This window comes from Aquabacterium sp., from assembly GCF_036279675.1.
Lineage (GTDB): Bacteria > Pseudomonadota > Gammaproteobacteria > Burkholderiales > Burkholderiaceae_C > Aquabacterium.
The window spans coordinates 1-56,755 of the sequence record NZ_DASUIS010000038.1 but is presented as its reverse complement, the minus strand read 5'-3'; the positions used below and the strand labels follow the sequence as shown (position 1 = coordinate 56,755).

52 protein-coding genes (1 of these 52 cut by a window edge) are annotated in these 56,755 nt (G+C 63.2%); 22 read left to right on the top strand and 30 right to left on the bottom strand.

Annotated elements, in window-relative coordinates; translation table 11 throughout:
- Positions 1–221: the 3' end of a DUF1269 domain-containing protein gene (locus VFW93_RS04150; RefSeq protein WP_329692726.1), read on the top strand. It extends 292 nt beyond the left edge of the window; 221 of the gene's 513 nt are visible here — the last part of the coding sequence; its start codon lies beyond the left edge, outside the window; the stop codon is at positions 219–221.
- A gap of 33 nt (positions 222–254) precedes the next feature.
- Entirely contained in the window at positions 255–695 is a 441-nt protein-coding gene (locus VFW93_RS04145) for a CBS domain-containing protein (protein ID WP_329692725.1), read from the top strand.
- Here VFW93_RS04145 and VFW93_RS04140 read toward each other — a convergent pair whose 3' ends face one another.
- The 7 genes from VFW93_RS04140 to urtA all read right to left on the bottom strand — a co-directional run bounded on the left by VFW93_RS04140 (position 696) and on the right by urtA (position 7,325).
- Complete coding sequence (locus VFW93_RS04140) at positions 696–1,049, bottom strand: zinc ribbon domain-containing protein (protein ID WP_329692724.1); 354 nt, start codon at positions 1,047–1,049, stop codon at positions 696–698.
- A gap of 17 nt (positions 1,050–1,066) precedes the next feature.
- Positions 1,067–2,296 carry a formamidase gene (gene fmdA / locus VFW93_RS04135; RefSeq protein WP_329692723.1) on the bottom strand — a complete coding sequence of 410 codons (1,230 nt, stop codon included), beginning with the start codon at positions 2,294–2,296 and terminating at the stop codon, positions 1,067–1,069.
- 14 nt (positions 2,297–2,310) lie between these two features.
- The gene (urtE, locus tag VFW93_RS04130) at positions 2,311–3,000 is read right to left on the bottom strand and encodes an urea ABC transporter ATP-binding subunit UrtE (protein WP_329692722.1); all 690 of its coding nucleotides are present in this window, start codon (positions 2,998–3,000) and stop codon (positions 2,311–2,313) included.
- Positions 3,001–3,011: 11 nt separating this feature from the next.
- A complete protein-coding gene (gene urtD, locus VFW93_RS04125) occupies positions 3,012–3,767 on the bottom strand; it encodes an urea ABC transporter ATP-binding protein UrtD (RefSeq protein WP_329692721.1) in 756 nt (251 codons plus the stop codon).
- A gap of 32 nt (positions 3,768–3,799) precedes the next feature.
- The gene (urtC, locus tag VFW93_RS04120; protein WP_329692720.1) at positions 3,800–4,990 is read right to left on the bottom strand and encodes an urea ABC transporter permease subunit UrtC; all 1,191 of its coding nucleotides are present in this window, start codon (positions 4,988–4,990) and stop codon (positions 3,800–3,802) included.
- A gap of 26 nt (positions 4,991–5,016) precedes the next feature.
- A complete protein-coding gene (urtB, locus tag VFW93_RS04115) occupies positions 5,017–5,931 on the bottom strand; it encodes an urea ABC transporter permease subunit UrtB (RefSeq protein ID WP_329692719.1) in 915 nt (304 codons plus the stop codon).
- Between the two features lie 140 nt (positions 5,932–6,071).
- Positions 6,072–7,325, bottom strand: coding sequence for an urea ABC transporter substrate-binding protein (gene urtA / locus VFW93_RS04110; RefSeq protein ID WP_329692718.1), 1,254 nt, complete (start codon positions 7,323–7,325; stop codon positions 6,072–6,074).
- Between the two features lie 233 nt (positions 7,326–7,558).
- Between urtA and VFW93_RS04105 the strand changes: the two genes are divergently transcribed.
- The 3 genes from VFW93_RS04105 (at position 7,559) to VFW93_RS04095 (ending at position 13,139) form a co-directional block, all read left to right on the top strand.
- Positions 7,559–11,005, top strand: coding sequence for an ATP-binding protein (locus VFW93_RS04105; RefSeq protein WP_329692717.1), 3,447 nt, complete (start codon positions 7,559–7,561; stop codon positions 11,003–11,005).
- Entirely contained in the window at positions 10,989–11,657 is a 669-nt protein-coding gene (locus VFW93_RS04100) for a DNA-binding response regulator (RefSeq protein WP_329692716.1), read from the top strand. The genes VFW93_RS04105 and VFW93_RS04100 overlap by 17 nt, the downstream gene beginning before the upstream one ends.
- 141 nt (positions 11,658–11,798) lie before the next feature.
- Complete coding sequence (locus VFW93_RS04095) at positions 11,799–13,139, top strand: sensor histidine kinase (protein ID WP_329692715.1); 1,341 nt, start codon at positions 11,799–11,801, stop codon at positions 13,137–13,139.
- A 6-nt stretch (positions 13,140–13,145) separates the two neighbouring features.
- On the opposite strand, the gene VFW93_RS04090 is transcribed toward VFW93_RS04095, so the two are convergent.
- Genes VFW93_RS04090 through purN form a run of 3 tightly spaced genes read right to left on the bottom strand, consistent with a single transcriptional unit; the run spans position 13,146 to position 15,532 of the window.
- Positions 13,146–13,871, bottom strand: coding sequence for a site-2 protease family protein (locus VFW93_RS04090; RefSeq protein WP_329692714.1), 726 nt, complete (start codon positions 13,869–13,871; stop codon positions 13,146–13,148).
- 20 nt (positions 13,872–13,891) lie between these two features.
- Complete coding sequence (locus VFW93_RS04085; RefSeq protein WP_329692713.1) at positions 13,892–14,842, bottom strand: DUF2167 domain-containing protein; 951 nt, start codon at positions 14,840–14,842, stop codon at positions 13,892–13,894.
- A 57-nt stretch (positions 14,843–14,899) separates the two neighbouring features.
- Positions 14,900–15,532, bottom strand: coding sequence for a phosphoribosylglycinamide formyltransferase (gene purN / locus VFW93_RS04080; RefSeq protein WP_329692712.1), 633 nt, complete (start codon positions 15,530–15,532; stop codon positions 14,900–14,902).
- Positions 15,533–15,656: 124 nt separating this feature from the next.
- Here purN and VFW93_RS04075 point away from each other — a divergent pair, with 124 nt between their 5' ends.
- From VFW93_RS04075 to VFW93_RS04060, 4 genes are all read left to right on the top strand, one after another.
- Complete coding sequence (locus tag VFW93_RS04075; RefSeq protein ID WP_329692711.1) at positions 15,657–16,994, top strand: tryptophan--tRNA ligase; 1,338 nt, start codon at positions 15,657–15,659, stop codon at positions 16,992–16,994.
- 13 nt (positions 16,995–17,007) lie between these two features.
- On the top strand, positions 17,008–17,493 hold the full coding sequence (locus tag VFW93_RS04070; protein WP_329692710.1) for a DUF3717 domain-containing protein: 486 nt from the start codon (positions 17,008–17,010) through the stop codon (positions 17,491–17,493).
- A 68-nt stretch (positions 17,494–17,561) separates the two neighbouring features.
- Complete coding sequence (locus tag VFW93_RS04065) at positions 17,562–18,728, top strand: sensor histidine kinase (protein ID WP_329692709.1); 1,167 nt, start codon at positions 17,562–17,564, stop codon at positions 18,726–18,728.
- Complete coding sequence (locus VFW93_RS04060) at positions 18,725–19,543, top strand: LytTR family DNA-binding domain-containing protein (RefSeq protein WP_329692708.1); 819 nt, start codon at positions 18,725–18,727, stop codon at positions 19,541–19,543. The genes VFW93_RS04065 and VFW93_RS04060 overlap by 4 nt, the downstream gene beginning before the upstream one ends.
- Before the next feature lie 34 nt (positions 19,544–19,577).
- Here VFW93_RS04060 and VFW93_RS04055 read toward each other — a convergent pair whose 3' ends face one another.
- Entirely contained in the window at positions 19,578–20,342 is a 765-nt protein-coding gene (locus tag VFW93_RS04055) for a hypothetical protein (protein ID WP_329692707.1), read from the bottom strand.
- A gap of 293 nt (positions 20,343–20,635) precedes the next feature.
- Between VFW93_RS04055 and VFW93_RS04050 the strand changes: the two genes are divergently transcribed.
- Together VFW93_RS04050 and VFW93_RS04045 are read left to right on the top strand one after the other, a co-directional pair.
- A complete protein-coding gene (locus VFW93_RS04050) occupies positions 20,636–22,447 on the top strand; it encodes a glutamine--tRNA ligase/YqeY domain fusion protein (protein WP_329692706.1) in 1,812 nt (603 codons plus the stop codon).
- A gap of 30 nt (positions 22,448–22,477) precedes the next feature.
- A complete protein-coding gene (locus VFW93_RS04045) occupies positions 22,478–22,852 on the top strand; it encodes a YbaN family protein (protein ID WP_329692705.1) in 375 nt (124 codons plus the stop codon).
- Between the two features lie 29 nt (positions 22,853–22,881).
- Here the strand turns inward: VFW93_RS04045 and VFW93_RS04040 are convergent, their stop codons facing one another.
- On the bottom strand, positions 22,882–23,427 hold the full coding sequence (locus tag VFW93_RS04040) for a peroxidase-related enzyme (protein ID WP_329692704.1): 546 nt from the start codon (positions 23,425–23,427) through the stop codon (positions 22,882–22,884).
- 134 nt (positions 23,428–23,561) lie between these two features.
- On the opposite strand from VFW93_RS04040, the gene VFW93_RS04035 reads away from it, so the two are divergent.
- On the top strand, positions 23,562–24,431 hold the full coding sequence (locus VFW93_RS04035) for an AraC family transcriptional regulator (RefSeq protein ID WP_414639579.1): 870 nt from the start codon (positions 23,562–23,564) through the stop codon (positions 24,429–24,431).
- A gap of 22 nt (positions 24,432–24,453) precedes the next feature.
- Here the strand turns inward: VFW93_RS04035 and VFW93_RS04030 are convergent, their stop codons facing one another.
- The 3 genes from VFW93_RS04030 to VFW93_RS04020 all read right to left on the bottom strand — a co-directional run bounded on the left by VFW93_RS04030 (position 24,454) and on the right by VFW93_RS04020 (position 27,938).
- A complete protein-coding gene (locus VFW93_RS04030; protein WP_329692703.1) occupies positions 24,454–25,377 on the bottom strand; it encodes a triacylglycerol lipase in 924 nt (307 codons plus the stop codon).
- 231 nt (positions 25,378–25,608) lie between these two features.
- Complete coding sequence (locus VFW93_RS04025) at positions 25,609–26,979, bottom strand: NYN domain-containing protein (RefSeq protein WP_329692702.1); 1,371 nt, start codon at positions 26,977–26,979, stop codon at positions 25,609–25,611.
- Between the two features lie 68 nt (positions 26,980–27,047).
- Positions 27,048–27,938 carry a DUF1571 domain-containing protein gene (locus VFW93_RS04020; RefSeq protein WP_329692701.1) on the bottom strand — a complete coding sequence of 297 codons (891 nt, stop codon included), beginning with the start codon at positions 27,936–27,938 and terminating at the stop codon, positions 27,048–27,050.
- Positions 27,939–28,002: 64 nt separating this feature from the next.
- Here VFW93_RS04020 and VFW93_RS04015 point away from each other — a divergent pair, with 64 nt between their 5' ends.
- Positions 28,003–28,692: a TetR/AcrR family transcriptional regulator gene (locus VFW93_RS04015; RefSeq protein WP_329692700.1), complete on the top strand. Its 690-nt coding sequence runs from the start codon at positions 28,003–28,005 to the stop codon at positions 28,690–28,692.
- 6 nt (positions 28,693–28,698) lie between these two features.
- Here the strand turns inward: VFW93_RS04015 and VFW93_RS04010 are convergent, their stop codons facing one another.
- The 3 genes from VFW93_RS04010 to ylqF are packed head-to-tail and all read right to left on the bottom strand — an operon-like array spanning position 28,699 to position 32,293.
- The gene (locus VFW93_RS04010) at positions 28,699–30,657 is read right to left on the bottom strand and encodes an ATP-dependent helicase (RefSeq protein WP_329692699.1); all 1,959 of its coding nucleotides are present in this window, start codon (positions 30,655–30,657) and stop codon (positions 28,699–28,701) included.
- Positions 30,658–30,675: 18 nt separating this feature from the next.
- Positions 30,676–31,317, bottom strand: coding sequence for a ribonuclease T2 (locus VFW93_RS04005; protein ID WP_329692698.1), 642 nt, complete (start codon positions 31,315–31,317; stop codon positions 30,676–30,678).
- A gap of 13 nt (positions 31,318–31,330) precedes the next feature.
- Positions 31,331–32,293 (bottom strand): ribosome biogenesis GTPase YlqF, encoded by a 963-nt coding sequence (gene ylqF / locus VFW93_RS04000; protein ID WP_329692697.1) that lies wholly within the window; start codon positions 32,291–32,293, stop codon positions 31,331–31,333.
- Between the two features lie 107 nt (positions 32,294–32,400).
- Between ylqF and VFW93_RS03995 the strand changes: the two genes are divergently transcribed.
- Positions 32,401–33,225 (top strand): MipA/OmpV family protein, encoded by an 825-nt coding sequence (locus VFW93_RS03995; protein ID WP_329692696.1) that lies wholly within the window; start codon positions 32,401–32,403, stop codon positions 33,223–33,225.
- Here the strand turns inward: VFW93_RS03995 and VFW93_RS03990 are convergent.
- Positions 33,195–34,199: a tRNA dihydrouridine synthase gene (locus VFW93_RS03990; RefSeq protein ID WP_329692695.1), complete on the bottom strand. Its 1,005-nt coding sequence runs from the start codon at positions 34,197–34,199 to the stop codon at positions 33,195–33,197. The genes VFW93_RS03995 and VFW93_RS03990 overlap by 31 nt on opposite strands.
- Before the next feature lie 108 nt (positions 34,200–34,307).
- Here VFW93_RS03990 and VFW93_RS03985 point away from each other — a divergent pair, with 108 nt between their 5' ends.
- The 4 genes from VFW93_RS03985 to VFW93_RS03970 all read left to right on the top strand — a co-directional run bounded on the left by VFW93_RS03985 (position 34,308) and on the right by VFW93_RS03970 (position 38,317).
- Entirely contained in the window at positions 34,308–35,747 is a 1,440-nt protein-coding gene (locus tag VFW93_RS03985; RefSeq protein WP_329692694.1) for a cytochrome P450, read from the top strand.
- A 62-nt stretch (positions 35,748–35,809) separates the two neighbouring features.
- Positions 35,810–36,694 (top strand): HDOD domain-containing protein, encoded by an 885-nt coding sequence (locus VFW93_RS03980; protein ID WP_329692693.1) that lies wholly within the window; start codon positions 35,810–35,812, stop codon positions 36,692–36,694.
- A 103-nt stretch (positions 36,695–36,797) separates the two neighbouring features.
- Complete coding sequence (locus tag VFW93_RS03975) at positions 36,798–37,754, top strand: DUF808 domain-containing protein (RefSeq protein WP_329692692.1); 957 nt, start codon at positions 36,798–36,800, stop codon at positions 37,752–37,754.
- 56 nt (positions 37,755–37,810) lie between these two features.
- On the top strand, positions 37,811–38,317 hold the full coding sequence (locus tag VFW93_RS03970; RefSeq protein WP_329692691.1) for a DUF1993 domain-containing protein: 507 nt from the start codon (positions 37,811–37,813) through the stop codon (positions 38,315–38,317).
- 4 nt (positions 38,318–38,321) lie between these two features.
- Here VFW93_RS03970 and VFW93_RS03965 read toward each other — a convergent pair whose 3' ends face one another.
- From VFW93_RS03965 to minC, 7 genes are all read right to left on the bottom strand, one after another.
- Positions 38,322–40,211 (bottom strand): ATP-binding protein, encoded by a 1,890-nt coding sequence (locus tag VFW93_RS03965; protein ID WP_329692690.1) that lies wholly within the window; start codon positions 40,209–40,211, stop codon positions 38,322–38,324.
- A 241-nt stretch (positions 40,212–40,452) separates the two neighbouring features.
- Entirely contained in the window at positions 40,453–41,196 is a 744-nt protein-coding gene (locus tag VFW93_RS03960) for an N-acyl amino acid synthase FeeM domain-containing protein (RefSeq protein ID WP_329692689.1), read from the bottom strand.
- A gap of 287 nt (positions 41,197–41,483) precedes the next feature.
- Positions 41,484–42,251: a ParA family protein gene (locus tag VFW93_RS03955; RefSeq protein WP_329692688.1), complete on the bottom strand. Its 768-nt coding sequence runs from the start codon at positions 42,249–42,251 to the stop codon at positions 41,484–41,486.
- 98 nt (positions 42,252–42,349) lie between these two features.
- A complete protein-coding gene (locus tag VFW93_RS03950) occupies positions 42,350–42,802 on the bottom strand; it encodes a hypothetical protein (protein ID WP_329692687.1) in 453 nt (150 codons plus the stop codon).
- Positions 42,803–42,894: 92 nt separating this feature from the next.
- The gene (minE, locus tag VFW93_RS03945; protein ID WP_290646214.1) at positions 42,895–43,155 is read right to left on the bottom strand and encodes a cell division topological specificity factor MinE; all 261 of its coding nucleotides are present in this window, start codon (positions 43,153–43,155) and stop codon (positions 42,895–42,897) included.
- A gap of 4 nt (positions 43,156–43,159) precedes the next feature.
- Entirely contained in the window at positions 43,160–43,975 is an 816-nt protein-coding gene (minD, locus tag VFW93_RS03940) for a septum site-determining protein MinD (RefSeq protein WP_290646216.1), read from the bottom strand.
- A gap of 42 nt (positions 43,976–44,017) precedes the next feature.
- Positions 44,018–44,782, bottom strand: a complete 765-nt coding sequence (gene minC, locus VFW93_RS03935; RefSeq protein ID WP_329692686.1) for a septum site-determining protein MinC — start codon at positions 44,780–44,782, stop codon at positions 44,018–44,020.
- 122 nt (positions 44,783–44,904) lie between these two features.
- On the opposite strand from minC, the gene VFW93_RS03930 reads away from it, so the two are divergent.
- Positions 44,905–46,146 carry a DUF4010 domain-containing protein gene (locus VFW93_RS03930; protein ID WP_329692685.1) on the top strand — a complete coding sequence of 414 codons (1,242 nt, stop codon included), beginning with the start codon at positions 44,905–44,907 and terminating at the stop codon, positions 46,144–46,146.
- Between the two features lie 7 nt (positions 46,147–46,153).
- Here the strand turns inward: VFW93_RS03930 and VFW93_RS03925 are convergent, their stop codons facing one another.
- Both VFW93_RS03925 and VFW93_RS03920 read right to left on the bottom strand, forming a co-directional pair.
- Positions 46,154–47,701 carry a methyl-accepting chemotaxis protein gene (locus tag VFW93_RS03925; protein ID WP_329692684.1) on the bottom strand — a complete coding sequence of 516 codons (1,548 nt, stop codon included), beginning with the start codon at positions 47,699–47,701 and terminating at the stop codon, positions 46,154–46,156.
- 131 nt (positions 47,702–47,832) lie between these two features.
- Positions 47,833–50,379: a YgiQ family radical SAM protein gene (locus VFW93_RS03920; protein ID WP_329692683.1), complete on the bottom strand. Its 2,547-nt coding sequence runs from the start codon at positions 50,377–50,379 to the stop codon at positions 47,833–47,835.
- Between the two features lie 290 nt (positions 50,380–50,669).
- On the opposite strand from VFW93_RS03920, the gene VFW93_RS03915 reads away from it, so the two are divergent.
- A complete protein-coding gene (locus tag VFW93_RS03915; RefSeq protein ID WP_329692682.1) occupies positions 50,670–51,752 on the top strand; it encodes an alpha/beta hydrolase in 1,083 nt (360 codons plus the stop codon).
- Positions 51,753–51,761: 9 nt separating this feature from the next.
- Here the strand turns inward: VFW93_RS03915 and VFW93_RS03910 are convergent, their stop codons facing one another.
- Both VFW93_RS03910 and dbpA read right to left on the bottom strand, forming a co-directional pair.
- A complete protein-coding gene (locus VFW93_RS03910; protein ID WP_329692681.1) occupies positions 51,762–52,547 on the bottom strand; it encodes a GNAT family N-acetyltransferase in 786 nt (261 codons plus the stop codon).
- 74 nt (positions 52,548–52,621) lie between these two features.
- The gene (gene dbpA, locus VFW93_RS03905) at positions 52,622–54,067 is read right to left on the bottom strand and encodes an ATP-dependent RNA helicase DbpA (RefSeq protein ID WP_329692680.1); all 1,446 of its coding nucleotides are present in this window, start codon (positions 54,065–54,067) and stop codon (positions 52,622–52,624) included.
- 133 nt (positions 54,068–54,200) lie between these two features.
- On the opposite strand from dbpA, the gene VFW93_RS03900 reads away from it, so the two are divergent.
- Both VFW93_RS03900 and VFW93_RS03895 read left to right on the top strand, forming a co-directional pair.
- A complete protein-coding gene (locus tag VFW93_RS03900) occupies positions 54,201–55,139 on the top strand; it encodes a Tim44 domain-containing protein (protein WP_329692679.1) in 939 nt (312 codons plus the stop codon).
- A gap of 213 nt (positions 55,140–55,352) precedes the next feature.
- Positions 55,353–56,755: GGDEF domain-containing protein (locus tag VFW93_RS03895; RefSeq protein WP_329692678.1), on the top strand; the 1,403-nt coding region annotated here is incomplete at its 3' end.

Below are 56,755 nucleotides of genomic sequence, written 5' to 3'. Positions count from 1 at the left end.
GATCTGGCGCCTTGTTTGGTGCCTGGACAGCCAGCATGGTCGGGGTGTCCGTACCCAGTCGTCGCCTGGTGCGGTTCAAGTGGGACATCGAGCACGGGATGATCCTGCTCATGGCCGACATTCCCCATCACCGCGTCAAGGAAATCGAGGCCTTGATGGCGGCGCACAACCCGGAAGCCCATTTCGAAGGGCACGAACCCCATGTGCCTTCCTTCCCCTGATCATGTGTTTGACCCACAAAGAGGAGCGACAAGGTGACCACAGCTGCTGACATTCTCAGGTCCAAGAAGGACCAGGCCGTCCACACCATTGCACCCACAGCGTCGGTCTATGACGCCCTGGTCAAGATGTCGGAAAAACGTGTGGGCGCGCTGCTGGTGATGGAGGACGGCGAGGTCGTCGGGATCATCACCGAGCGCGACTACGCGCGCAAGATCGCGCTCATGTCGCGCTTGTCCCGGGAGACGGACGTGAGCGAGATCATGACCTCGGCCGTGATGTACGTGAGCCCGAGCCAGACCAGCGAAGAGTGCATGGCCTTGATGACCGAGAACCGCCTGCGCCATTTGCCGGTGATGGACGGTGAGCGCCTGCTGGGCATGATCTCGATCGGTGACCTGGTCAAGGGCATCATCTCCGAACAGAAGTTCATCATCGAGCAACTGGAGCACTACATCACCGGCGTGCGCGCCTGATCAGTGGCTGATCATCCACGGGCGCTTGCTCGGGAACATCTTGTTCCCGTTGGCTGCCTTGACCGTGGCGCTGCGCTTGGCTCCGGTCGAGCAACACCCGCAGCCTGACGGGTGCTTGAGCCGCTGGTACCCACCGTACTCCTTGGATGACATCGGCGCGTGTTGCGCGCGCTCGTTGGTTTCCATGGCCGTGCGCGTGTCGCTGCTCACGCAGGCCAGCCTCGGTGCACTCACGAACACGCGAGGCGAGTCCGTGCCGCAGTCAGGGCAGGCGCAGGGGTCATTGCGTTGGGCCAGGCTGCGAAAGGCGTCGAAGCCGCCGCAGCTTGGGCACGCATAGTCGTAGGTGGGCATGTGCGTGCTCCTGTCGCTTACTTGATGTCCGGCGAAATCGGCATGTCGATGCTGCCATCCAGGAACTTCGTGGGCCCGGCTGCTGTCGGGTTGATGTCGAAGTCGAAGATCTCGGTGGGCAGCCACAAGGTGGCGCAGGCATTGGGCACGTCCACCACGCCGCTGATGTGGCCCTGTACAGGTGCGGTACCCAGGATGGAGTAGGCCTGCGCGCCGCTGTAGCCGAACTTCTTGAGGTACTCGATCGCGTTGAGGCAGGCCTGTCGGTAGGCCACGTTCACGTCCAGGTAGAGCTGTTTGCCTTGCTCGTCCACCGAGATGCCTTCGAAGATCAGGTAGTCGTTGTAGACGGGCTTGATCGGGCTGGGCTTGAAGATGGGGTTCTTGATCCCGTATTTGGCCATGCCACCCTTGATCAGCGTGACCTTCATGTGCACCCAGCCGGCCATTTCGATGGCGCCGCAGAAGGTGATTTCACCATCGCCCTGGCTGAAGTGCAGGTCGCCCACGGACAGGCCTGCGCCATCCACATACACGGGGAAGTAAACCTTCGAGCCGCGTGACAGGTCCTTGATGTCGCAGTTGCCGCCGTGTTCGCGTGGGGGCACGGTGCGGGCCGCGGTGGCAGCGGCCTTCTCCTTGGCTTCACCGGTGAGCTTGCCCATGTGGGCCGTGCCGGCGAAAGGCGGGTTGGCCAGACCGGTGACACCGGGGTTCGAATCGATCAGCTCCTGTTCGCGGGCGTTCCATGCCTCCAGCATCTTGTGGTCGGGCAGGCAGCCAATCAGGCCGGGGTGGATCAGGCCTGCGTAGCTGACACCAGGCACGTGGCGGCTCTTGGTGAACATGCCGTGGATGTCCCAGATGGACTTCTGCGCCAGCGGGAAGTGCTCGGTCAGGAAGCCGCCGCCGTTCTGCTTGCTGAAGAAGCCGTTGAAGCCCCACAGGCTGTCTTGCTTGGCACCAATGTCCAGCAGGTCCACCACCAGCAGGTCGCCAGGTTCGGCGCCTTTCACACCCACGGGGCCACTCAGGTAGTGCACGGTGCTCAGGTCGATGTCACGCACGTCATCGGCCGAATCGTTGTTCTTGATGAAGCCACCGGTCCAGTCGAAGGTTTCCAGGATGAACTCGTCGCCAGGGTTGACCCAGCAGGCCATCGGGATGTCCGGGTGCCAGCGGTTGTGGATGTTTTCGTTCAGGGTGGGCGATTGGGTCAGGTCGACTTTGATCAGGGTGTCAGCCATGGCATGCTCCTTTATTAAACAGACAGATAAGCCTTGATGCGCTCTGCATCGGTATCAGCGCGGGTTGTTTCATGAACCAGGCGGCCGCCTTCGATCACGAAGAGGCGATCGGCCACATCCATCGCGAACGACAGCACCTGCTCGGACACCACGATCGTGATCTCGCGCAACTTGCGGATCTCGTTGAGGGCCTTGGCGATGTCCTTGATGATGGAAGGCTGGATGCCCTCGGTGGGTTCGTCGAGCAGCAGCACCTTGGGGTTGGTGACCAGGGCACGCGCAATGGCCAGCTGTTGCTGTTGCCCACCCGACAGGTTGCCGCCCTTGCGTGCACGCATATCGAACAGCACAGGGAAGAGGGCGTAGATCTCGTCAGGGATCTTCTTGTTCTTGCTGTTTTCCAGTCCGGTCTGGATGTTCTCTTCCACCGTCAGCGTGGGGAAGATCATGCGGCCTTGCGGGACGTAGGCGATGCCCTTTGCCACGCGCTTGTAGCTCTCGTCCTTGACCACACTGTTGCCCGCCACGCTGATCTCGCCTGACTTGGTGGGCAGCACGCCCATCAGGCTCTTGAACAGCGTGGTCTTGCCCATGCCATTGCGGCCCATGATGGCCACGGTCTCATTCTTGTTGGCCTCGAACGAGATGCCATGCAGCGCCTCGCTCTGGCCATAGCTCACGAACAGGTCTTTGACTTCCAGCATGGTGTGTCTCCTCAGTGACCCAAATAGACGTCGATGACTTTGGGGTCGTTCTGGACCTGGTCCATCGTCCCCTCTGCCAGGATCTTTCCCTGGTGCATCACCGTCACCTTCGAGGCGATCTGCGCCACGAAAGCCATGTCGTGTTCGATCACGATCATCGAGCGGTTCTTGCAGATGCGCTTGAGCAGCTCGGCGGTCTGCTCGCGCTCCTTGGCGCTCATGCCGGCGATGGGCTCATCCAGCATCAGCAGCTCGGGCTCCTGCATCAGCAACATGCCGATCTCCAGCCATTGCTTCTGCCCGTGCGAAAGCAGGCCGGCTTCGGTCTCCAGCTTGTCCGACAGGCCGATCTCTTCTGCCACCACCTGCACGCGGGCCTTGACCTCGTCCGTGCACTTGAAGCCCAGTGCGCCCAACACGCTGCGCCCGCGAGGGAAAGAGACTTCCAGGTTCTGGAAGACGCTGAGGTTCTCGTAGATGGAGGGTGTCTGGAACTTGCGGCCCACACCGGCACGCACGATCTTGTGCTCGGGCGTTTTGGTCAGCTCCTGATCCTTGAACTTGATGCTGCCGGTGCTGGCCTTGGTCTTGCCGCAGATCAGGTCCAGCAAGGTGGTCTTGCCTGCGCCATTGGGGCCGATGATCACGCGCAACTCGTTCTTGTCGACGTAGAGGTTGAGGCTGTCGATGGCCTTGAAGCCGTCGAAGGACACCGTCAGATCCTCGATGTAGAGCACGAACTCTTTCTTGCCACTTGTGTCACTCATGATGAGGTTCCTTGTGTGAACAGGTGAGGGGATCAGGCTTGTTGCCCGCTCATGCCGGGGGGCAGGCCGTCCTTGCCGGGCGGCAGCACATTGGGGTAGGCCGCGTGGGCTGCCTTGATGCGCTCGGCCTGGGCGGCGCGATCGGCCTGGCGCTTGTCCCACCAGGGCTTGATCTTTTGCTCCCACAGCCCTGCCAGGCCATCGGGAAAGGCCATGGTCACGCCGATGAACAGACCCGACATCAGGAACAGCCACAGATCAGGTGCGCTTTCGGAGAAGTAGGTCTTGCCGAAGTTCACGATCAGGGCACCGTAGATGGCACCAACCAGGCTCATGCGGCCACCCACGGCAGCAAAGATCACCATCTCGATGGACGGCACGATGCCCACGAAGGAAGGCGACATGAAGCCCACCTGCAGTGTGAACAGGGCACCACCGATGGCCGACAGCATGGCGGCCAGGCAGAAGGCAAAGACCTTGAACATGGCCACGTCGTAGCCGGAGAAGCGCACGCGGTCTTCCTTGTCGCGCATGGCCAGCAGCAGGGTGCCCAGCTTGGACGACTGCACCCAGCGGCACAGGAAGACCGATGCCAGCAGCAAGCCTACACACACGTAATACAGCACGTACTTGGCATGGTCGGTACGGATGTCCCAACCCAGCATGGTTTTCAAGTCGGTGATGCCGTTGACGCCGCCGGTGTAGCCTTGCTGACCGATGATCAACACCGTCAGGATCAGGGCCACGGCCTGCGTGATGATGGCGAAGTACACGCCACCCACGCGCCGCTTGAACATGGCGTAGCTGATGATGAAGGCCAGCAGTGTGGGCACCACCAGCACCGCGATCAAGGCCAGAGGCAGGCTCTTGAATGGCACCCACCAGGAGGGCAGGGCCGTGAGCTGGTTCCAGTCCATGAAGTCGGGGATGCCGGGGGTGGACTGGATCTTGGTGCTGATGGGGTCTGAGGCCTCCAGCTTGAGGAACATGGCCATCATGTAGCCGCCCAGGCCGAAGAACACGCCCTGGCCCAGGCTGAGGATGCCGGCATGTCCCCACAGCATGACCAGACCGAGTGCCACGAAGGCGTAGGTCAGGTACTTGCCGATCAGGTTGAGGCGGAAGATGTCCAGCGCGAGGGGGAAGACCACGATCAGCAGCAGGGCCAGCAGCGCGATGCTGCCCAGCTTTTGCTGCGCGATCCAGGTTTGAACTTTGCTCATGAAAAAACTCCTTTCAAACCGTTGGCTTACTTGCGGACCTTCGAGGGGAACAGGCCTTGTGGGCGCAGCATCAGGATGGTCACGACCGCGAGCAGCGTGAGCACCTTGGCGTTCGAGCCCGTCATGAAGAACTCGCTGATCGATTGCGTCTGGGCGATGCCGAAGGCCGATGCCACGGTGCCCAGCAGGCTGCCTGCGCCACCGAAGGTGACCACCAGGAAGGAGTCCACGATGTAGAGCGAGCCGCTGGTCGGGCCGGTGGAGCCGATGGTGGTGAAGGCGGCACCCGCCACACCGGCAATGCCGCATCCGATGGCAAAGGTGAGCCGGTCAGTCTGCTTGGTGTTGATGCCGATCGCATTGGCCATCACGCGGTTGCTCACGGTGGCACGCACACGCAAGCCCCAGCGGGCCTTGTACAGCGCGAGCATCAGCAGCACGGTGACCAGAGCGGTGAGGCCCATCACGAACATGCCGTTGATGGGGATGTCCAGGCCTTCATGCGGTGCCCACGAGCCCATCAGCCAGTCAGGCAGCGTCGGGCTGACTTCCTTGGGGCCGATGGCCGTGCGGAAGACCTGCTGCAGGCCCAGGCTCAGGCCCCAGGTGGCCAGCAAGGTATCCAGCGGGCGCTTGTAGAGGTGGCGGATGAGGGCCCACTCGGTGAGCCAGCCTACGCCGAAGGCAATCAGGAATGCCGCCAGGATGGCGAAGGGAAAGTAGGCCTGCACCAGATTCGGTGCGTACTTCTCGGTCAGGGTCGAGCCCATGTACACGGTGTAGGCGCCGATGGTCATGAACTCACCATGGGCCATGTTGATCACACCCATCTGGCCGAAGATCACGGCCAGACCCAGGCCCATCAGCAGCAGCACCGAAAACAGGCTCAAGCCTGCGAAGCCCTGCATCAGGCCGATATTCATCATTTCAGATAGAGACATGGGGCAATCCCTCCAGCAAAAAAACCTGCGTGGCGCTTGAGCTCATCGCCACTGCGCCGACGCAGGAAACGGTCTGCTTGCCTGAACCCTTGCCGTCGTCTGAATACCGGCAGGCAGACCGCGCGCTCAACAAGTGGGGGTTATTGATATCCCTTGGGGAATGGGTTCGGCTCGATCAGGTCCTTGGACTCCGCCACGACCTTGAACGTGCCGTCTGGCTGGCCCTGGGCAATGCGTGCTCGGCTCCACAGGTGATGGTTCTCGTGCAGCTTCACGTAGCCCTCAGGCGCTGTCTTCAGCTCGATGCCAGGCGATGCGGCCACGACCTTGTCCACGTCGAAGCTGCCAGCCTTCTCGACAGCGGCCTTCCACAACCAGGGGCCCAGGTAGCCGGCCTGCGTCACGTCGCCGATCACCGACTTGGGACCGTAGGCCTTCTTGAATGCCTCGACGAACTTCTTGTTGTTGTCGTTGGGCAGAGACTGGAAGTACTTCATCGAGGAGTAGAAGCCAGCGAAGTTTTCGCCGCCCACACCCAGCATTTCGTCTTCGGTCACCGACAGGGTCAGCAGGAACTGCTTGGCGCCCGTGATGCCAGCGGCCTTCAGCTGCTTGTAGAAAGCCACGTTGGAGCCACCCACCACGGCAGCAAAGATGCAATCGGGCTTGGCCACCTTGATCTTGTTGATCAGGGAGTTGAAGTTGGTGTTGCCCAGCGGGTAGTACTCCTCGCCCACCACGCTGCCCAGCTTGCCCACGGTTTCGATGTGCTTGCGGGCAATCTTCATGGAGGTGCGTGGCCAGATATAGTCCGAGCCCACGAGGAAGAAGGTCTTGGCCTTCTTCTCCTTGGCGCCCCAGTCCAGGCCCCAGATGATCTGTTGCGTGGCTTCCTGGCCGGTGTAGATCACGTTCTTGGACTGCTCCAGGCCTTCATAGAAGGTCGGGTAGTACAGCAGGCCGTTTTCCTTTTCGAAGATGGGCAGCACGGCCTTGCGCGAAGCCGATGTCCAGCAACCGAACACGCAGGCGACACGGTCATTGACCAGCAGCTTCTTGGACTTCTCGGCGAACGTCGGCCAGTCGGATGCGCCGTCTTCCTTGATGACCTTGATCTTGCGGCCCAGCACACCACCCATGGCGTTGATCTGGTCGATGGCCAGCTGCTCGGCCTGGATCGACCCTGTTTCCGAGATGGCCATGGTGCCGGTGGCGGAGTGCAACTGGCCCACGATGACTTCGGTATCGGTCACGGCCAGCTTGGTCGTGTTGACAGCCGAGGTGGCCGGTGCCGCGCCGTAGCTCAGGCCGGTGATACCCATCAGGGGGACAGCGCCCAGGCCTTGCAGCACGCGGCGGCGGTTGAGGGACAGATCGTTCTGGTCATTCGACATGAAAGGACTCCTTGCACAAAAACGGGTTGCCGATGCCGCGCCGTGGTGCACGAGTGGTCCTTGTCGAACCTGTCATCCCGCACCGCTTGTCGCGACCTTGGGTGCAACAGTACGGATGAGCGGGTTTTCCATGAATACGTTAATTGACGTAGTGGGCGTACGCATACGACGCCAGAACTGGTGGATCGCTTCTTGCATACAAGCTGAGCCGTCCTTCTTTTCGGAGCCAGTTCGTGTCCGTAGCCCGGCAAAAGATCTTTCGCATTCGCCGTGAATACAACTCCTGGGTGGCCAACGAGACCCTGGAGGACTACGCGCTGCGCTACACCCCTCGCACCTTCCGCAAATGGAGCGAGATGCGGGTGGCCAACACGGCCTTTGGCGCCGTGTCCTTTCTGGCGCTGGAGGCCATCGGCGGCGCCATTGCGCTGAACTACGGCTTCACCAATGCGATGTGGGCCATCCTCATCGTGGGCCTGATCACCTTCCTGACCGGCCTGCCCATCAGCTACTACGCTGCGAAATATGGCGTGGACATGGACCTGCTCACGCGGGGAGCCGGCTTCGGCTACCTGGGGTCCACGCTGACCTCGCTGATCTACGCCAGTTTCACCTTCATCTTCTTTGCGCTGGAGGCGGCCATCATGGCGCTGGCCCTTCAGATGCTGTTTGGATGGCCCTTGCCCGTTTGCTATGTGGCGTCTTCGCTGGCCATCATCCCGCTGGTCACGCACGGGATCACCCTGATCTCGCGCCTGCAGATGTGGACACAGCCTGTGTGGCTGTCGCTGTGGATCTGCCCCTTTCTGTTCGTGGCGTTTCAGAACCCCGAGGCCTATGTGGCTTTTGCCTCGCTGAGCGGTCGCAGCACGGGCAGCAGTGGTTTTGACATGACCGCCGTGGGGCTGGCCTCAACCGTGGCCTTCTCGCTGGTGGTGCAGATCGGCGAGCAGGTCGACTTCCTGCGCTTTCTGCCCGAGAAGACCAGGGAGAACCGGGTGCGCTGGTGGACGGCCGTGCTGGTGGCCGGACCCGGCTGGGTGGTACCCGGCATGCTCAAGATGCTGGCCGGCGCCTTCCTCGCTTTTCTGGCTCTGCAGCATGAGGTGCCGGTGGACAAGGCGATCGAGCCCACACAGATGTACCTGGCTGGCTTCAGCGAGGTGTTCTCGTCGCCCACGTGGGCATTGGGTGCCACGGTGCTGTTCGTCATCGTGTCGCAGGTCAAGATCAATGTGACCAATGCCTATGCGGGTTCGCTGGCCTGGTCCAACTTCTTTGCGCGGCTCACGCACAGCCATCCGGGGCGGGTCGTGTGGCTGGTCTTCAACGTCATCATCGCGGTGCTGTTGATGACGCTGGGGGTGTTCGGGGCGCTGGAGCGCGTGCTGGGCCTCTACAGCAATGTGGCGATTGCCTGGGTGGGGGCGCTGGTTGCTGATCTGATGATCAACAAGCCCATGGGCTGGTCACCCAAGGGGATCGAGTTCAAGCGCGCGCACCTGTATGACCTCAATCCGGTCGGGCTGGGCGCAACCCTGTCGGCCGCTGTGGTGGCCGTGGCCGCGCATGCGGGGCTGATGGGGGAAGGGGCGGTGGCCTGGTCATCCTTCATAGCCTTGGGCATCGCCATGGTCATGTCGCCTTTGCTGGCCTGGACCACGCAGGGGCGTTACTACCTGGCCCGCTTGCCCCGCACACAGTGGAAGCCGGGGCAACTGGTGCGCTGCTCGGTGTGCGAGAACCACTTCGAGGCCGAAGACATGGCCATGTGCCCGGCTTACGACGCGCCGATCTGCTCCTTGTGCTGCACGCTGGAGTCTCGCTGCCATGATCGCTGCAAGACACGCTCGCGTGCTGCCGAGCAGGTGTCGGATGGCCTGATGGCGGTGCTGCCTGTGGCGCTCTCCAGACGCATCAACTTCAGGGTGGGGCACTACCTGGTGGTGTTCCTGTCGATCGCCACGCTGCTGGCATTCGTGCTGGGCGTCGTTTATTACCAGGAAGGCGTGGTGACCGGGCAAACCATGCTCGACGGCCCCTTCGTCAAGGTGTTTGCCTTGCTGTTGCTGGCGGCGGCCGTTTGCGCCTGGTGGGTGGTGCTGGCTTCCGAGAGCCGGCGCATGGCGCAGGATGACTCGAACCGCCACAACCAACTGCTGCAGCTTGAGATCGATGCCCACCGGCGCACCGATGCGGCCTTGCAGCAGGCCAAGGAACTGGCCGAAGCCGCCAATCAGGCCAAGACACGCTATGTGGCCGGCATGACGCACGAACTGCGCACCCCACTCAACAGCATCCTGGGCTATGCGCAGATCCTGCTCAAGGAGGCGCCGCCAGGCGGCAAGAAGCGCACGGCGCTCAACACCATCCAGCGTAGCGGCGAGCATCTCATGGGTCTGATTGACGGCCTGCTGGATCTGGCGCGCATCGAGGCGGGGCGCTTGAGGCTGGAGTCCGCGCCGGTGCCTCTGCCAGAGTTCCTCGATGATGTGGTCAGCATGGTGCAGCCCCAGGCCGAGGCCAAAGGGCTGGGCTTCAAGCTGGAGACGCGCGGCAAGGTGCCCCTGTGGGTGCAGGCGGATGCCAAGCGCATGCGCCAGATCCTGCTCAACCTGTTGAGCAATGCCGTGCGCTTTACGCAAAAAGGGCGCATCACCCTCAGGCTCGATGCGCGTCGCGAGGTGTTGCGCTTTGAGGTGATTGACACGGGCATCGGCATTGCACCCCAGGATCTGGAGCGCATCTTCCTGCCCTTCGAGCGAGGCAGTGGCGGGCGCCGCAGCAGCGAGCCCGGCACGGGCCTGGGCTTGACCATCACCCACTTGCTGACAGAGCTCATGGGCGGCGAGTTGAGTGTGCAAAGCGTGATGGGCCAGGGCAGCACTTTCAGTGTGCGCCTGTACCTGCGGGAAATCGCGGCACCGCCCGAAGCCCGGTTGAAGCAGTCAGGTGAACTCAACACGCGCTTGCTGCAGCGCCCGATCATCGGCTACGAAGGACGTCGCAAGACCCTGCTCGTGGTGGACGATCAACCCATTCAGCGGCAGATGCTGGCCGGCATGTTGTTGCCGCTGGGCTTTGACATCCGTGAGGCTGCCAGCGGTCAGGAAGGGCTGGAGAGCGTGAAGGAGGCTTGTCCGGACGCCGTGTTGCTGGACATCTCCATGGACGACATGGATGGCTGGCGTACCGCCCGTGCCATCCGCCAGGCTGGTTTCAAGGATGTGCCGATCGTGCTGGTATCGGCCAATGTGTTCGAGAACCGATCCGAGAACCTTGCGGCAGCCGAGTGCCAGGCCTTCGTTGCCAAGCCGGTGATGGAGTCCGAGCTGCTCGATACCCTGGCGCGCCATCTGGATCTGCAGTGGGTGAGGGCGCCGCTTGCCAGCGCCAGTGCCGATCACCTGGATGCCGCCGAGCTGCCGCAGCTTGACCTGTTCTCGGGTCAGGACAGCGCCATGCCGCAGGATGCCGCGTGGGAACTCGATCGCCTGGCACGCAAGGGCCATGTTCAGGGCTTGCAGTCCGCGCTGGACGAATGGACGCAGGCGGCGCCCGATCAGTCTCGCCATTGGCGAAGGCTGCGCGAACTGATTGACCAATTTGAGATGGAGGCCGTGGTCTCCTATGTCGCACCTTATCTCGCAGAGGACACGCTTGATGAATCCCAAGCTTGAGCAGAGCCAGGGCACGGTCCTGGTGGTGGACGATGCGCCGGACTCGCTGCGCATGTTGTGTGACGCGCTGGCCGATGAGGGCTACACCGTGCTGGTGGCACGCGATGGCGAGCAAGCCCTGGCCAGGCTCGATGTGGTGTCGCCGGATGCGATCCTGATGGATGGCGTCATGCCTGGTCTGACGGGCTTCGAGACCTGCCAGCGCATCAAGAACCATGCAGCATGGTCTGCCATCCCGGTGATCTTCATGACAGGCCTGTCCGACACGGCTGATGTAGTGGCGGGCTTTGAGGCGGGCGGCGTGGACTATGTGGTCAAGCCGGTCAGGATCGAAGAGGTGCTCGCCCGCCTGAGCACCCATGTGCGCAACGCACGCATGGCCCGTGATGCACGCCATGCCATGCAGCAAGGGCAACGCACGCACGAAGGCAGTTCAACAGAACTCAGTCGCTTGAACGAGGCAGCCCTGACGCCCAGGGAGACCGAGGTGCTCGGCTGGTTGGCCAAGGGCAAGACCAACCGTGACATCGCCGACATCCTGGGCATGAGCCATCGCACGGTCAACAAGCACCTGGAACACATCTTCGAGAAACTGGGTGTGGAGACACGCGCTGCTGCCGCGGCGCTGGCCAGCAGGGCCATTTCTGCATGATGATCGGGCGCAAGAGCCATCCACAAGGTTCTTGTCATCTCGCAAACCCTCATGTGGTAATGGGGGGCATTCACGTCAGCATGCGTTAGTCTTGCGGGCGGCGTCTTGGCGCGCCAACAGTTGAGGCCACAGGAGCAGTACATGGCATCACCACCTCCAGCGCATTGGGCCGCTGGCTGGGTCAAATACAAGCGCTTCAGCGAACTGATCTATGTATCGGTCGTTGGGCATTTCGCGTTTGCGCTCGCTTACGGCCTGTATCTGGGCCAGTGGGCCATTGCGGCCGTGCTGGGCTTGCCCGCCATGTTGGTGCTGGCCTTGTTCCCGCTGTTCAAGTCCAGGCTGAGCCCTGCCAGCATCCGTGCCTGCAGCTATGTGATGTTGCTGGGCAATCTATCGGGGCTGGTGCTGGCCTTGATGTGGATGGGCCTGACACCGAGTACCGCCGTGTGGTGGCTGGTGTGGTGGCCCATGTTCGTGGCCCACCTGATGGGCGTGGTGGACGGCCTGATCTGGGTGGCCATCGCCTTGTTGTCGGCCGTGCTGATGTGGCAGAACCAGCAGCATGGCTGGGTACAGCCCTTGATGCGCCATGAAGACAACCCTTTGTTCCTCATGCAGATCAGCTTCCTGATCATTGGCGCGGGCTTTGGCATCGTGGTGCGGCGAGCTTACGACCGGTTTGGAGAAGAGATCGACGCCAACCAGCGCATGATCGACAGACAGAACCTGTCGCTGGAGCGCCGCGCCGTCAAGCTGGAGACCATGCTGCAGGCCGTTCAACAGTCCAGCCTGGATCGCACGCGCATGTTCGCGCAGATCAGCCATGAAGTGCGCACACCGCTCAACGGCATGCTGGGCTTCACGCAGTTGCTCAAGCGTGGAGAGCTGACCAACCAGCAGGCGGTGTACGTTGAGCAGATCGACCGTTGCGGCGCCACCTTGATGCAGATCGTCAACGACGTGCTGGATTTCTCCCGCCTGGAGGCTCATCCCACACAACTGACCTCGCAGCGGTTTGATGCCGTGCAACTGGCCCATGAGGCCGTGGACATGGTCTCGTCCATCGCCGAGCAGAAGGGCGTGTCACTGATACGAGAGTTCCCCGATGGCGAGATTGACGCCATGGGAGATCCTCTGCGGGTCAAGCAGGTGCTGCTCAACTTGCTGGCCAATGCCGTGAAGTTCACGCCGCAGGGCGAGGTCTCCGTGCGCTGTCGCACCACGCGTGCTGACGATGGCCAGCACGCCTTGCATGTGGAGGTTCAGGATTCGGGCATCGGTATTCCGCATGAAGCCTTGTGCCACCTGTTCCAGCCTTTCAACAAGGCCAGCGACAGCACCATCCGTCAATACGGTGGATCGGGCCTGGGGCTGGCCATCTGCAAGCGCCTGGTGGACATGATGAACGGGCGCATTGGCGTGGACAGCCAACCCGGCAGCGGCAGCCTGTTCTGGTTCGAGGTGCCCATCAGCGCGTGATGAACGCTATCGGATGACGGCCAGCATCTCGTGCACGTCATGCGTCATCACGGCCAGAAAGGCCAGCAGGCCGATGTAGGCGGTGGCGTAGGTCAGCCGTGTTTCGGCGGAGGCCACGTAATAGCCAGCATGTGCCGGGTCGTCAGCGCGGAACTTCCAGGCCTTGATCAGCTGCGGAATGGCCATGATGGCGATCAGGATCAGCACCGGATTGAGCGGGTTCTGCCACAGCAGGAAGCCCATCACCGGCACACCCAGCAGCCACAGGCGCGGCGACAGCACGGCCGTGATGCGCCCGCCGTCCAGCGGCGACAGGGGGATCAGGTTGAACAGGTTCAGGAAGAAGCCCGCGTAGGCCACCGCCAGCAGCCACTTGCCGCTGTGGTCCATGTCCCTGGCCAGAAAGTAGCAGGCCAGCGCGCCCAGCGTGCCCACCAGCGGCCCGCCCAGGCCCACGTAGGCCTCGGTCTCCGCGTCATGGGGCAGGTCCTTCATCTCGATCCAGGCGCCCATGAAGGGGATGAATGTTGGGGCCCCCACGTTCAAGCCACGTTGCCGGGCCGCGATGAAGTGCCCCATCTCGTGCACGAACAGCAGGGCGATGAAGCCGGCCGCGTATTTCCATCCGTAGATGAAGCCGTACACCACCAGCGAGATCAGCATGGTGCCGCCCGTGGTCAGCAGCTTGCCGAACTTCAGGCCACTGAACAGCAGAAAGAGGATCTTCAACATGGTGTGGGCGCCGACGTGGCTCAGCCTTGGTTTTTGTCACGCTTGAAGAGCTTGGTGAACACAGCCAACACGCCTGCGCCGCCCAACACGATCACCTTGGCAAACTTTGCCAGGAAACCTGCAGCCAGGGCAAACATGCCCAGCTTCTTGGCGGCCAGGCCACCCACCAGGGCAGCCAGACCGTACTCGGCCACCTTGTCGGTGGACTGGTTGAAGTCTGCGTAGCGCTTGCCTTCATTGAAGTTCAGGGCAGCCAGCAAGGTTTGCGCATGCGCCTTGTCCTGGCCGATGGCCTGCGAGCCGGTGATCAGGTTGAGCGTGATGTAGCCTTCGCGGCCCAGCGCGTAGGTGTTGTAGTTGATGCTGGTGGGCTCATCGGCCGGGGCCCCCTTGAGTCGCGCCGACATGGACCACACGAGGCGGTGCGTGTCCGCCACGTAGTTGGGCTTTTCCACCCAGCCGAGGATGTCGAGTTCGGGGTAGCCGTTTTTGCGGCGCTCTTCGTTGGAGGCCTCGGTACCATCCTTCAGGCTCTTGAACAGCTCGTCCACGTCCCAGTTCCTGGCGTCATCATCCTTGATGTAGCCGGCGTCTTCATAGCGGGCCACCACCATCCAGCCTTGTGCATCCGATTCCGGGAAGACCAGGCCCAGCTCGCGCTCGTCGGGGTGGTTGCCCACGGCTTTCATGAACTGACTGGCTGCAGGCTCCGGCACCCAGATGTAGCCGGCAGGCAGCTTGAGGGTGGCCTGATCGCGCAGCTTGATCTCGGCCGGTCCCCTGATCTGGGCGGCCTGCATGGCCTTGGAGGCCTGTTCAATAGCCGCCTGGTGGGCCTGCTCATGCGTGGACACCGCAGGGGCGTCTTCCGCGAAGGCGGTGGTGGCGCCACATGTGGCCATGGCTGCCATGGCCGCCAATGCCCAGGCGGCCAGCCTGCGGCGCGGTGCTTGAATCCAGTTGTTGTGCATGTTGTCTGCTCCCTTTGCGTCAGACCGCAAAGGTTAGCAGACCGACCGCCGAAGGCCTCAGTCGCCCACCAACAGCTGGGCGGCACCAGCCTTGTGTCGGACCAGGCCGTCCTGCAGATCGAGGGCGTCTTCCACGAACCATTTCACGGCACGCGGGTAGATCACGTGCTCCTGCTTGAGCACTCGGGCAGACAGGCTGTCTTCCGTGTCGTCGTTCAGGACGGGGACGGCTGCCTGGGCGACGATGGGGCCGTGATCGAGCTCGGGCGTCACGAAGTGCACGGTGGCGCCTGCCAGCTTGCAGCCCGCGTCAATGGCGCGCTGGTGGGTGTGCAGGCCTGGAAAGGCCGGCAGCAGGGACGGGTGGATGTTCAGCAGACGGCCTTCGTAGTGACGCACGAAGCCCTCGGTCAGGATGCGCATGAAGCCAGCCAGCACCACCAGATCGGGCGCGTAGCCGTCGATCACGCGAGCCAGTTCGGCGTCGAACGCCTCGCGTGTCTCGAATGCCTTGTGATCCAGCACGGCTGTGGCAATGCCGCGTGAAGCTGCAAACTGCAGGCCGCCTGCGCTGGCCTTGTTGCTGACCACGGCCGCGATGCGGGCGGGCCATTGCTCGCTGGCACAGGTGTCCACAATGGCTTCCATATTGGAGCCTCGGCCGGAGATCAGGATGACGATGTTCTTCATGCGGGCGACAGTGTAATGTGCCTCGCAGGCGGCCGGGCACCTACAATTCGGCACTTTCCCGTTTTCGTTTCTCCATTCGAAATCGCCGCTTTCCACAAGCCGTCAACCAGTCGACCAGCCAGCCATGACCGTACGCGTTCTCACCGGTATCACGACCACCGGCACCCCCCACCTGGGCAATTACGTGGGCGCCATCCGTCCGGCCATTGCCGCCAGCCGTGAGGCCGGGGTCGAGAGCTATTTTTTCCTGGCCGATTACCACGCGCTGATCAAGTGTGACGATCCGGACCGCATCGAGCGTTCGCGCCTGGAAATCGCCGCGACCTGGCTGGCCGCCGGCCTGGATACCGAGCGCGTGACCTTCTACCGCCAGAGCGACGTGCCCGAGATCACCGAGCTGAACTGGCTGCTGACCTGTGTGACGGCCAAGGGTCAGATGAACCGGGCGCATGCCTACAAGGCGGCCGTGGATGCCAACGGCGTCAACGCCGAGGATCCGGATGCCGGCATCACCATGGGCCTGTACTGCTATCCCATCCTGATGGCCGCCGACATCCTCCTGTTCAACGCGCACCGTGTGCCCGTGGGCCGCGATCAGGTTCAGCACATCGAGATGGCGCGGGACGTGGCGCAACGCTTCAACCACACCTTCGGCAAGGGGCGCGAGCTGTTCGTGCTGCCGCAGGCCGAAATCGAGGAAAGTGTGGCCACCTTGCCGGGCCTGGACGGCCGCAAGATGTCCAAGAGCTATGACAACACCGTGCCCCTGTTCGATGGCGGCCCCAAAGCCCTGAAGGATGCGATTGCCCGCATCGTGACCGATTCGCGCTTGCCCGGCGAGCCCAAGGATCCCGAGAGCGCGCACCTCGTCACCATCCACGATGCCTTTGCCGATGCCGCCACGCGTGCGGCCTTCCATGCCGATTTGCGTGCCGGCCTGGGCTGGGGCGAGGCCAAGCAACGTGTGGTCAAGCTGATCGAAGACCACGTGGGCTCGATGCGCGAACGTTATGCGCAACTGGTGGCGCATCCCGAGCAGATCGAGGCCGTGTTGCAGGCCGGGGCCGCCAAGGCACGTGCCGTGGCCACGCCCTTCCTGGCCGAGTTGCGTCAGGCCGTGGGCCTGCGCGCCATGGTGGCGGTGCCCCAGGCCAAGGCCACCAAGGTGCAGGCGGCGAAGGTCGACGTGCCGGTGTTCAAGCAATACCGCGAGGCGGACGGCCAGTTCTATTTCAAGCTGACGGCAGCCGATGGCAAGCTGCTGCTGCAAAGCCAGGCTTTTGCCGACGGCCGTGAAGCGGGGGGCTGGGTCAAGCGCTTCAAGACCCAAGGTGCGGCTGTGCTGGGCGAAGCGCCAGCGAGCCTGTCAGACGGCGTGGCGCGCGAAACCGTGGAGGCCGCCTTGTCGGCCCTGCAGGCGCACGAGGCCGAGCAGGAAGCCACCAAGGCCGCCAAGGGCTGAGTCGATTCACCGCATGGCAGGCATCCACATCACCGACATCGAATCGGCCATCAACTGGTGGCGCGATCAGCGCCCTTCGCCTGATGGCATCAGCCTGTGCGAGGAAGTCAAGTCGCTGGCCGAGGTGTATGCGCTCATGGTCTATTACCGCGAGACGGTGTGCGATGACGTCACCATGCCCAAGGCCGCCCGTCAGGCCTGGCTCGCCTGGTACGACACCACCCCCGACACCCCGTGCATCGCGATTTGCTCGACCAGCCAGGGTGATGACATCTGCAAGGGCTGCGGCCGCACTTTTGACGAGGTGCAACTGTGGCCCGAGATGACGCCGTTCGAAAAGCGGGCCACCTGGCGCCGCATCACGCTGGAAGCCACGTCCTGGCGCTTCAACCGTTATGCCGAGCGTGCCCGTGAGGGCGCTGATGCTGCCACCCAGGCCGCATCCGCATCCGCAACTGCAGCCCCGGGCGACGCTTCATCCCCAGAGCAAGCCCGCTGAGGACAGTCAACCCGCAGGTCGTCGCAACGGGCTTGCCCGCAGGCAGGCCTCGGTCACAATCACAGCCCATGGCATCGTCTGAACGTGCTTTGGCATCTCCTTCATCCTTCAATTCGTTTCGGGCGTTCGGGCAGCGTGGCGTGATGGCCCTGCTGGCCAGCGCGGCCGTGGGCGTGTTGATGGGGATGGTTCGCGGGCAGATGTGGATCGGTTTCCTGGATTCGCTCTGTGTGGGCGTGGCCTGCTGGTTCCATGTGGACGTGAGCCGGGCCATCGTGTCGGGCTGGCGCTGGCGTCGCATGGGCCTCGATGCCCGGCAGGCCGAGCCCGCACCAGACGGCACCATGCCCCACTGGCCGGGCTGGCGCTGGATGGGGCCGTGCGTGGTGCTGGGCACCTTGGCGGGCATGTGGACGGGTGCCTGGCTGGCGCAATGGCTGGCGCTCGGCATGGGCTGGTTGCCAGGCTACCGCAGTGCCATGACCCAAAGCCAGGCGGCCTGGCCTGTGGCTGCCATGGTGACCTTGGGCGTGACCCTGGCGGTCAGCTATGTCTTCTATGCCCGCGAGCGGGTGGCCCTGAGCCTGAAAGAGGCTGAAGCCGCACGCCGCCTGGCGGCAGAAAGCCAGTTGCGTTTGCTGCAGGCCCAACTGGAGCCGCACATGCTGTTCAACACCCTGGCCAATCTGCGCGTGTTGATCCAGATGGACGCGGCCAGAGCCCAGGCCATGCTCGACAGCCTGATCAGCTTCCTGCGTGCCACCTTGAGCGCCAGCAGGCAGGCCGCTCACCCTTTGTCCGACGAGTTCGATCGCGTGTCGGACTACCTCGCCTTGATGCAGGTCCGCATGGGCGCCCGGTTGCGCGTTCAATTGACGCTGCCTGACGGCTTGCGCGGCTGCATGGTGCCGCCACTGCTCTTGCAACCCCTGGTTGAAAACGCCATTCAGCATGGCCTGGAGCCCAAGCTGGACGGCGGCGAGTTGCGGGTGGAAGCCAGCCGCCATGGCAGCCAGTTGCAGGTGACCGTGCTGGACACAGGGCTGGGCCGGGCTGCCGGCGAATCTGCATCAGCCCGCCCTGGCACGGGCTTCGGCCTGCAGCAAGTCAGGGAGCGGCTGGCGGTGACCTGGGGCGATGCCGCCTCGCTGCAACTCGCAGACCGCCCTGAAGGCGGCACGGTCGTGACCTTGAGCTGCCCCTGTTCATTACCCTTGGAGCACACACCGGCATGAAAGCCACCGCCCTGATTGCCGAAGACGAACCCTTGCTGGCCGCCTCGCTGCGCCAGGAGCTCCAGCAACTCTGGCCTGATCTGCAGGTGCTGGCAGAGGTGCCGGATGGTCAATCCGCCGTGCAGGAGACCCTGCAGAAGCGGCCGCAGATCGTGTTTCTGGACATCCGCATGCCGGGCATGAGCGGGCTGGAGGCGGCCCAGGCCATCGCGGAAGACTGGCCTGGCCACGAGGCCTCGCTGCCGCTGATCGTGTTCGTGACGGCCTACGATCAGCACGCGCTGGATGCCTTCGAGCTCGCCGCCGTGGACTATGTGCTCAAGCCGGTGCAGACATCACGCCTGGCGCGCACCTGTCAGCGCCTGCAACTCGCCTTGAAACGCCAGGAAGAGGGCGATGCAGCTGAGCCCATGATGGCCCCGATCATCTCCCAGTTGCGCGCCTTGATTCAGGCCGAGCGGCCCCGCGCCGACGAGGGCAGCATGCGGCCACCATTGCGCGTGCTGCAAGCCAGCCAGGGCCAGACCCTGCACATGATTCCGGTTGACGAGGTGATCTACTTCGAGGCGGCAGACAAGTACGTGCGCGTGGTCACGGCGCAGTCAGAGCACCTGCTGCGCATGTCGCTCAAGGAGCTGGCGCCGCGCTTGCCCGCAGACCAGTTCTGGCAGATCCACCGCAGCACCCTGGTGAGGGCTGATGCCATTGCGACCGCGCGCCGGGAGGAAACGGGCCGCTATACCTTGACGCTCAAGGATCTCGCGGACAAGCTGACCGTCAGCCGCCTGTACGCGCATCTGTTCAAGGCCATGTGAGGCCCAGGCGCTTTGGCGCGCCGCTGGCCGTAGATCAAATCGTGCGGGTCTGACGCTCGCCCTGTGTGGTGCCCGATGGCTTGCCCTTCAGTGCTTTGGCAATGAAAGGCCAGATATAGGTCAGGAAGGTCTTGAGGTCGGCGCGCGCGATGCAGGGCAGTTCGGTGCCGCGCTGCCAGGTCGGGTTGCGTTGTTCAAAGAAGGCGATGTCCGGGTCGGCACGCATGTCGTCGGTGATGGCCGCCACATGGTCCTTCAGGCAATTGGCGCCTTCGCCAAAGTCCAGCAGCATCTTGTCGTGATCCAGCTTGCCGGGGAACATGGCTTCGCAGTATTCGATCACCAGTTCCTGCAGATCCGTTGACGCCGTGCCGCCGCGCTTGGGGTAGAAATCCGGGAAGTTGCGCGCCAGCAGCAGATAGGTCTTGTAGCCTTTGGAGATCAGCGTCCAGTACTGCGGCGTCAGAGGTGACTTGATGGCCTCCCAGAACAGCTTGAACGCAAACGCCTTTTGCAAAGAACGCGAGCCCCAGTAGTTGCGGTCGATGATGGTGTCGCCGCTGAACAGGCCTTTGGCTTTCTTGCCACCCAGCTTGAAGGTGTAGATGCCCAGCGTCGAGAAGCCCACGATTTCCTGCGTGGCTTTGTGGCGCACGATGAAGGCGCCGTCCTTCTTCTCCAGATCGCTGATGAAGGTCGACAGCGGGCTGTAGGCGTAGTTCGCCTCGAACAGCTCGTGCATGCGGGCGATGTCCACGACACTCAGGGTGTTGACCTTCTGGTAGCGGGTGGTGAGCATGGTGACGACTTTCGGGTGGCGTTTGACGTTGTCTATGGGCTCGATTCTTTCGTTTGCCCATCACCCCACCCGAGAGGGGCAACCCTTGCGTTTGGCCCCAACCATTCAAATGGGGGGTGTTTGAAACGGTGATATTTCTCCTATGTACAACGTCGAACGTTTGTTTGAAGTGGGGGTTTGGCGCCGGCTGGTCTTGTTGACGAGTTTGGGCGCCATGCCCGTAAATGGCTCTGCCGACACGGATTGATGTCCTCCGTCGGTCACTCAGGCAAGGGGGTCGATAGAATCGAGGCATGAACGCGCCTATTGACGACAACACCCCCTCGAAACCCAGCAATTTCCTTCGCGGCATCATTGACCGCGATCTGGAGCAGGGCACCTATGCCAGCCGCCGTTGGGCCGGCTCGCCCGGTGATGCCGCTCACCACGAACAGGGCCAGCCAGACCCCGCCAAAATCCGCACCCGCTTCCCGCCGGAGCCCAACGGCTACCTGCACGTGGGCCATGCCAAGAGCATCTGCCTGAACTTCGGCCTGGCGCGCGACTACGGTGGCGTGTGCCACATGCGCTTTGACGACACCAATCCTGAGAAGGAAGAGCAGGAATACGTCGACTCCATCCTGGACGCCGTCAAGTGGCTGGGCTTTGGATGGGACTCGAACTTCAACGGCAAGGCAGAAAGCCACCTGTACTACGCCAGCAACTACTTCGACCACATGTACCGCGCCGCCGAGTACCTGATCGAAGCCGGCCTGGCCTATGTGGACGAGCAGACGCCTGAAGAGATGCGCGCCAACCGCGGCGACTTCTCCACCCCCGGCAAGGACAGCCCCTTCCGCACACGCACCCCGCAGGAGAACCTGACTCGTTTCCGCGAAATGCGCGACGGCCAGCACCCGGACGGCAGCATGGTGCTGCGCGCCAAGATCGACATGGCCGCGCCCAACATCAACATGCGCGACCCGGCCATCTACCGCATCCGCCGTGCCACCCACCACAACACGGGCGACAAGTGGTGCATCTACCCGATGTACACCTTCGCGCACCCCATCGAAGACGCGCTGGAGCAGATCACCCACTCGATCTGCACGCTCGAGTTCGAAGACCAACGCCCCTTCTACGACTGGCTGGTGGACCGTCTGGCCGAAGGCGGCCTGCTCAAGCAGCCCACGCCACGTCAGTACGAATTCGCGCGCCTGAACCTGACCTATGTGATCACCTCCAAGCGCAAGCTCAAGCAACTGGTGGACGAGAACGTGGTGGAAGGGTGGGACGATCCCCGCATGCCGACCATCGTGGGCCTGCGCCGCCGTGGCTACACGCCCGAAGCCATCCAGCTGTTCTGCGAGCGCATCGGCGTCAGCAAGGCCGACAGCTGGATCGACTACAGCACCCTGGACATCGCCCTGCGCGATGACCTGGAGCACAAGGCCCACCGCGGCATGGCCGTGCTGGACCCGGTCAAGCTCGTGCTCACCAACTGGGACGAGGTGATGGGGGCCGGCCACCTGGAGCCCTGCTCGCTGCCCGCACTGCCTCATCCACCGGAAGGCACGCCCGAGCCTGCACCACGCCAGTTCAAACTGGGCCGTGAAGTGTGGATCGAGCGCGAGGACTTTGAAGAAGTGCCACCCAAGGGCTACAAGCGCCTGTTCCCTGGCAACAAGGTGCGCCTCAAGGGCGGCTATGTCATCGAGTGCACCGGTTGCGTGAAGGATGCCAATGGTCAGGTCACCGAAGTGCTGGCCACCGTGGTGCCCGACACCAAGAGCGGCACGCCTGGCGCGGACAGCGTCAAGGTCAAGGCGGCGATCACCTGGGTGGGCGTGGCAGACGGTGTGGCCGCTGAAGTGCGTCTGTACGACCGCCTGTTCACGGATGCGCATCCCGATGCCGGCGGCAAGGACTTCAAGGCCAGCTTGAACCCCGACAGCAAGAAGGTGGTGACGGCTTACGTTGAGCCTTCGCTGGCGCAGGCTCAGCCTGACCAGAAGTTCCAGTTCGAGCGCTTTGGTTATTTTGTGGCCGACCGCAAGGACCATGCAGCAGGCAAGCCCGTGTTCAACAAGATCACGGGCATGAAGGACGGCAACTGGGCGAAGTAAGTACCCGCTGAAGCCTGGCTGGCCACGCGCATGCATCGCCACTTCATCCGCTACGCGCTGATTCTGGCGGGGTGGGTGTCGCTGGGGCTGGCCGTGCTGGGCGCCATCCTGCCGGGCTTGCCCACCACGCCGTTCGTGTTGCTGGCGGCAGCCTGCTTTGCCAAGGGCTCGCCCCGCTGGCACGCCTGGTTGTTGTCCAACCGCTGGCTGGGGCCGATGGTGAGGGACTGGGAAGCGCACCATGCGCTGCCCCTGAAAGTGAAGTGGCTGGCCAGCGGGATGATGACCCTCATGGTCGGTCTGTCGGCCTGGCGCCTGGCAGGCAGGCCAGGCTTGCAGGTGCTGATCCTGAGCCTGGCCCTCATCGGGCTGGTCGTCGTCTGGCGCATTCCGACGAGGCGCTGACCGTCAGTCCAATCAGCGCTTCAACGCGCTCAAGCCTGGCGACTCAGCGGGACGGCGGGAAAGTCCACCGGCACGGCGAAGGCCACGTTCACGTAGTTGGTGAACAGGTTCAGCGCCACATGCGCCAGGATCTCGACGATCTGCCCATCGCTGAAGCCCACCTCGCGCAGTGCCTGCACGTCATGATCGGCCACCTGGCCACGGTCGTTGACCAGCTTGAGGGCAAAGCGCAAGGCCGCTGCGGTGCGCGGGTTGGCCGATTCGCCCTGTTGCGCGGCCTGCATGTCCTGCGATGACACGCCGGCCTTGCGGCCCAGGGCCGTGTGCGCAGCCAGACAGTATTCGCAGGCATTGCGGTCCGCGACGGCCACCGCAATCTGCTCGCCCAGTTGTGCATCAATGCTGCCGCCACCCAGGGCGCCAAACGAGCCCCACATGCTTTGCAGTGCGGCGGGCGAGTTCGACACGGCCTTGAACATATTGGGCACGGTGCCAAAGGCTTGCTGGATCTGCTGGAGCAGGGCCTGGCTCTGGGCAGGGGCTTGGGCGGTGTGGTGCAGTGGGAGTCGAGACATGGTGTTTCCTTTCCTTGGCTGAATGCCTGTTGATGCCCTGGTGGGCGTGAGCACATCGGTGTGCTGAAGGAAAGTGTCGCGTCCTTGCTTGTATCATGGGGTTCATTTCGTCCACAAAACAAACCATATCGTCCATGATGGAGCCTGCTGCAACGCCTGCGCTGGATCGCCTGTCTTCGCTGCTGGAGCGATTCAGCGTGCGGGCACATCTGTTTCACAACGGGCCCTTGTGTGGCGTCACGCACTTTGCGGCAGAGCCCGGCCTGGGCTTTCTGCACGTGATGCGCCGTGGCACCATGACCGTGACGCACAAGGCTCGCAGCGGGGCGCCACGCAAGGTGCAGGTGAACGAGCCCGCCTTGATCTTCTATCCGAGGCCGCTGGCGCATGACTTTCACAACGCACCCGAAGAAGGCAGTGACTTCACCTGCGCGACCCTGGCTTTTGACGGCGGGGCCATGCATCCCCTGGCCCGCTCCTTGCCGCCCTTGCTGATCCTGCCCTTGTCGCAGATGGGCGAGATGAGCCACACGCTGGCCTTGCTGTTCGGCGAGTCCGAGCGCGTGCGCTGCGGGCAACGATTGCTGGCAGACCGCCTGTTCGAGGTCCTGCTGCTGCAACTGTTGCGCTGGTTGCTGGATCACCCGCAGGAGGGCGGCGTCAGTGCGGGCTTGCTCAATGGCCTGTCGGAGCCCCGCCTGGCCAAGGCGCTGGTGGCCATGCAGGAACAGCCTGGACAGAACTGGTCGCTGGCCAGCATGGCCGCGTGTGCCGGCATGTCGCGTAGCGCCTTCGCGGCCTTGTTCAAGCAGGAGGTGGGTGACACCCCGGCTGACTACCTCACGCAGTGGCGCCTGAGCCTGGCCCAATCGCAGCTGCGTGCCGGGCGGTCCATCAAGCAGATTGCCGATGAACTGGGCTATGCCAATCCATCGGCGCTGTCACGTGTGTTCAGCCAGCGCGTGGGCATGTCACCGCGCGACTGGCTCAAGCAAACCAGCTGACTGGTCGCTGCATGCAACTGGCTTACAGCCCCTTGGCCTTGAGCCGCGCTGCCTGCTGCACATAGAAGGCCACCGGATCAGGCGCGCCCTTGCCGATCAGGCCCAGCACATGGTTGATCTCATCGAGGTGGTTCCAGGGGTAGTCGTCACGCAGGACCTTGCCCCAGTGCGCGGCGCAGACCGGCACCAGGCCGTCAGTGGCCACGCCCGGGGTGCTGCCACCCGCTTGCTTGAGGATGGCGTCGGAGATGTCCCAGCTGTTGGTGGCGGCCTGATTGCCAGTGACCGAGTAGAACAGGGTGTTGCCCACCTTCTCGGCGCCTTCGCCGCAATAGCTGGTGGGTTTGCCCGCCGGAAAGCGCGCATTGAAGGCGGCGGTGTTGGCGGCCCATGCTTGCAAGGCGACCGGGTCCTGCGGCAGCTTGCTGTTGCCCGAGGCCCAGCCGATCACGCTGCCCATGGCCGCCACCACCTTGCTGTAGTTGGTGAGCAGATCGCCCAGGGTGTTGTCGGCCTGCATGGCGGTGAGGTCGTGCGGAGAGCCAATCGAGGTGATGCTGGCCACCATGCCCGGGGCCACGCCGTGCACATAGCGCGCGGTGGGGCCACCCTGGCTGTGCGCAATCAGGTTGAACTTCGTGTAGCCCTTCGCCGCAGCCCAGTCTTTCATCTGCTTGAGCAATTGTTCGCCACGCACGTCGTTGTCATTGAACGATGACACGGACGCCACGAACACCGTGGCGCCGTTCTTGCGCAGTTCATCAGGCACTTGATAGAAGTAGTCGATCCCCATGATCGAGTCGAAGCCCGCCATGCCATGCACCAGCACGATGGGGTATTTCGTCTTCGCGGTGGTGGAGGTGGCGGCGTAGCAGGCCGAGGTGCTCAGGGCAGCCAACAAGGTGGCGGCCACGGAGGCCCAGCGAGAAAGCGATGAGATGGACATGATCTGACTCCAGGTAAATTGTTATGCGATATAACAATAATGAGTCAGTGAAATCCGGACGGCATCGGGACTTGTACCGAGGCGCGTTCAATCAAGGGGGATGAGGTGGCGCACACGCTGGCGCCGATTCAGTGCCGCGCGAGTCAGTCCCAGCCTCAGCCGCAGCCGCGTCCGGTGACGCGGCCTTGTCGGCTCGTCTATCGCTCACACATCATGCTGCCACCGTCGGGATCATGCCGCAGCTTTCTTGGCGGCGGGCTTGCGGGGGCGGCGCGAGCGGGACGAGCTTTTGCGCGCGGCTGGGGCTTCGTCGGACGAGGCCTCGGTTTGCGCTGAAGCGGGGGCTTGAGCAGTTGCCGGAGCGCTTTGTTGCTCGCTGTTCTGCGTCTTCGCTGGTGTGCCCTTGCGCTCGGAGTTCCTGCCACGAGCGGGTGCCGGCGCGGGAGCGGGCTCTGCGGGCGAGGCGACAGGTGCCGGTGCCGGCGTGGCTTGCACTTCTTGCTGCTGGTCCGCAGACGTTGATGCGGCCTCCTTGCGGCGGCTCGTCTTGCGCGCTGCATTCTTGGCCGCTGGCTGGCGGCCACCGCTGCGTTGGCGACCACGCTGACGTGTGGGCTGGCCTTCGTCTTCCGCGGCTGGCGCCTGGCCCTCTGCATCGGCCTGAGATGCGGGCGCGGCATCCGCATCCTGTGCATGGTGGTGCGCTGCTGGCTTGGGTGCGTCCAGCACGTCGGCAGGCACGGCCGCATTCACCGTGGATGGTTCAAGGCGAGGTGCCGCATTGCCTGTGCCTCGCGACACATAGGCACCGGATTTTTCATCGCGACCGAACTCCAGCAAACCACGCTGCTGGGCATCTTCCAGCAGATTGCCGAAGGTGCGGAAGCCGTAGTAGTTCTCGTTGAAGCCGGGGTTGCGGCGCTTGATGGCTTCCTTGAGCACCGAGGCCCAGACGCGGCCACCTTCGTCGCGGTCGGTGACGAGCGCTTCGTAGGTCTCTGCGGCCATCTCGACGGCCTTGGTGCGGCGCAGGTCCATCTCTTCGCGGCGACGGCGGTCTTCCTCAGGCGTACGGCGCTGCTGGGGCTGGTCGCGGTTGCCCTGGCGTGCGGCCTGGCGCTGGCTTTCGCGCACCAGGTCGTCATAGAAGATGAATTCGTCGCAGTTGGCGATCAGCAGGTCGGAGGTGGAGTTCTTCACGCCCACGCCGATCACGTACTTGGCGTTTTCGCGCAGCTTGGATACCAGCGGCGAAAAATCGGAGTCACCCGAGATGATCACGAAGGTGTTGACGTGGGACTTGGTGTAGCAGAGGTCCAGTGCGTCCACCACCAGGCGGATGTCGGCCGAGTTCTTGCCGGACTGCCGCACATGCGGGATCTCGATCAGCTCGAAGTTGGCCTCGTGCATGGCGGCCTTGAAGCCTTTGTAGCGCTCCCAGTCGCAATAGGCCTTCTTGACCACGATGCTGCCTTTGAGCAGCAGGCGCTCCAGCACGCGCTTGATGTCGAACTTCTCGTAGTTGGCGTCGCGCACGCCGAGGGCGACGTTTTCGAAGTCGCAAAACAGCGCCATGCTGATGTTGTCTTGGGGGAGGGCCATGTTGTTCTCTTTGGTCTTTGTGGGGCGAATCATCACATGCCCGGAGCCCAAGTTGGCGCCTTCAGCGATCAAAACGCATAGTTGCTGTTCTTCGGGTCGAAATCGGCGTCGGTGAAGGTGGCGGGCACGACCTTGTCAAAGCTGATGCGTTCGATCATCTCGCCGCGTTCGTTCCACGATTCGATCATGCGCACCCAGGGTTGCTGGAGGTTCACATAGACCTTGGACTTGGCTGCATAGGCACCCGTCATACCGGCGGGTGTCACCCAGGTCAGGGCAACGGTGCGCTCACCGTTGATCCGGGCCACCTCGATCTGATTGGGGGCCGTGGGCAGGCCTTCCTTGAGGCGCATCTTGTAGCTGTCAACGAGGATGGCCACCACGGACTGCATGCCCAGATCACGCACGGTGTGATTGGAGTTGCCCTTGGCCATGGCGCCGTCAATGGCCGTCCACATCGAGGTGACATTGAACAGCCCACCCAGGTGCCCATAGCTGGCGTCCTTGCGCCTGGTCTCGTCGTAGATGATTTCCTGGCCGGACTTCGGGCTGTCCTTGAGCCACTTCATGTAGACCTGACGGGGCTTGTGGCGGTATTTGATGTAGTTGACGAAGGGCTGGCTGGTCCATGTGCCACCCAGACGCTCTTCGCGCTTCATCCACAACTCGTACTCGTTGAGTGGCTTGAGACCCACATCCAGATAGCCGGAGTAGGTCTGCGGGGCGAGCTGGGTGAAGGTCTTGATCAGTTGCTCGTCGCTCATGGCCTGCAGGGTGCCGGCCTTGAACTTCTGGACAAATGCTTCGGACTCCTCCATGCTGGCCTCGGCGCCATGCGCGGACGCAGTGGTCGTTGCCGACGTGGTGGCTGCCCATGCGCTCAAGGGCGCCGTCGCGAGCGCGCTGCACGCCACAGCCAGGCTGCACAGGGCGCGAGATGGAACACGGCTTGGCTTCATGGCGACTCCTGCGAGCATGTCGATGGTGTTAGTATAAGGAAAGAAAAATTTCCTGATTGCAAGCATGCGCCGCTCATCCCGCAAACCAATGGTCGAGCCTGAGGCTGAACCTCGGGTGGCGCGGCGTGGTTACGGGGGGCGCAGTGCGCACGAACTGTTGTTGGAGCGACGCCAGCGTCTGATGGAAGCCGGCCTGACACTGTTTTGCACGCAGGGCTTCCAGCACACCCGCATTGATGCCATTTGCGCGGAGGCCAGGGTCACGCCGCGGCACTTCTACGAACAGTTCGACACCCGCGAGGCGCTCTTGCTGGCGATCTACGAGCAGGTGGTGGCGCATGCCCGCAGCCAGGTCCAAGCCGCGCTACAGACCCCTGGCTTGACGCCGTCCGAGCTGATCAACGAAGCCATTCGCGCCTTTGTGCGCGCCTACACGGACGACGCGCGCCACGCGCGGCTGGCCTGTGTCGAAGTGGTGGGGGTGAGTGCCGACATGGCCCGCCGTCGCCGCGAGGTCATCCACGAATTCGCGGGCCTGATCGAGGCTTATGCCCATGCCATGGCCCAGAGCGGCTTGCTGCCGAAACGGGATTACAGCCTGTCCTGCCTGGCCATGGTGGGCGCGGTCAACGAGCTGATGTGCGAGTGGCTCATGGGTGACACGCCGCCTTCCGTGGCCGCCTTGACTGACGAGCTGCTGTCGATGTTTGCGGCCCTGATCCTGGGGGCGCGAGCCTTGCTGCCAGAAGCCTGAACGGCCTCAGATCAGCCCGGCATCCACCAGGTATTGGCTGGGGCGCTGGCGGTCGCACAGGATGGTGAGACGCTGGCGGGCGCGCGTCATGCCCACATACAGCAGGTTGCGGTTGTCGGTGGTGTTGCCGCCGATGGCGAATTCGCCCTTGTTGAGCCCCGGCAGGATGACGTGATCGAACTCCAGACCCTTGGCCGCTTCGATGCTGGACAGCACGATGCAGTCCTTGCCGCGCATGCCCTGTTGCCTGATCTCGCGCTCGTTCATGGCGCGAAAGAAGGATTCGACATGGTCATACGTGGCCGCTGATGCAATCAGGCCCTGGATGTTGGCACTGACCTGCGCGATGTCGCTGCGTTGCACCATCACGCGTGCGGCCAGTGTCTGCGGCGACAGGGCCGCCACAAAGCGCTCCAGCAGCACATCCGTGGCATTGGTGCTGGCGATGTCGATGGCCGCTTCCAGTTGATGACGCGCGGCCTTGCCTGCATTGCGCAGGATCTGGTTCTCCAGGAACACCTCCACCAGTTCGGGCGTGTGCGCCACGCTCTTGATGGCCTCGTGCTGGTCCTTGGCGCGTTCTTCTGCCGTGTCCTGTGCGCTCTCGACATGGGAGCCCGCAAAGGTCAGCATGGCCTGCAGCACCCGCATGCGCGTCTCGATGCGCTCGATGCCGGCAAAGCTGTTGCGCGCGCAGGCGATGAGGCCACGCACGAACAGCACTTCGGGGCGCATCAGGTAGGTGTCGAAGCCGCTGGTGCGGTAGTCCACACCCTTGTCGAGCAGGTGGTTCTCCAGCGCCACGGATTGATGCGGCTGGCGCAGGAGGATGGCCAGGTCGCTTCGCGTGGCCTTGGGGCCCAAGCCAACGCCTTGCTGGATCAGCTCGATGATGTGCCGGTGCGCATCCCGGATGTCGTCATAGCCGACCACCTGGATGTCGGTGGCCATGCTGCTCAGCGAGTCATAGCGCTTGTTCGACAGCCTGCTGACCGATGCCGCCAGCCTGGCGCCGAATCGGTACGAGGCCGTCAGCGGCAGTCTCTCGGCCTGGCCGATCTCGCGATCGAAGGTGTCGCCCATGAAGCCGGCATCGGCCCCCGCGACTGCGTGGATGACCTGATCCCGGTCGCCTACCCCCACAAAAGCCGTTTGCGGGTTCTGAAGCAACAGATGGCGCAACACCGTGAACATGGCCCGGTTGGTGTCATGCATCTCATCGACCAGGATCAGATGCAGGCCCATGGCCAGAGGTTGCGGCAGGTCCACGAAGGCTTCGTCATCCAGCAGCAGGCAGGCCAGGTCGTAGGTGGCGTCATGCAGGGCGCGAAACGCCGGGTGATCCGGGTGGCCGCCACGTCGCAGGATCTCGTAGGCCCAGAAGGCCCGCAACGTCAGGTAATCGAAGCCCAGTTCGTTGGCCAGATCAGGCGTGAGCACCTGCTCACCGGCTTCCAGGAACCACTGCAAGGTGCCTTTGAGCCGTGCAAAAGCCTGCAGCAAGCCCTCGACCATGGCCTCGCCGCTGCCATCGACGGCGAACTCGTCCGCATGCCGTTCGTCCGGGTTGGACATCACGCGCTCGATGGCTTGCAGCACGTAGGGCTTGAGCTGTTCGGGTGTGTCGTAGTGATGCACGTTGCCGCCTTCGACATGCTGCAGGCGGGCGCGACAGAAGTCATCGAAGGTGCGGATCTTGATGCGGTTGCGCATGGCGGCCGGCAGGCCGATGCGCTCCAGCGCCTGTTTCATGGCCTGTACGGCGGCATCCGTGTAGGTGAGGGCGAGGATGCGCTCCGGTTCCGCGCCGCGCTCGAGCGCCTGGGCCAGGCGCAAGGCCAGCGTGGTGGTCTTGGCCGCGCCCGCATTGGCCTCCACGATCACGCGTTTGTGCCGACCCAACTGGATGGCCAGTTGTTCGGCTGTGGGCACGATGCCCTTGGGTTGATAGCAGGTGTCAGCCATGGACGCCATTCAACTGGCTCAACGCACCGATGGGATGCGTATGTTGCCACTGCGACAAGACGTGCTCACGCCCTTGCCGCAGGCCATGGCCTTCAGGTCCTTGCTCATGCACACGCGCACTTCAGACAACTCCGGCCCGCTGCAACTCACGGCCACACTGTTGGCGGGCAGCGTGGGGTTGGCTTGCTGGATGGCCGAGGCAATGGCCTTGGCCGGCATGAACAGGGGCTTGACCGGGGCTTGCATGGATGAGGGCACGTGGATGCTGGCCAGGGCCTGGTCCGCCGTCTTGAAGTAGGCCAGTGCACTCAGGCCGCTGCAGGTGCCGTGCTTGTCCCACTCGTGCCGGATCAGCGATGGGCTGGGAAACAGGCTGACGCCGTAGATGATGGCGTCGCGGCTCAAGGTTTCGGTCGTCTGGCAGAACTGAGGGTAGCCACCAGCCTTGTACTGCGGCCACAGTCCGTGCAGGACAAAGCCATAGCCTTTGCCACACTGGTTCTTGTCCTGGCTGTGCATCAGGCAGTAGGTGGGTGACCACGACAGGCTCAGCACGTAGTAGTCGAAGGGCTTGCTGCCTGCCGCTTGTGCGGTGCCAGCAAAGGTCAGCGCGATGGCCATGCTCAGCATGCGGATCACGGAAAGGATGGGCGTGTGCATGGGGGCTCCTGTGTCAGTCTTCTTGATCGTCTTCGTCATCCTGGCGTCGGCCGCTGCCCTTCTTGTTCAGTCGGGCGGCCTTCTTGCGCTGGCGTTCTGCTTCGGCCTCCTCTGCTACGGCGGCCCACTGCGCGAATTCCGCCGGCGTTTCCAGCGTGATGCGTCCCAGGATGGCGCTGCGGAAGTCGTTGAGCACGATCTCAGCCGCCTTTTGCAGGTTGACGCGGCCACCCGTCATCACGGCGCCGCGCTTGCGGCCGATCTCGGTCAGCAGCACATCGTCATGCAGGGCAGGGATGCCGGCCACATCCTCGAGCTTGTAGCGCGCGGCCAGCAAAGCGGCGTAAGGCCCTTTCAGTCTGGCCAGCAGTTCCAGGGCCACTTCTTCCTCGTCGTAGGCGTTGCGACCCACGGCGCCGCTGGCCGCCAGGTTGTAGCCACCTTGCTCGATGGTGATCTTGGGCCACAGCATGCCCGGCGTGTCAAACAGGTAGAAATCGCTGGCCAGGTTGATGCGCTGTTCGATCTTGGTGATGCCGGCTTCGTCGCCCGTCTTGGCCGCTTTCTTGCCCACCAGGGTGTTCATCAGGGTGGATTTGCCCACGTTGGGGATGCCGCAGATCAGCACGCGCAAGGGCTTGGCCATGCCGCCGCGATTGGGGGCCAGTTCCCGGCAGGCCTTGATCAGGCGTTGGGCCGGGGCGGTGTCGCTGGCATCCAGCGCGATGGCCTGCGTGCCTTCCTGGGCGTTGTACCAGGCCAGCCACGCGGCCGTGCGCTCGGGGTCGGCGACATCCTGCTTGTTGAGAATCTTGAGCTTGTGGCGCGTGCCGGTCAGCTCCGCCAGCATGGGGTTGGCGCTGGAGCCCGGCAGCCGTGCATCGAGCATCTCGATGACGACGTCGATTTCCTTCATGCGTTCGATGATGGCTTTCTTGGTCACGTTCATGTGACCGGGGAACCAGTTGATGGCCATCGGTGTGTTCTCTTTCCTGGGCTGGGGCCGCGCAGATGTGCAAACCAGCAATTGTGCTTGCTTCTGAATGTCAGAATGCACGCCATCATTCAAATGGAGTGCCCGGGATGTTCAAACGTGTGTGGACGCTGCTCTTGTGCGGCCTGGTTGTGTCAGCGCAGGCTGAAGAAAAGCCCAAGTGGGAGTTGGGCGTCGGCGCTGCCGCCATGAGTTTTCCCGATTACCGGGGATCGGACGAGTCTCGCGCCTATGCTTTCCCGATTCCTTACCTGGTTTACCGGGGCGACTGGATCAAGGCAGACAGGCAGGGGGCGCGTGCTGAACTGATCGACCTCGGGCCTTCGGCGCACGTGGATCTGGGGCTCAATGGCAGCATCCCCGTCTCCAGCGTGAAGAATCAGGCGCGTCGCGGCATGCCCAGCCTGGCAGGCGCGATCGAGATCGGGCCGGCGCTGGAGGTGCATTTCTACAAGTCCGAGGGCGACCGCGTGCGTTTGAAGATGCGTGTGCCGGTGACTTACGGCATCACCTTGGGCAATGAGGTGGGCAGCGACGGCTGGCAGGCCAGCCCGAACCTCAATCTCGATATCCGCAACGTGGCGGGCTTGTCAGGCTGGAACCTCACCATGCTGACGGGGCCCATCTATGCCACCACGCGGCGCCATGCCTACTTCTACGACGTGGCACCCCGGTACGCCACGGCCGAGCGGCCGGCCTACAAAGCCACGGCGGGCTATTCCGGCGCGCAGTTCGTGGCCGGCCTGAGCAAGCGTTTCGACAAGACCTGGGTGGGCGCCTTCATGCGCTATGACAACCTCAATGGCGCCGTCTTCCGCGACAGCCCCCTGGTCAAAACGCGCAGCTACCTGGCGGGCGGGGTGGCCGTGGCCTGGGTGCTGGGTCAGTCTTCCGAAATGGTCCAGGCGGACTGAGTCGCAGGCAGGGCGGCGTCACCCACCCAGGCCCGCACGATCGGGTCCACCAGGCGTGAGTCGGTCAATGTGCGGATCTGCATATAGGCCTCTTGCGCCTCAGGGTGGCGCTTGCGCATGTAGTTGAGCCACTGCTTCATGCGGCCCGTGCGGGCACGCGGCTCGACGTGAGCAAGGATCAGCTCCCAGAAGTAGCCCAGCAGAGGCTGCAGGCTGGGCCAGTCAGGTTGGGCCTGGCCTGCGATGGGCAAGCCCTGATCGATCAGGATGGCCAGTGCCAGGCCTGGGTCCACCACGATGCCTCGCCCCAGCATGATGTCGGTGCAGCCTGATACCTCCAGGCAGCGGCGTGCGTCATCCACGGTCCAGATCTCGCCATTGGCCACCACGGGGATGCGCACGCTGGTCCGGATGTCGGCGATGCGGTCCCAATAGGCCGGGGGGCGGTAGCCATGCGCCTTGGTGCGGGCGTGCACCACCAACTCGTCGGCGCCACCCGCCTCGATGGCGCGGGCGCAGTCTTCGGCCAGATCGTCATCGTGAAAGCCCAGGCGCATCTTGGCCGACACCGGCACGTCGTCGTGCACCGCTTGCCGCACCGCCGTCAGGATGCGGTGCAGCAGTTCAGGCTCCTGGAGCAAGGCCGCGCCACCGCCGTGGCGATTGACCACCTTGGCCGGGCAGCCGAAGTTCAGATCGATGCCGGCAGAGCCCAGTTCGGCCAGCCGTGCAGCGTTGTCAGCCAGGCAAACGGGATCCGAGCCCAGCAGTTGGGCGCGTACGGGCACACCCGCCGGCGTGCGGCTGCCATCGCGAAGCTCGGGCACCACGCGCAGGAAGGCGCGGGCCGGCAGCAGCGTGTCGGTCACGCGTATGAATTCGGAGACGCAACGGTCTATGCCGCCCACGCGGGTCAGGACATCGCGCAAGGCGAAGTCCAGCAAACCCTCCATGGGCGCCAGCAGGATGGCCATGAGAGAAAAACCTAGGGAACAACCGGGGCGCCAGTGTACGTATTCGGCCGCATCTCAGGTACACAATGTGCGCCTTCCTGCCCCATCCACGGTTCAAGAGAGGCGTCAATGAGCATCACCAGCAGCCATGCCGCGCCGTTGCGCCAATGGGCCGATCTGCCTGGCCCCAAGGCCTGGCCCATCGTGGGCAATGCCTTGCAGATCCAGCTCAACCAGATCCACATCGATCTGGAGGACTGGGCCAAGGCCTATGGCCCGATCTTCAAGGCCAGATTGGGCCCGGCCAAGGTGCTGGTGCTGCGCGATCACGACCTCATCAACACGGTGATGCGTGATCGCCCCGAGGGCTTCAGGCGGCCTGCCAAGCTCGACCAGCTCGTGCGGGAGATGGGTCTGCACCCCGGTGTGTTCAATGCAGAAGGGGCCGTCTGGTACGCCCAGCGCCGCATGGTGATGTCGGCGTTTTCGCCCAGCCACGTGCGGGCCTATTTCCCCTTGCTGCTGAGCGTGTCGAGGCGCTTGCAGGCTCGCTGGATCAAGGCAGCCACGGCGCAACAGCCCATCGATCTGCAAGCCGACCTGATGCGCTTCACGGTGGACGCCATCGCGGGCCTGGCCTTCGGCGCGGAGACCAACACGCTGGAGTCCGACGAGGACATCATCCAGCACCATCTGGACAAGATCTTCCCGGCGCTGTTCAGCCGGGTCAATGCGCTGGTGCCGTACTGGCGCTGGTTCAAGCGCGCCAAGGACCGCGAACTGGCGCACAGCCTGACCATCGTCAGCAAGGCCATCGCGGATTTCATCGCCCAGGCGCGCCAGCGCATGCGTGACGACCCGGCTCGCGTGGCCCAGCCGACCAACCTCCTGGAGGCCATGATCGCGGCCGCAGACCAGCCCGACAGCGGCGTGACCGATGACGATGTGGCGGGCAATGTCATGACCATGTTGCTGGCCGGCGAAGACACAACCGCCAATACCCTGGCCTGGGCGATCTACCTGCTGCACCGCAATCCGGAGGTCTTTCAAAAAGCACAGCAAGAAGCCAGGGATGTGGTCGGCGTGGATCTCTCGATGCTCACCATGGACCACATGGCGCAACTGCCCTATCTGGAAGCCGTGTGCCACGAAACCATGCGCCTCAAGCCGGTGGCGCCGTTTCGCGTGGTGCAAGCCTTGCGCGACACCGTGGTGGCCGATGTGGCGGTACCCAAGGACACCATGATCTGGTGCGTGTCACGCCATGACGCGATGGACGCCACCTACTTCCCGGATCCCGAAAGATTTGTCCCTGAGCGCTGGCTGGATGCCGATGCGGCGCAGGCGAGCAGCGCCAAGCGGGTGTCCACGCCATTCGGCGCCGGCCCGCGTGTTTGCCCGGGCCGCTACCTGGCCCTGGTCGAAATGAAACTGGCGCTCGCCACCTTGCTCAGTCAGTTTCGCATTGACGCCGTGGATACGCCCGACGGGAGCGAGGCCGCAGAAGTGATGTCCTTCACGATGACACCCGTGGGTCTGACCCTGAAATTGTCGCCAATTTCACCCTGAAACAGGGCTCAAGAATGGGGTGGGCTGTCCGATAAAAACCCATCGTTCCCACGTCTGCCGCCATGACCACCGCCACCGAGCCTACCTGCATCGATGACATCCTCACGGAGTTGGACAAGGCCAGGAAAAACGGCCCCCTGCATGACATCCAGATCCCGCCATGTCCTGCATTGCTGACCCGCCTGCAGAACGCCATGGCCAAAGATGAGCCCGACCTCAACGAGGTGGCGCACATCGCCACCAGTGACGTGGCCATGTCGGCCGCCTTGCTTCGTGCGGCCAACAGCCCTTTGTACGCCGCAGGTGGCCAGCCCGCGCAGACCATCGGTCAGGCCATGAACCGACTGGGCCTGGAAAACACGGCCGCGGTGATGATCGGCTTTCTGGCGCGCCGTGCCATCAAGGTCAATTCCAAACACCTTTTGCGCTTCTGGGAGCGCTGCACCAAGCGGGCCCTGGCCATGGCCTTCATGGCGGGCAAGCTGCCTGGTGTGTCCACCGATCTGGCGCACACCTATGGCTTGTTCTGCCACGTGGGCATGGCCGTGATGGCGCAAAGCGTGCGCGGCTATCTCGGTACCCTGATCGAGGCCCACGCGCGCATTGATCGCTCGTTCATCGAGACGGAAAACGCCAACCACAAGACCGATCATGCGGTGGTGGGTGCCCTGGTGGCCCGCGTGTGGCGCCTGTCGCCCTCCGTGACCGCCGCCATTCGCCTGCACCACGATCTGGAAATCCTCAAGGAAAAGGGTGCCAAGTCGGAGGTCAACACCCTGGTGTCCATGGGCCTGCTGGCGGATTACTACATGCGCCGTCACGAAGGCCTGGAGCAGGATGTGGACTGGAAGTCGCACGGTGCCGGCGCCATGGAGTGGCTGCAGGTCAGCGTGGACGAGCAGATGGCCTGGGAAGAAGAACTGCGCGACATTTTCGAGTCAGCCTGATCCGGCTTGATTCCTCCCGACGGCCGCTCAGCCGTTAACATTCACGCCTTGCCTGTGGTCACCAATCGGCCACGCAGGCGATGAATTCAAGGGAGTCCACATCATGGCTGTATCCAGCCTCCTGGTATTGCTCGACGACATTGCGCTCGTCCTCGACGACGTGTCCGTCATGGCCAAGGTGGCCGCCAAGAAGACGGCCGGCGTGCTGGGAGACGATCTGGCGCTCAATGCCCAGCAGGTCGCCGGTATCCGCGCCGAGCGTGAACTGCCGGTGGTCTGGGCCGTGGCCAAGGGGTCGGTGCGCAACAAGGTGATCCTGGTGCCCGCTGCATTGGCCATCAGCGCGTTGATGCCCTGGGCTGTGACGCCCTTGTTGATGGCCGGCGGTGCCTATCTGTGCTTTGAAGGTGTCGAAAAGCTCGCGCATCCTTTCCTGCACGGCGATGACCACGAGGAAGAGGTTCACCGTGAGGCGCTGGCCCACGCGCTGGCCGATGCCGAAGTGGACATGGTGGCTTTCGAGAAGGACAAGATCGAAGGCGCCGTGCGCACCGATTTCATCCTGTCGGCCGAAATCGTGACCATCACCCTGGGTACCGTGGCAGAAGCCCCTTTGATGAACCAGATCATGGTGCTCAGTGGCGTCTCCCTGGCGATCACGGTGGGCGTCTACGGCCTGGTGGCGGCCATCGTGAAGATGGACGATGTGGGCCTGTACTTCAGCCAGATGGGCGGGCAGGGCGCCTTGCCGGCGGCGCGACGCGGCATGGGGCGCGCCTTGCTGGCCACGGCGCCGGTGATGATGAAGACGCTGTCTGTCGTGGGGACCGCGGCCATGTTCCTCGTGGGGGGCGGCATTCTGCTGCATGGCCTGCCCGGTGCACATGAGGTCGTAGACGCGGTGGAACATGCCGCACACGGCGTGCCCGCCATCGGCGGCGTCCTCGCATACGTGACACCTGTGCTGCTTGATGCGCTTGCAGGTATCGCAGCTGGCGCCATCGTGCTGGCCGTGGTCACGGTGGGCAGCAAGCTCATGGGCCTATTCAAGCGCACTTGAGCAGCGAGGCGCTGTTGGATGTACAAAGCGCCACCCCAACACAATGAGGAAGCATCATGAGCCTGTCCATGTACTCGGCCTTCATCCCGGTGGCCATCCACACCCTCAACAACCTGGCCGCCATTCTGGCCAAGGGCGCTGCCCATTGCGAGGCGCGCAAGATTGATCCGAACGCCTTCCTGACTGCCCGAATCTACCCCGACATGTTCCCCTTGATCAGGCAGGTGCAGATCGCCTCGGACACGGTCAAGGGCGGCGCGGCACGCCTGGCGGGCATCGACATGCCCAAGTACGAGGACAACGAAACGACGTTTGCAGAACTGCAGGCTCGTCTCGACAAGACCGTGGCCTTCCTCAAGACCATCCAGCCCGCACAGATTGACGGCAAGGAAGACGCCGATATCGTGTTGAGCTTTCCCTCACGCACCTTCGAGTTCAAGGGCCAGGCCTACCTGACGGGGTGGGTTCTGCCCAATCTGTACTTCCACACGACCACGGCCTACAACCTGTTGCGCCATGGTGGCGTGGAGATCGGCAAGGCCGACTTCCTGGGCGGCGCCTGACGAATCAGGCGCTGGTGGCCGTGGCAGACGCGGTCATTGGCAGCCATTTGCTGAGCGTCACGGCCAGCATGTGGCGGTCAAAGGGCTTGGTGAGGTAGTCATCCATGCCCCGTTCCAGACAGGCTTCGCGGTCGCCCGTCAGGGCGTGCGCGGTGAGGGCCACCACCGGTGTGCGCTCTCGCGCCGTGTCTTCCGATTCGATGACACGGATCTGGCGGACCGCTTCATAGCCATCCATGATGGGCATTTCGCAGTCCATCAGGACCACATCGAAAGCCTGCTCCCTGAACATCTGCACCGCTACTTCGCCATTGCGGGCAAGCTGGCATGACACGCCCAGGCTTTCCAGGGTCATCGAGGCAATGAAGGCGTTGACCTCGTTGTCCTCCACCAGCAGGACTTCGCCCGACAGTTTCCAGTCCTGGTCTTCCGGTGGCAGCGAATCCCTGAAGGTCATGTGATCGCCATCGTGCTCAGGCTTGCTCAGGTCAGTCGTGCTGTAGGGGACTTCCAGCCGGATCTCGAAGGTGGTGCCCACGCCCAGCGAACTGCGGGTGCTGATCTTGCCGCCCATTTCCTCGACGATCTGCTTGCAGATGGCCAGGCCCAGGCCAGTTCCGCCATGGCTGCGTGTGGTGCCGGATTCGACCTGGTAGAAGGGCTGATACAGGCGCTCCAGGGCGGTTTCGGGAATGCCCATGCCGGTGTCGGAGACATCGATGATCAGCAAGGCGCTGTCCTTGTCGATCGGGGTCACCGTGGCGGACACGATCACCTCACCTTGTTGCGTGAACTTCACCGCGTTGCTGATCAGATTGAGCAGCACCTGGCGCAGCTTGCCTTCGTCGGCCATGAGCGATTTGACGTCCAGCGGGACACCAGCCACATCGCACCGGATCTGAATGCCTTTTTGCAAGGCCGCGGCACGGAACGATTCGCCGGCTGTGACGATGGTGTCGCGTGGGTCGAAGTGGGTGGGTGCCAGGCGAACCTTGTGGGCATCGAGTTTGGCGAAGTCCAGGATCTCGTTGAGGATGTCCAGCAGGTTTTTGGCCGAGTCCCTGGCCGACTTGACGAACAGGCGGTCGCGCTCGGTGAGGTTGTCCACATTGAGCATGCTCAGAGCGCCGATCACGCCGTTCATGGGGGTGCGGATCTCGTGGCTCATGTTGGCCAGGAAGGCGGTCTTGGCGCGGTCGGCCGCTTCGGCCTGTTCCTTCATGCGACGCAGTTCGGCCACGTGATTCTTGCGCTTGGACTGCAGAAACAGCTTGCGCTCACGTGCCATCGAGAACCGGTACAGCATGTAACCCAGCACGTTGGCCGCGGTCAGGTGGATCACCATGCGCTGGTAGCCCTGCGGATCGTAGGAGGGGGCCATGGCGGCAAACGTCATGGCCACCATCATCATGAAACCGCCCAGCAGCAGGGTATTGAGGGCCTGCAGGCGGGCGAAGCCATAAGTCATGAACGTGGCCAGCACCATGGCGGTGGTGATGGTCCAGTATGCAGATATCGTGCTGACGCCAACCTGCCCGCGCTGGGCGATGTAGCCCGTGGCGAGGGTGCTCAGGCACACGAAAATCGAAAAAGTTGCCGAATAGTGGCGGGCAAAGAACGATTTGAAATGCTGCACAAATTGGCCAAATACCAGAAAGCACAGGGAAACCGTCAGCCGTGTGATTTGGATGGGGTCCAGCGCATCATGGTGCCCCAGCAGGCCATTGACCAGCCAAAAGGCCAGAAAACAGGCCGCAGCGACCATGGCCGATATATATAGGAACCGTACACCGTATGAGCGAAAGCTCAGCAGGAACTCCTGCTCCAGTTTCTGATTGGCGAAACCCCGGTGTCCTAAAAAACGAAGCAGTTTGGAAAGTGCGGCAACACGCATCAGTCGCTCCTCAACAGTTCCCATGACACAGTGCCATCCATTTTCCGGGTTTGCCGGAAATCAGATCGAAAGCGCACTATATCCGGCGATCGGGCACAATTGGTAGCCCATCGCAGGTGATGTGACGCTTTCTGTCAAACCTTGTCGGGAAGAAAATGAGACCCGCGGGCTTGCTGGAGAGTTTCCAGGGCTGGCCGGGCTGATGGTATCAATAGCGAGCGTGTTGTGCGGTGCATGGTGGTCAGATGGTGAGGTTGCTGTGTATCGCACCTCCATTCATCGCTGGCAGGGACTGAAATCGACGACGGACCACGTCGAAGTCGATTTCAATATCCGGATGGCATGTCAAAGCCATGAATGGATAAAGCGGCCACTTGGCGGTTCGCCACAAAGTGAAGGCTTCGCGAGTGGGCAAATAATAAAGCCCGTGAGGAATATTCAAAGTATTGGATAAGGCGAATTTTCCCCCGTTTAATGCATCTTTGAACTGCATGGCGCGGTAGATCCGGTTCACTGGCGGGCGGGCGGCCACCAGCACATAGTCCACGCTGCTGCACACACACATCTGGTAGAGCGATTTGTACAGGGCCGGCGCCACCATTCTGGCGGGCTCGCTGTTGAGCACGGTCAGGCGCCAGGCTTCGGCCAGTTTGCGGCCTTGCAGGGCCGCAGGCAGGGCAAGTTCATGCTCGAGGTGCAAGGGATGCAGCGCATTGGTGATGACGCGCATGGAGCCCAGCACCTGACCGTCTTCCTTTGATTCGGCAATCAGCACGACGGCGTCATCCCGGTCGTCGTCGGGCTCCGGGTCCTTGAGCACCTCTTCCATGCCGGGCACATGCCGACCATAGGCCTGGGTTCGGACAGCGACCGCGCGGCGAATGTCGTCGTCGCTGCTGGCGATTCTGATGCGAAAAGGCAGGAGCTGAGTCGTGGCCTGCTCGGCATGCTCAGCGAGGTCGTGGGTCAGCTTGGGGTCTGTCATATTGAAGCCTTGAACTACAGACTTGTTGACTGACTGCCCCCTTGCTGGTGGCTTGCCTGGCGGTCAGTTTCAGTCAACGCCAGCGTGCCCCGTCCCGACCGCCGGTGACAGGTACACATGACATCAAAATTGCGCATGGCGCAAGACTGATGCCTGAGTTCAAGCATGACCGATGTACAAGCTTCCCGCTATCCCTGATCAGGGGATCTGGCCTAGCACCCCCCGCGAGGTGGTGTTGTAAAAATATCGATACAAATGTCACGCAATGTTGTGATGTCGGCGACTATTTATCGACCCAGGGCATCGTGCAATGCCACCATTTCAAGCGTGAGCTTGTGACGCTGATCCAGATGGATCATGGGCCTGGCCTGTTGATGCGATTCCTTGACCTTGACCGATGCGCTCAGATAGGGCTGCAGGACCGGCAGGCCCTCGTCGATCAGCTCTTGTACCAGTTTTTGGGGCAGGGACGCACGGGGTTGGAACTGGTTGACCACGATGCCCGACACCTTCAGGTCTTCGTTGTGGTCAGCCTGGATTTCCTGCACGTTGTCCAGCAGGGTGTAGAGGGCTCGGCGCGAGAAATCGTCGCAGTCGAACGGGATGAGGCAGCCTTGCGCGGCGATCAGTGCCGAGCGTGTGTAGAAGTTCAAGGCAGGGGGCGTGTCGATGTAGATGCGCTCGTATTCGTCGGCCAGATCGGCCAGCGCATCACGCAGCTTGTAGATCTTGTAGCGCGACTCCAGCTTGGCATGCAGCTCATCCAGGCTGGGATGCGAGGGCATCAGGTGCAGGTTCTCGAACGGCGTTTCAACCGTGTAGTCGCCGGCACCTTTGGGGCGCGCGCTGAACTTCAGCGTCTGGTCGAAGAACTCGGCGGCGCTGACCTCGGCATCTTCCTGAGGTGCGCCCAGCAGGTACTGCGTGGAGTTGCCCTGCGGGTCCAGGTCGATGACCAGGGTGCGCATGCCCTGGCTCGCGCTGATGGCCGCGAGGTTGCAGGTGATGGTGGACTTGCCGACGCCACCTTTCTGGTTGAACACGACATAGCGCATGGCTGCTGACCTTCCTTGGACGCGTTGAAATGGGCGACGTTGAGGATGTTGCCCTGGCGCCTATTGTGCACTGCAACAATGGCGCTTCGCGACCCCGGTCAGCGTTGTTTGCGTACAGGCTTGTTGCCTTCGTCCGTCTGTTTGATTTCCAGCAACACCGGCCTTTGATGGCTGCCGTCCTGGTCCAGCAGCACCGTGCCTTCAAAACGCCTGATCCGTTCGGATGAGCGCGGCAGGCGCTCATCGGTGACCAGTTGCAACTCCTGGATGCGGCGAGGGCGCAGCGCCAGGTTGACGTCGTCAGGCAGCATCACGCACAAGGCGTGCTGCAACTTGAGGATGATGGCGGTATCGGTGCGGCCACGCAGATAGCTGTCTTCGTCGTCCGGGGCACCCTTGCGGTGCTTGCGGTGGACTTCGCCAGACACGGTGACCGTATCGCGTTCATACACGCAGGTGTCAACCGCCTGGGCATGTGCTGGCGCGACGGCTGCGAGTTCACCCAGCAGGCAGATGAGCATGGCTGCTGCCGGTGCAATGAAGGACTTCAAGGCCGGTCTCCTGTGATGTTGGATGTTTAATCGTCCAAGTCTAGGAGCACCGGCACTGGAAGCCATCCCCTGGCACGGGGAGGTGTGGCGGATCAGCGACCGGGTTCGGGCAGCTCGATCTTGACTTCAAGCACCTCGAGGTCGCCCTGGCGCTCCATGGACACCTTGATGTCGTCCGGATTGATGGAGACGTATTTCGAGATCACCGCCACCAGTTCGCGCTGCAGATCGGGCAGGTAGCTGGGGCTGTGGCTGCGACCATTGCGCTCGTGCGCCAGGATCAGTTGCAGCCGCTCCTTGGCCACCGTGGCGGTCTGCTTCTTTTCGCCGAGGAAGAAGGACAGGAATCCCATGGTCTTACTTGCCTCCGAACAGGCGCTTGAAGAAGCCGGGCTTTTCGGCTTCGATGAAGCGCAGTGGTTTGTCCTGGCCCAGGAAACGGTCGATCACGTCGCTGTAAGCCTCGGCGACATCCGAGCCCTTCATGTGGATGGCCGGGATGCCCTGGTTGGAGGCGTTCAGCACGGTCTCCGATTCAGGGATCACGCCGATCAGCTTGACGCGCAGGATCTCGTGCACGTCTTCCAGCGACAGCATCTGGCCGCCTTCCACGCGATTGGGGTTGTAGCGTGTGATGAGCAGGTGTTCCTTGATGGGCTCGGCGCCGTCTTGCGCACGCTTGGTCTTGCTGTTGAGCATGCCCAGGATGCGGTCGGAGTCGCGCACCGAGGAGACTTCGGGGTTGGTCACCACGATGGCCTCGTCGGCAAAGTGCATGGCCATCAGCGCGCCCGTTTCGATGCCGGCCGGTGAGTCACACACGATGTACTCGAAGCCCATCTCGCCCAGGTCTTTCAGCACCTTCTCGACGCCGTCTTGCGTCAGGGCTTCCTTGTCGCGCGTTTGCGAGGCCGCCAGCACGTAGAGGTTCTCGCACTGCTTGTCCTTGATGAGGGCCTGGTTCAGGTTGGCCTCGCCGTGGATCACGTTGATCAGGTCATACACCACGCGGCGTTCGCAGCCCATGATGAGGTCGAGGTTACGCAGACCGACGTCGAAGTCGATCACGGCTGTCTTGTGCCCGCGCAGGGCCAGGCCGGAAGCGAAGCTGGCGCTGGTGGTCGTCTTGCCAACGCCCCCTTTGCCGGAGGTCACCACGATGATCTTGGCCATGGATGGCTGTCCTTTCAGGTAAGTCTGGTTGAGGCCTGGGCCTCAGATTTGAATCGGGTCGAAAACCAGGCGCTCGCCTTCCAGACGGATCTGGGCGGGCTTGCCTTTGATGTTGGCGGGCAGCGGGTTTTCTGTGGTGCGGTAGGTACCGGCAATGGACAGCAGTTCGGGCTCCATGCAGGTCGAAAAAATGCGGGCCTGGGTGTTGCCTTTGGCGCCGGCGATCGCCTTGCCGCGCAGCGGGGCGTACACGTGGATGTTGCCGTCGGCAATGACTTCGGCGCCATGGTTCACGATGGCCATGATGACCAGATCGCCACCCTTGGCGTAAATCTGTTGACCCGAGCGCAGGGGCTTGTCGATGACCATGGTGGGCACCGAGGTGGGCACTTCCACGCGCACCTCGACCGGCACTTCGCGCACGACTTCCTTGATGACTTCCTGCACCACGGTTTCGACGCGCGCAGCGACAGCATGGCCATCGGGTGCTTCACTCAACCCGGCTTCCAGCGCGGCCGCGGTCTGTTTGACGGTGCCGCCGCGCACGGCCACGGGCTTGAGCTTGAAACTGGTGAGCAGCTGGATCAGCGCTTCGAAATTGACGGTGGCATCCAGGCTGGCCAGATGCGTCAGGTCGATGACCACCGGGTCATGGCTGAAGAAATCGGGGGTGTCGCCAAAGCGTTCCGCCATGGCCTGACTCAGGGCCTGGATGTTCCCGGTCTTGAGCAGGAAGGCTTCCAGAGAGAGCGAGGCGCTCTTGAGGTCGAACAGGGCGGAGGCGTTCGCGGGTGATGCGGCGGACATGGACGACAGGCGCTGAAAAACCCAGAGTTTAAGGCAAGGCGGGGCCCGATCCGGCCGCGCTCGGCACGATTGGATCGGGCCTTACCCCGATGGCGGGCCATACTGGCGGCATGGATCGCTTGTTGTCTTCTCAACAGATGGGCCTGGCCGTGGCGCTGGGCGCGGGTTTGCTCGTCGGCCTGGAGCGCGAACGGCGCAAGGGGCAGGGCGACGATCGGGAGGCGGCAGGGCTGCGCACCTTCATGGTGGCGGCGCTGACGGGCGCGGTGGCGCAGATGCTGTCCGCCGTGCTGGCGGCCATGGCGCTGGCTGGCGTGGCCGCACTGGCCGCACTGTCCTACTGGCGCAGCCGCTCGCGTGATCCCGGGCTGACCACCGAGCTGGCCTTGCTGGCTACTGCCCTGATCGGCATGCTGGCTGTCGAACAACCGGCACTGGCGGCTGGCTGTGCGGCGGTGCTCGCGGCTGTTCTGGCGGCGCGGGAGCGCCTGCACCATTTCGCCACCGAGTGGCTGTCCGAACGTGAGCTGCATGACGGCCTGTTGCTGTCTGCTCTGGTGCTGGTCTTGTTGCCTTTGTTGCCTGCTTCACCCGTGTCCTGGTTGGGGCAGCTGTCGGCGCAACGGGTCTTGATGCTGGTGATCATGATCCTGCTCATGCAGGCAGCCGGGCATGTGGGGCGGCGCCTGCTCGGGGCGAGGGCGGGCCTGGCGCTATCCGGCCTGCTGGGGGGCTTCGTGTCCAGCACGGCGACCATCAGCGCCATGGGCAGCCTGGTTCGTGGTGGGCAGGCACCATTGCGTCTGGCCTTGTGCGCCAGTGTGCTGTCAATGGCGGCCACCTGGTTGCAGATCTTGTTGATGGCCACCCTGGTGTCGGTCGGGGCTGCGCAGCAGGTCTGGTCGCTGGTCTGCGTGGGGGTGGCGGTGCCGGTGGTGCTGGGGGCCTTGACATGGCATCGCGACGGGGTGCCCGAGCCTGTGCAGGACAAGCAGCCTGCAGGCACTCAGGGCGTCTTGCGCCTGCGCGAAGCGGTGAGTGTCACGATGCTGCTGGTGGGCGGGGCGGTGCTGGTCAGCCTGGCGCAGCAACAGGGTGTCGGTGGCCTGCTGATGGGGACGGCCCTGGCCGCCCTGGCAGACGCGCATGCACCGATGGCCAGTCTGATGGGGCTGTTCGGGGCAGGGCACTTGTCCCAGGCGCACCTGCTTTGGGGTTTGATGGTGGCCTTGTCTGCCAACGCCGTGACGAGAACCGGTGTGGCGCTGACCTCTGGTGGCCAGCGCTTTGGCCTGGGCGTGGGCCTGGCCTTGGCGCTCAATCTGCTGTGTGCAGGGGCCTGGGTGGTCTGGCTGCTGCGTTGAGTGGGCCTCAGGTCTGCGCGCTCAGTTTGAAGGTGCCCACTGCTCGTGCCAGATGGTCGGCCTGGTTGCGCAAGCTTTCGGCTGCGGCCGCGGTCTGCTCTACCAGCGCAGCGTTGCTTTGCGTGCCCTGGTCCATCTGCGTCACGGCATCCGTCACCTGTGCGATGCCTGCCGTCTGTTCGCGGCTGGCGCTGCTGATCTCGCCGATCACGTCCGTGACCTTGGCAATGGCGTCCACGATGCTCTTCATGGTGCTGCCTGCCTGATCGGCCTGCTCGGCACCCATGGTGACGCGCTCGACGCTGGAGGTGATCAGGCTCTTGATCTCCTTGGCCGCTTCAGCGCTGCGTTGCGCCAGATTGCGAACCTCTCCGGCGACCACGGCAAAACCGCGACCTTGCTCGCCTGCACGGGCCGCTTCCACGGCGGCATTGAGCGCCAGGATGTTGGTCTGGAAGGCGATGCCATCGATCACGCTGATGATTTCGGCGATCTTCTGCGAGGAGCGGTGGATGTCTTGCATGGTGGACACGAGTTGCGTCACCACCTCGCCGCCATGACCCGCCACCGCGCTGGCACCTTGCGCCAGCTGATTGGCTTGAGCGGCGTTGTCCGCGTTGTGGCTCACGGTGCTGGACAGTTGCTCCAGTGCAGATGCCGAGCGCTCCAGTGCCGCAGCCTGATCCTGGGTGCGGTTGGACAGGTCCGTGCTCCCGGCCGAGACCTCGGCCGAGGCGTTGGCCACGCTGTCGGCGTTGTCGCGAACGTTGGCCACGGTCTGGCGCAACTGCGCCACCATCGCGGCCATGGATGCAATCACGCTATCTTGATCGCCCTGTTTGACGCGTACCTGGACGCCGAGATCGCCCCCGGTCACGCGTCGCAACAGCTTGCGCACGGTATCGGGTTCGGCGCCCAGTGTCTGCATGAGATAGCGCGTGACCAGCAGCGAGGCTGTGAACAACATGGCTGCGCCCGCCAGTGTGACGCCTGCCAGCAGCCAGAGGGTGCGGCTGCGAGCCTGTTGCGCGTTTTCTTCAGAGCGCTTGGCCGCGGTCTCGATCCCTTCGACCAGTGATTCCTGAACGGTTTCCAGCTCTTTGAACAAGGCCACAAAACCCGGCAGTTTGGCTTGTGCGGCCTTGTTGTCCTGGGCGGCCAGCATGGCGATCTCCTCGCCAGCCGCGGCATAGCGGTCGACGACCGGTGCCAGCGCGTCGGCTCTGGCCTTGAGGTCGGCACTCATGGGCAGGCCTTGCAGGTCATGCACACGTGCCTTGAAACCGTCGCCGTGTTCCTTGGCTTCCTTGCGAGCCTGGCTCAGCCCGGCTTCGTCACCCAGTTGGCCATACATCAGGGCCTGGAACACATCGCCGCGCAGGGCGTCATGCATCATGTCACCCATGGTGGCAGCCTGTGTGGCCTGTGTGGCGATCACGGCCTCGTCCATGTGTTCGCCCAGGGCGTGTGCGCCCCACCAGCCGGCAGTGCCGACTGCTGCCGAAAACGATACGCCGAGCATGCCCAGGCCCAGCAATATTTGTCGCATTCTCATTGCTACTTGACTCCAGTTGTCATTCAGGCCGGGAGGTACTGCCAATGTGGGCGCCCCGGTCCTGGACCGGGATATCGGCATGCACCCCAGTCACTGAAGTTATTTGTGCTGGATCAAGTTATTTGTGGGGGCTAGCGGACTTTTTTCCGGGCTCCGCCAGTGCTTCTGGTTCTGGGCGTGGCGGGGCCTTTGGGGCCCCCGTTGTCACGCGGCGGCAGACCCGTATGCTGCGTGAGGATCTGGCCCTTGCGGGGCTGAACCTTGGGCAACTGCCTGGGGTCCGGTGCTTCTTTCAGCTGGTGGCTGGCACGCCCGATGGCGGTCATCGATGTCTTGCTGCCTGCGGCGCCCGTCGAATTCTTGCGGCGTGCGCTCTGGTAGCTGCCATCCGTTTGCGGCTGGTAGAAGGGGATCAGGTGGTGCTTGCCGTTGCCGATCAGGTCGGCCCGACCCATGTCCTTGAGGGCCTCGCGCAGCAGGGGCCAGTTGTTGGGGTCGTGGTAGCGCAGGAAGGCCTTGTGCAGGCGGCGGCGCTTCTCGCCCTTGACCACGTCCACACGTTCGCTGCGCGTTTCATCACGGCTGATGCCCTTGAGCGGGTTGCGGCCCGAGTGGTACATGGCCGTGGCCGTGGCCATGGGGCTGGGGTAGAAGGTTTGCACCTGGTCGGCGCGGAAGCCATTGCGCTTGAGCCACAAGGCCAGGTTCATCATGTCCTCGTCGCTGGTGCCGGGGTGGGCCGCGATGAAGTAGGGGATGAGGAACTGCTTCTTGCCGGCTTCTTCGCTGAACTTGTCAAACAGTTGCTTGAACTTGTCATACGTGCCGATGCCCGGCTTCATCATCTTGGACAGCGGCCCGCCTTCGGTGTGCTCCGGCGCAATCTTGAGGTAGCCGCCCACGTGGTGGGTGACCAGCTCCTTGATGTACTCAGGCGACTTCACGGCCAGGTCATAACGCAGGCCGGATCCGATCAGGATCTTCTTGACGCCACGCAGCGCACGCGCACGGCGGTAGATCTTGATCAGCGGGCCATGGTCGGTGTTGAGGTTGCTGCAGATGCCCGGGTAGACGCAGCTGGGCTTGCGGCAGGCCGCCTCGATCTCGGGCGACTTGCAGCCGATGCGGTACATGTTGGCCGTGGGCCCGCCCAGGTCGGACACGACGCCGGTGAAGCCCTTGACCTTGTCGCGGATCTCTTCGATCTCATGGATGATCGAATCTTCGCTGCGGCTCTGGATGATGCGGCCTTCGTGCTCGGTGATGGAGCAGAAGGTGCAGCCCCCGAAGCAGCCGCGCATGATGTTCACGCTGAAGCGGATCATCTCCCAGGCGGGGATCTTGGTGGGGCCGTCGTGGCCGCCGTTTTCATCCGCATAAGCCGGGTGCGGGCTGCGTGCATACGGCAGATCGAACACGTGGTCCATCTCGGCCATGGTCAGCGGGATGGGCGGCGGGTTGATCCACACATCGCGGTTGGCATGGGCCTGCACCAGCGCGCGGGCATTGCCCGGGTTGGTTTCCAGGTGCAGCACGCGGTTGGCGTGGGCATACAGCACGGGGTCACTCTTGACCTGTTCGTACGAGGGCAGGCGGATCACGGTGCGTTCGCGCGGTGGCATCACGATGCGACCGGCGCGTTCAGGCAGGGCCGCGTTGGCCTTGATGGCCGCAGACTTGGCTGCCAGCGTGGGGTTGACCACGAGCTTGATGGGCTTGGCGCCGCCGGACAGATCCATCTGGCCGCCTGCGGCTGCCGCATCCACCTGAGCAGTGCCTTTGCCCTGACCTTTGAGCGGGTCGAACGCGCCTTCTTCCTCGCGTGCGCAGGTCTCGCCCTGGGCCTCGGCCTGCTGGGCCATGGTCATGTAGGGATTGATGTGCTGGTCGATGCGGCCGGGCATGTCGACCTCGCTCGAATCCAGTTCGAACCAGCCGAGCGCCGTCGGGTCATTCGTGCGACGCAGGAAGGCGGTGCCGCGTACATCGGTGATCTGCTCGATGGGCTCGCGGGCGGCGAGGCGGTGGGCCACTTCCACGATGGCGCGTTCGGCATTGCCGTACAGCAGCAGATCGGCCTTGGCATCAGCCAGGATGGAGCGGCGGACCTTGTCCTGCCAGTAGTCGTAGTGCGCGATGCGGCGCAGCGAGGCTTCGATGCCACCCATGACGATGGGCACATCCGGGTAGGCTTCCTTGCAGCGCTGGGCATAGACCAGCGAGGCGCGGTCCGGGCGCTTGCCGGCTTCGCCGCCGGGGGTGTAGGCGTCGTCGCTGCGGATCTTGCGATCAGCCGTGTAGCGGTTGATCATCGAATCCATGTTGCCGGCCGCCACGCCATAGAACAGATTGGGCTTGCCCAACACCTTGAACGGGTCGGCGCTTTGCCAGTCCGGCTGCGCGATGATGCCCACGCGGAAGCCCTGGGCTTCCAGCACGCGGCCGATCACGGCCATGCCGAAACTGGGGTGGTCCACATAGGCGTCGCCCGTGACGATGATGATGTCGCAGCTGTCCCAGCCGAGCTCGGTCATCTCCTCGCGGCTCATGGGCAGGAACCTGGCCGTGCCGAAGCGCTTGGCCCAGAAAGGCCGGTAAGCGGTCAGGGCCTTGGGGGCCTTCGGCGCGGCGGGCTGCGTGGATTTGGCGACGGGGGACACGGTGGTCTGGGCGGACATGGGCTTCCAAGCTGACGCACTGCATGGGCGCCAGGCAAGTCGGATACGGACAACCCTCTATTGTCGCCTGACTGGCTGAATCAGAGGCCTCATTTTGATCAGGGACTTTTGAGGCGTACCGCTTTTGCCCCTGGGCGCGCTCAGGTTCCCGGGATGTCGGCCGCCAGTGTTTCGCGCGCTCACGTCGGTCGTTCAGGTGCCGATTTCGCCTTTTCGGCGCAAGACTGTGGCGTCGCCTCGTGCAAATGGCTGCAATGGCAGGCATCCGAATGCAACTTCCAAGGAGCGACATGATGGGTTTCAAAACAGGATCGTCGGCCATCTGGGCCGGCAGGGCGTTGGGCGCCATGAGCCTGGCGTGGATGTCAACGGTGTGGGCCGGGTGTCAGGTGGATACGCCTGCCGCGAAGTCCGCAGCACAACTGGCGCAGGAGGAACAGGTCTGGGGGCGTTGGGATGCGTTCGAAGAGCGGCAGGTCAGGCTGGATCCCTTTCTGGCGCCCCATGCCAGCTACCGCGTCCTGATGAAGCGCCCGGGCAACCAGGCCCACCCTGACAAGCCGGTGGTGGTGTTCCTGCATGGCTTTCCGGAGTTTGCCCGTTCATGGGAGAACTGGCTCAATCTGATCGGTGCCGAGCACGATGCCATCGCCATCGACCTCAAGGGGTATGGCGAGTCGTCCAGGCCCACCTCGCTGTCGGCCTACAACCTGTATCGCATCACCTTCGAACTGGATGCCGTGGTGGCCTGCCTGGGCTACAAGCAGGTGATCCCGGTCGGGCACGACTGGGGCGGCAACTTTGCCTGGATGTACGGCATGTTGTTGCCAGCCCGAACCAAGGCGGTGGTGGTGTTGTCCACACCGCATCCCTATCCCTTCTTTCGGGAGCTGGCCAAGCCGGATTCGGAGCAGAGCCAGCGCAGCCGCTACATCGATCTGATCCGGCAGAACACGCCCGAAGCCTCGGCCGAAGCGCGCCGTTTGCTGACCGCCGGCCCCGATGATCTCTTTCAACCCTTCTACGCCGGCTTGCGCGCCAATCGGCTCATTCAGACGAACATGGCCACCGACGAGATGTGGGAGCGCATGTTCAGCTATTACCGGGTGATGGACCTGCCCGCGAGCCCCACGTTCTACACGGACAAGCCCAACTGGCTGGCCTTGTTGATGATGAAGGTGAGGGCGCCCACCCTGGCCTTGTATGGTGCGCAGGACATGGCGTTTGCCGCCGGGTCATGGCAGGGTGTGGAAGCCTTTGTGCCCAAGCTGGAGCTGCACAAGCTCGAGGGGCAAGGGCATTTCATCAACCACACCGCGCCCGAGTTGCCTGGCCAGGTGCTGAAGTTCATCAACGCCCAGACGGCACCCTGAGCACCTGCCTCAGCGGCTCCAGCGCGTCATGCGGCCGTACTCGCGAAAGCCCAGCCTGCGGTAGGTGGGCTCGCCCATGTGCGTGGCCTGCAGCGCCACGCCCTGTGCGCCGCGTTCCAGCGCCAGGTTGGTGACGGCTGCCGTACACGCTGCGGCCAGGCCGTGCCCGCGTGCATCGGGCAGGGTGCCCACCCAATAGATGCCGGCGACATCACCTGTGTGCAGCACCATGGCGGCAGCACCCACCAGGCCATCCTGGCGGCGAGCCAGCGCGATGGAGACATCCGGTGCCAGCAGGCCTGCGGTATCCACGAAGAAGCTGGGCGTGAACACCTCGGGCAGGCCCAGCGTGGCATAGGCCTTGGCGCACACGTCCACGAAGGCGGGCAGCTCGTCTGCGCGGGCCAGCAGGTCGATGCGCCAGTCAGCAGCAATCGGCGGCATGGCCACGGGGGCTTCGGCCAGCATCGCCGGCAGGTCGGCTTGCGCCGTGAAGCCCTCGGCGTCCAGGTAGGCGTCCAGGTCCAGATCCTGGCGGCTCATCGTGATCACCGCGTACGGATTGGCCTGCCCGCCAAAAAAAGCCTGTGCCTGCTTGAGCACCAGCTCAGGTGCTACGGCCTGATCCACCCTGATGACGCAGTTCTGATGTGGCAGCGGCAAGGGCAGCGTGCCCTGATGCAGCAAGACACCGTTGAGTTCAAGCAGCCGACCGGCGGGTTGCCAGCGGGCATGGATGCGCACGGCGTGTGCCAGGTTCTGGTCGGCCAGGTCTTCAAGCAAAGCGCTGGTCATGTGGGGGGCTCCTGCGTGTTGTTCTGGATGCACCAATCCTAGCGCGCCCATGCCACCCCACCTTTCACTTTGTTTCAGCGCCCTGATTCCTGGGCCGCAGCGGCCAGCACGTCCTTCAACAGCCGGGCCTTGACCTTCTTGCCCTTGACCTTGACTGTGTTGAGTTGCGCCACGGCCTTGCCGGCAATGCCACGCTCCACCGCCACGTAGGTGTGGAAGTCCGTGACGTTGATCTTGCCGATCTGGCTGCCCTGCAGGCCCGCTTCGCCCGTGAGCGCACCCAGCACGTCACCCGGTCGGATCTTTTCCTTCTTGCCGCCCAGAATCTGGATGGTGACCATGGGTGGCTGCAGCGGTTCCTTGCTGGCGGGTGTCAGATCAGACAGCTTCTGCCACTTCGATTCGCGGCCTTGCAGCAGTTCGATGTTGCCCACGCGGCCCATCTCGTCCATGCTGGCCAGATTCAGGGCCAGGCCCTCGGCATCACCACGGCCGGTGCGGCCAATGCGGTGGATGTGCACTTCAGGGTCAGGTGTCACGTCCACATTGATCACGGCTTCCAGCTGGGCGATGTCCAGGCCACGGGCGGCCACGTCGGTGGCCACCAGCACGGAGGCGCTGCGGTTGGCGAACTGGATCAGCACCTGGTCGCGGTCGCGTTGCTCCAGGTCGCCGTGCAGGGCGATGGCCTCGATGCCATGCGCGGTGAGCACGTTCACCAGGTCGCGGCATTGTTGCTTGGTGTTGCAAAAAGCGATGGTGCTGGCGGGGCGATAGTGCAACAGCAGGCTGGAGACGGCATCCAGGCGGGTGCTGCCTTCGACCTCGATCCATAACTGTCGGATCTTGCTGGCGTCATGCGTGCTCTCGACCTTGACCTCCTTGGGCGAGCGCAGGAACTGGGCGCTCAACTTCGCGATGCCCTCCGGATATGTGGCCGAGAACAGCAGGGTCTGGCGCTTTTTGGGGCATTGGCGGGTCACGGCGACGATGTCATCGTGGAAGCCCATGTCCAGCATGCGGTCCGCTTCGTCGAGCACCAGGGTTTGCAGGCCGGACAGGTCCAGCGTGCCGCGCTCCAGGTGGTCCATCAGGCGCCCAGGCGTGCCCACGACGATGTGTGCGCCGTGCGCCAGGCTTTCAATCTGCGGTCGCATGGTGGCGCCGCCGCAAAGCGTGAGCACCTTGGTGTTGGGTTCGAAACGGGCCAGTCGGCGGATTTCCTGGGCGACCTGATCGGCCAGTTCACGCGTGGGACACATCACCATGCCTTGTACGGCCATGCTGGCGCCGTTGAGACGGTGCAACATGGGCAGCGCGAAGGCCGCGGTCTTGCCGCTGCCGGTCTTGGCCTGGGCAATGAGGTCGTCCCCGGCCAGTGTGAGAGGCAGGCTGGCTGCCTGGATGGGCGTCATGGCCAGGTAACCCAGGGCTTGCAGGTTGTCCTGCATGGCGGGGCTCAGCGGCAGGGTGCTGAATGAAGTGACTGGACGGGCGTCTGCGGGGGATGGGGTACTCATGGCGCCATTATCGTCAGTACAGCCTTTTGTCAAGGACCGTTGAATTCACAAGGGCAGCCCCCATCTACTGTCCAGGCGCGCACAATGCGCGTGTTTGCAACGACTCCATGATGGGGTAAGGATAGAAAATTCCATGAACTGGAAGAATGGTTTGACGGCGCTGGCCGTGGTGTTGGCAGGTGTGGGCATGGTGTCTGCGCCCATGGATGTCGAGGCCAAGCGCCTGGGCGGTGGGCGTGCCAGCGGCATGCAGCGCCAGATGCCGGCCAAGCAGCCCAGCGCGACGCCTGACGCCACGCCGAATCAGGCTGTCAAGCCTGGTCAGCAGGCCAATGCGGCGCCTGCACAACCGGCGGCTCCGGCTGCACAGCCAGGCAAGCGTTCCTGGCTGGGCCCTATTGCGGGGATCGCCGCAGGCCTGGGTATTGCTGCCTTGATGAGCCACCTCGGTATGGGTGAGGCGTTCGGCAACTTCCTGACCATGGCCCTGCTGGCCGTAGTGGCCTTCATGGTCATTGGCTGGCTGATGCGTCGTTTCAAGGGCGCGGCACCAGCGGCAGGTCCTCAACTGGCCGGTGCGGGTGCGCCGTACCCTTCGCAAAGCGTGCCTCAGCCTGCGTCGCCCATGTACCGTGAGGCGGTGGCTCAGCCCTCTGCCAACCTGGCTTCCGGCGGCGCGGCGGCCGCGACGGAGATGCCTGCCGGCTTTGATGCGGCTGGTTTCACGCGTACGGCCAAGATGATCTTCATCCGCATGCAGGCAGCCAACGATGCCGGCAACATCGATGATTTGCGCAAGTTCACCACGCCCGAGTTGTTTGCATCGCTGCGACTGGACATTCAGGAGCGCGGACAGGCTGCCAACCAGACCGACGTCATGCAACTCGACGCCGAGTTGGTGGACACGGCCAAGGAGGGCGGCCAGTGGGTGGCCACGGTGCGCTTCCACGGCCTGATCCGGGAAGAGGTCAACGCCGGTGCCGAGCCTTTCAACGAGCTGTGGCATCTGGTTCGCCCCGTCGATGAGAGCCAGGATTGGGCGATCGCTGGCATCACGCCGATCGCTGCCTGATGTACCGAGCTTGATTGTCGCGAGCCGTGACGCTGTTCACGGTTCTTTGACGCAAAGATGAAGATGGCGCCTGGTGCGCCATCTTTTGTTTGGAACTGACACACTCAATGACAGTGCAACATGTGCCGATAAGGTAGTCATTTATTGCCTCGCACTCTGCGCGGGTCTGCCGTCTGTTTGTCCAGGACGGCAACTCATGGGGGTGCACCCGATATGTCTGCACCCGAAGCTGGCGTCGAGCCGGTTGTGTCACCCAAGATGGGCACGCCAGATGGCGTGTCGCATGAGCTGCCGACCAGGCTGATACTCAGCCTGGCGGTGATCCTCATCGTCCTGTGGGGTGGTGTCAGCTTTTTGCCCTGGCACATTGACGGCACGTTCTTCTCGGTGTCCGTGCACACGATCACGGAATTCGGTGCCATCGTGGCGGCCCTGCTGGTGTTTTCCGTGGCGTGGCACGCGCGCAGCCCAGGGCAGCCAGGCAACATCGTCATCATTGGCTGCGGGTTTCTGGCTGTGGGCCTGATCGATTTCGGTCACACGCTCTCCTTCAAGGGCATGCCTGATTTCGTGACGCCCTCCAGCCCGGAGAAGGCCATCGAGTTCTGGTTGATGGCACGCTACACCGCAGCCTGGACCATGCTGGCTGCAGCCGTCCGCCCCATACAGCCTCTGCATTCTGGGTGGCCCCGTTATGCCCTGTTGGCAGCCGCCCTGTTGTGGACGGCTGCCATGTACGCCATCGAGTTGATGGCGCCAGGGTTCTGGCCTCGCACCTTTGTGGAAGGCAAGGGCCTGACGGTTTTCAAGATCCTGGCGGAATATGGCGTGATGGCCCTGGCGGCCTTGGCTGCCTTTGTCTTCATGCGGCGCAAAAGCGCAGACCTGGCCTACAGCACCAATGACCTGTGCGCTGCGGCCATCATCACCGTCTTGTCAGAAGCCTGCCTGACCATGTATGGCAGCGTCAATGACATGTTCATCCTGCTGGGGCACCTCTACAAGGTCGTGGCCTATTACTTCATCTACCGAGCGGTCTTCATCACCAGCGTGCGCGATCCCTATCGCCGCTTGAGCGAAGAGATCGAGGAGCGTCTGGAGGCAGAGCAACGGGCGGCTTTCCTGGCGTACCACGATGTGCTGACCAGCCTGCCCAACCGGGAGCTGGCACGTGACCGCCTGAATCAGGCCCTGGCCGACGCCAAGCGGCATCAGAAACAGGTGGCCATGGTCTTGCTGGACCTGGACCACTTCAAGAACATCAACGACACGCTGGGGCACGCAGTGGGCGATCAGCTGCTGCAGGCTGTGGCCGACATCCTGACACGCACGCTGCGCCAGACCGATACCGTGAGCCGGCCAGGCGGTGACGAGTTCCTGATGATCCTGAAGGATCTGCCAGACGTGGATGCGGCCGCACCGGTGGTGACCAAGCTGATTGAAGAGCTGGCCAAGCCCATCGTGATCGATGGTCAGGAGTTGTCGATCTCTGCGTCCATCGGCATTGCCATGGCGCCCAACGACGGCGAGGATTTCGAGATCCTGCTGCAGCGCGCGGACACGGCCATGTACCGCTCCAAGGAGGAGGGGCGCAACACCTATCGCTTCTTTGACGA

Coding starts and splice junctions, on each gene's coding strand:
- VFW93_RS04140 (WP_329692724.1), bottom strand. CDS start 1,049: ATGCCCACCTACGACTATGCGTGCCCAAGCTGCGGCGGCTTCGACGCC.
- fmdA (WP_329692723.1), bottom strand. CDS start 2,296: ATGGCTGACACCCTGATCAAAGTCGACCTGACCCAATCGCCCACCCTG.
- urtE (WP_329692722.1), bottom strand. CDS start 3,000: ATGCTGGAAGTCAAAGACCTGTTCGTGAGCTATGGCCAGAGCGAGGCG.
- urtD (WP_329692721.1), bottom strand. CDS start 3,767: ATGAGTGACACAAGTGGCAAGAAAGAGTTCGTGCTCTACATCGAGGAT.
- urtC (WP_329692720.1), bottom strand. CDS start 4,990: ATGAGCAAAGTTCAAACCTGGATCGCGCAGCAAAAGCTGGGCAGCATC.
- urtB (WP_329692719.1), bottom strand. CDS start 5,931: ATGTCTCTATCTGAAATGATGAATATCGGCCTGATGCAGGGCTTCGCA.
- urtA (WP_329692718.1), bottom strand. CDS start 7,325: ATGTCGAATGACCAGAACGATCTGTCCCTCAACCGCCGCCGCGTGCTG.
- VFW93_RS04100 (WP_329692716.1), top strand. CDS start 10,989: ATGAATCCCAAGCTTGAGCAGAGCCAGGGCACGGTCCTGGTGGTGGAC.
- VFW93_RS04095 (WP_329692715.1), top strand. CDS start 11,799: ATGGCATCACCACCTCCAGCGCATTGGGCCGCTGGCTGGGTCAAATAC.
- VFW93_RS04090 (WP_329692714.1), bottom strand. CDS start 13,871: ATGTTGAAGATCCTCTTTCTGCTGTTCAGTGGCCTGAAGTTCGGCAAG.
- VFW93_RS04085 (WP_329692713.1), bottom strand. CDS start 14,842: ATGCACAACAACTGGATTCAAGCACCGCGCCGCAGGCTGGCCGCCTGG.
- purN (WP_329692712.1), bottom strand. CDS start 15,532: ATGAAGAACATCGTCATCCTGATCTCCGGCCGAGGCTCCAATATGGAA.
- VFW93_RS04075 (WP_329692711.1), top strand. CDS start 15,657: ATGACCGTACGCGTTCTCACCGGTATCACGACCACCGGCACCCCCCAC.
- VFW93_RS04070 (WP_329692710.1), top strand. CDS start 17,008: ATGGCAGGCATCCACATCACCGACATCGAATCGGCCATCAACTGGTGG.
- VFW93_RS04065 (WP_329692709.1), top strand. CDS start 17,562: ATGGCATCGTCTGAACGTGCTTTGGCATCTCCTTCATCCTTCAATTCG.
- VFW93_RS04060 (WP_329692708.1), top strand. CDS start 18,725: ATGAAAGCCACCGCCCTGATTGCCGAAGACGAACCCTTGCTGGCCGCC.
- VFW93_RS04055 (WP_329692707.1), bottom strand. CDS start 20,342: ATGCTCACCACCCGCTACCAGAAGGTCAACACCCTGAGTGTCGTGGAC.
- VFW93_RS04050 (WP_329692706.1), top strand. CDS start 20,636: ATGAACGCGCCTATTGACGACAACACCCCCTCGAAACCCAGCAATTTC.
- VFW93_RS04045 (WP_329692705.1), top strand. CDS start 22,478: ATGCATCGCCACTTCATCCGCTACGCGCTGATTCTGGCGGGGTGGGTG.
- VFW93_RS04040 (WP_329692704.1), bottom strand. CDS start 23,427: ATGTCTCGACTCCCACTGCACCACACCGCCCAAGCCCCTGCCCAGAGC.
- VFW93_RS04035 (WP_414639579.1), top strand. CDS start 23,562: ATGATGGAGCCTGCTGCAACGCCTGCGCTGGATCGCCTGTCTTCGCTG.
- VFW93_RS04030 (WP_329692703.1), bottom strand. CDS start 25,377: ATGTCCATCTCATCGCTTTCTCGCTGGGCCTCCGTGGCCGCCACCTTG.
- VFW93_RS04025 (WP_329692702.1), bottom strand. CDS start 26,979: ATGGCCCTCCCCCAAGACAACATCAGCATGGCGCTGTTTTGCGACTTC.
- VFW93_RS04020 (WP_329692701.1), bottom strand. CDS start 27,938: ATGAAGCCAAGCCGTGTTCCATCTCGCGCCCTGTGCAGCCTGGCTGTG.
- VFW93_RS04015 (WP_329692700.1), top strand. CDS start 28,003: ATGCGCCGCTCATCCCGCAAACCAATGGTCGAGCCTGAGGCTGAACCT.
- VFW93_RS04010 (WP_329692699.1), bottom strand. CDS start 30,657: ATGGCTGACACCTGCTATCAACCCAAGGGCATCGTGCCCACAGCCGAA.
- VFW93_RS04005 (WP_329692698.1), bottom strand. CDS start 31,317: ATGCACACGCCCATCCTTTCCGTGATCCGCATGCTGAGCATGGCCATC.
- ylqF (WP_329692697.1), bottom strand. CDS start 32,293: ATGGCCATCAACTGGTTCCCCGGTCACATGAACGTGACCAAGAAAGCC.
- VFW93_RS03995 (WP_329692696.1), top strand. CDS start 32,401: ATGTTCAAACGTGTGTGGACGCTGCTCTTGTGCGGCCTGGTTGTGTCA.
- VFW93_RS03990 (WP_329692695.1), bottom strand. CDS start 34,199: ATGGCCATCCTGCTGGCGCCCATGGAGGGTTTGCTGGACTTCGCCTTG.
- VFW93_RS03985 (WP_329692694.1), top strand. CDS start 34,308: ATGAGCATCACCAGCAGCCATGCCGCGCCGTTGCGCCAATGGGCCGAT.
- VFW93_RS03980 (WP_329692693.1), top strand. CDS start 35,810: ATGACCACCGCCACCGAGCCTACCTGCATCGATGACATCCTCACGGAG.
- VFW93_RS03975 (WP_329692692.1), top strand. CDS start 36,798: ATGGCTGTATCCAGCCTCCTGGTATTGCTCGACGACATTGCGCTCGTC.
- VFW93_RS03970 (WP_329692691.1), top strand. CDS start 37,811: ATGAGCCTGTCCATGTACTCGGCCTTCATCCCGGTGGCCATCCACACC.
- VFW93_RS03965 (WP_329692690.1), bottom strand. CDS start 40,211: ATGCGTGTTGCCGCACTTTCCAAACTGCTTCGTTTTTTAGGACACCGG.
- VFW93_RS03960 (WP_329692689.1), bottom strand. CDS start 41,196: ATGACAGACCCCAAGCTGACCCACGACCTCGCTGAGCATGCCGAGCAG.
- VFW93_RS03955 (WP_329692688.1), bottom strand. CDS start 42,251: ATGCGCTATGTCGTGTTCAACCAGAAAGGTGGCGTCGGCAAGTCCACC.
- minE (WP_290646214.1), bottom strand. CDS start 43,155: ATGGGATTCCTGTCCTTCTTCCTCGGCGAAAAGAAGCAGACCGCCACG.
- minD (WP_290646216.1), bottom strand. CDS start 43,975: ATGGCCAAGATCATCGTGGTGACCTCCGGCAAAGGGGGCGTTGGCAAG.
- minC (WP_329692686.1), bottom strand. CDS start 44,782: ATGTCCGCCGCATCACCCGCGAACGCCTCCGCCCTGTTCGACCTCAAG.
- VFW93_RS03925 (WP_329692684.1), bottom strand. CDS start 47,701: ATGAGAATGCGACAAATATTGCTGGGCCTGGGCATGCTCGGCGTATCG.
- VFW93_RS03920 (WP_329692683.1), bottom strand. CDS start 50,379: ATGTCCGCCCAGACCACCGTGTCCCCCGTCGCCAAATCCACGCAGCCC.
- VFW93_RS03915 (WP_329692682.1), top strand. CDS start 50,670: ATGATGGGTTTCAAAACAGGATCGTCGGCCATCTGGGCCGGCAGGGCG.
- VFW93_RS03910 (WP_329692681.1), bottom strand. CDS start 52,547: ATGACCAGCGCTTTGCTTGAAGACCTGGCCGACCAGAACCTGGCACAC.
- dbpA (WP_329692680.1), bottom strand. CDS start 54,067: ATGAGTACCCCATCCCCCGCAGACGCCCGTCCAGTCACTTCATTCAGC.
- VFW93_RS03900 (WP_329692679.1), top strand. CDS start 54,201: ATGAACTGGAAGAATGGTTTGACGGCGCTGGCCGTGGTGTTGGCAGGT.